At 61.0% G+C, this 57,024-nt stretch carries 53 protein-coding genes and 1 pseudogene (2 of these 54 only partly in view); 15 read left to right on the forward strand and 39 right to left on the reverse strand.

The window, feature by feature from the left end; all coding sequences use genetic code 11:
* Together Q8X51_RS00530 and fnr are read right to left on the reverse strand one after the other, a co-directional pair.
* Window positions 1-266, reverse strand: partial view of an adenine phosphoribosyltransferase gene (locus Q8X51_RS00530; protein ID WP_027603721.1) — the start only. It extends 283 nt beyond the left edge of the window; the window shows 266 of its 549 coding nt (coding positions 1-266); it begins with the start codon at window positions 264-266; its stop codon lies beyond the left edge, outside the window.
* A 79-nt stretch (window positions 267-345) separates the two neighbouring features.
* Window positions 346-1,080 (reverse strand): fumarate/nitrate reduction transcriptional regulator Fnr, encoded by a 735-nt coding sequence (gene fnr, locus Q8X51_RS00535; protein ID WP_065924746.1) that lies wholly within the window; start codon window positions 1,078-1,080, stop codon window positions 346-348.
* Window positions 1,081-1,231: 151 nt separating this feature from the next.
* Between fnr and Q8X51_RS00540 the strand changes: the two genes are divergently transcribed.
* On the forward strand, window positions 1,232-1,699 hold the full coding sequence (locus tag Q8X51_RS00540) for a hypothetical protein (protein WP_407693402.1): 468 nt from the start codon (window positions 1,232-1,234) through the stop codon (window positions 1,697-1,699).
* Here the strand turns inward: Q8X51_RS00540 and hemN are convergent, their stop codons facing one another.
* The 16 genes from hemN to ccoN (Q8X51_RS00620) form a co-directional block, all read right to left on the reverse strand.
* Complete coding sequence (gene hemN, locus Q8X51_RS00545) at window positions 1,700-3,082, reverse strand: oxygen-independent coproporphyrinogen III oxidase (RefSeq protein WP_074847450.1); 1,383 nt, start codon at window positions 3,080-3,082, stop codon at window positions 1,700-1,702.
* A gap of 102 nt (window positions 3,083-3,184) precedes the next feature.
* Complete coding sequence (locus Q8X51_RS00550; RefSeq protein ID WP_065924744.1) at window positions 3,185-3,868, reverse strand: sulfite exporter TauE/SafE family protein; 684 nt, start codon at window positions 3,866-3,868, stop codon at window positions 3,185-3,187.
* Complete coding sequence (gene ccoS / locus Q8X51_RS00555) at window positions 3,861-4,079, reverse strand: cbb3-type cytochrome oxidase assembly protein CcoS (protein WP_065924743.1); 219 nt, start codon at window positions 4,077-4,079, stop codon at window positions 3,861-3,863. The genes Q8X51_RS00550 and ccoS overlap by 8 nt, the downstream gene beginning before the upstream one ends.
* Window positions 4,080-4,101: 22 nt before the next feature.
* Complete coding sequence (locus Q8X51_RS00560) at window positions 4,102-6,552, reverse strand: heavy metal translocating P-type ATPase (RefSeq protein WP_074847449.1); 2,451 nt, start codon at window positions 6,550-6,552, stop codon at window positions 4,102-4,104.
* Window positions 6,553-6,560: 8 nt separating this feature from the next.
* Complete coding sequence (locus Q8X51_RS00565; RefSeq protein ID WP_065924741.1) at window positions 6,561-7,100, reverse strand: FixH family protein; 540 nt, start codon at window positions 7,098-7,100, stop codon at window positions 6,561-6,563.
* A 15-nt stretch (window positions 7,101-7,115) separates the two neighbouring features.
* Complete coding sequence (ccoG, locus tag Q8X51_RS00570; protein WP_027603729.1) at window positions 7,116-8,543, reverse strand: cytochrome c oxidase accessory protein CcoG; 1,428 nt, start codon at window positions 8,541-8,543, stop codon at window positions 7,116-7,118.
* Between the two features lie 207 nt (window positions 8,544-8,750).
* Window positions 8,751-9,161, reverse strand: coding sequence for a type II toxin-antitoxin system VapC family toxin (locus tag Q8X51_RS00575; RefSeq protein WP_065924739.1), 411 nt, complete (start codon window positions 9,159-9,161; stop codon window positions 8,751-8,753).
* Window positions 9,161-9,415 (reverse strand): type II toxin-antitoxin system Phd/YefM family antitoxin, encoded by a 255-nt coding sequence (locus Q8X51_RS00580; protein ID WP_065924738.1) that lies wholly within the window; start codon window positions 9,413-9,415, stop codon window positions 9,161-9,163. Before Q8X51_RS00580 ends, Q8X51_RS00575 begins: the two co-directional genes overlap by 1 nt.
* A gap of 172 nt (window positions 9,416-9,587) precedes the next feature.
* Entirely contained in the window at window positions 9,588-10,565 is a 978-nt protein-coding gene (gene ccoP / locus Q8X51_RS00585; protein WP_065946875.1) for a cytochrome-c oxidase, cbb3-type subunit III, read from the reverse strand.
* A complete protein-coding gene (locus Q8X51_RS00590; RefSeq protein WP_003193169.1) occupies window positions 10,562-10,747 on the reverse strand; it encodes a CcoQ/FixQ family Cbb3-type cytochrome c oxidase assembly chaperone in 186 nt (61 codons plus the stop codon). Before Q8X51_RS00590 ends, ccoP (Q8X51_RS00585) begins: the two co-directional genes overlap by 4 nt.
* 6 nt (window positions 10,748-10,753) lie before the next feature.
* Entirely contained in the window at window positions 10,754-11,362 is a 609-nt protein-coding gene (gene ccoO / locus Q8X51_RS00595; protein ID WP_003193167.1) for a cytochrome-c oxidase, cbb3-type subunit II, read from the reverse strand.
* Window positions 11,362-12,804, reverse strand: coding sequence for a cytochrome-c oxidase, cbb3-type subunit I (gene ccoN / locus Q8X51_RS00600; RefSeq protein WP_027603733.1), 1,443 nt, complete (start codon window positions 12,802-12,804; stop codon window positions 11,362-11,364). The genes ccoO (Q8X51_RS00595) and ccoN (Q8X51_RS00600) overlap by 1 nt, the downstream gene beginning before the upstream one ends.
* Before the next feature lie 350 nt (window positions 12,805-13,154).
* Window positions 13,155-14,102: a cytochrome-c oxidase, cbb3-type subunit III gene (gene ccoP / locus Q8X51_RS00605; RefSeq protein WP_065924736.1), complete on the reverse strand. Its 948-nt coding sequence runs from the start codon at window positions 14,100-14,102 to the stop codon at window positions 13,155-13,157.
* A complete protein-coding gene (locus Q8X51_RS00610) occupies window positions 14,099-14,299 on the reverse strand; it encodes a cbb3-type cytochrome oxidase subunit 3 (protein ID WP_065924735.1) in 201 nt (66 codons plus the stop codon). The genes ccoP (Q8X51_RS00605) and Q8X51_RS00610 overlap by 4 nt, the downstream gene beginning before the upstream one ends.
* A 3-nt stretch (window positions 14,300-14,302) precedes the next feature.
* On the reverse strand, window positions 14,303-14,911 hold the full coding sequence (ccoO, locus tag Q8X51_RS00615) for a cytochrome-c oxidase, cbb3-type subunit II (RefSeq protein WP_017735321.1): 609 nt from the start codon (window positions 14,909-14,911) through the stop codon (window positions 14,303-14,305).
* Between the two features lie 10 nt (window positions 14,912-14,921).
* The gene (gene ccoN, locus Q8X51_RS00620; protein ID WP_065924734.1) at window positions 14,922-16,346 is read right to left on the reverse strand and encodes a cytochrome-c oxidase, cbb3-type subunit I; all 1,425 of its coding nucleotides are present in this window, start codon (window positions 16,344-16,346) and stop codon (window positions 14,922-14,924) included.
* A gap of 79 nt (window positions 16,347-16,425) precedes the next feature.
* Between ccoN (Q8X51_RS00620) and Q8X51_RS00625 the strand changes: the two genes are divergently transcribed.
* A complete protein-coding gene (locus Q8X51_RS00625; protein ID WP_074847447.1) occupies window positions 16,426-17,118 on the forward strand; it encodes an alpha/beta family hydrolase in 693 nt (230 codons plus the stop codon).
* A gap of 93 nt (window positions 17,119-17,211) precedes the next feature.
* Here Q8X51_RS00625 and Q8X51_RS00630 read toward each other — a convergent pair whose 3' ends face one another.
* The 8 genes from Q8X51_RS00630 to Q8X51_RS00665 all read right to left on the reverse strand — a co-directional run bounded on the left by Q8X51_RS00630 (window position 17,212) and on the right by Q8X51_RS00665 (window position 29,866).
* Window positions 17,212-18,777 (reverse strand): methyl-accepting chemotaxis protein, encoded by a 1,566-nt coding sequence (locus Q8X51_RS00630; RefSeq protein ID WP_137212092.1) that lies wholly within the window; start codon window positions 18,775-18,777, stop codon window positions 17,212-17,214.
* A gap of 94 nt (window positions 18,778-18,871) precedes the next feature.
* A complete protein-coding gene (locus tag Q8X51_RS00635; protein WP_407693403.1) occupies window positions 18,872-20,059 on the reverse strand; it encodes a glycosyltransferase family 4 protein in 1,188 nt (395 codons plus the stop codon).
* Complete coding sequence (locus tag Q8X51_RS00640) at window positions 20,056-21,267, reverse strand: glycosyltransferase (protein WP_407693404.1); 1,212 nt, start codon at window positions 21,265-21,267, stop codon at window positions 20,056-20,058. Before Q8X51_RS00640 ends, Q8X51_RS00635 begins: the two co-directional genes overlap by 4 nt.
* Before the next feature lie 28 nt (window positions 21,268-21,295).
* Window positions 21,296-22,117 carry a hypothetical protein gene (locus tag Q8X51_RS00645; protein WP_407693405.1) on the reverse strand — a complete coding sequence of 274 codons (822 nt, stop codon included), beginning with the start codon at window positions 22,115-22,117 and terminating at the stop codon, window positions 21,296-21,298.
* Complete coding sequence (locus tag Q8X51_RS00650; RefSeq protein ID WP_407693406.1) at window positions 22,101-26,429, reverse strand: methyltransferase domain-containing protein; 4,329 nt, start codon at window positions 26,427-26,429, stop codon at window positions 22,101-22,103. Before Q8X51_RS00650 ends, Q8X51_RS00645 begins: the two co-directional genes overlap by 17 nt.
* A 2-nt stretch (window positions 26,430-26,431) precedes the next feature.
* Complete coding sequence (wecC, locus tag Q8X51_RS00655; protein WP_065924727.1) at window positions 26,432-27,694, reverse strand: UDP-N-acetyl-D-mannosamine dehydrogenase; 1,263 nt, start codon at window positions 27,692-27,694, stop codon at window positions 26,432-26,434.
* Window positions 27,691-28,842 (reverse strand): non-hydrolyzing UDP-N-acetylglucosamine 2-epimerase, encoded by a 1,152-nt coding sequence (gene wecB, locus Q8X51_RS00660; protein ID WP_407693407.1) that lies wholly within the window; start codon window positions 28,840-28,842, stop codon window positions 27,691-27,693. The genes wecC and wecB overlap by 4 nt, the downstream gene beginning before the upstream one ends.
* 232 nt (window positions 28,843-29,074) lie before the next feature.
* Window positions 29,075-29,866 carry a CPBP family intramembrane glutamic endopeptidase gene (locus Q8X51_RS00665; protein WP_407693408.1) on the reverse strand — a complete coding sequence of 264 codons (792 nt, stop codon included), beginning with the start codon at window positions 29,864-29,866 and terminating at the stop codon, window positions 29,075-29,077.
* Window positions 29,867-30,291: 425 nt separating this feature from the next.
* Between Q8X51_RS00665 and Q8X51_RS00670 the strand changes: the two genes are divergently transcribed.
* Window positions 30,292-31,152: a DMT family transporter gene (locus Q8X51_RS00670; protein WP_407693409.1), complete on the forward strand. Its 861-nt coding sequence runs from the start codon at window positions 30,292-30,294 to the stop codon at window positions 31,150-31,152.
* Between the two features lie 30 nt (window positions 31,153-31,182).
* Here the strand turns inward: Q8X51_RS00670 and Q8X51_RS00675 are convergent, their stop codons facing one another.
* Complete coding sequence (locus Q8X51_RS00675) at window positions 31,183-32,067, reverse strand: DMT family transporter (RefSeq protein ID WP_407693410.1); 885 nt, start codon at window positions 32,065-32,067, stop codon at window positions 31,183-31,185.
* Between the two features lie 52 nt (window positions 32,068-32,119).
* On the reverse strand, window positions 32,120-33,745 hold the full coding sequence (locus Q8X51_RS00680; RefSeq protein WP_407693411.1) for a methyl-accepting chemotaxis protein: 1,626 nt from the start codon (window positions 33,743-33,745) through the stop codon (window positions 32,120-32,122).
* A gap of 390 nt (window positions 33,746-34,135) precedes the next feature.
* Between Q8X51_RS00680 and aceK the strand changes: the two genes are divergently transcribed.
* The 5 genes from aceK to Q8X51_RS00705 all read left to right on the forward strand — a co-directional run bounded on the left by aceK (window position 34,136) and on the right by Q8X51_RS00705 (window position 42,171).
* A complete protein-coding gene (gene aceK, locus Q8X51_RS00685) occupies window positions 34,136-35,851 on the forward strand; it encodes a bifunctional isocitrate dehydrogenase kinase/phosphatase (protein ID WP_065924721.1) in 1,716 nt (571 codons plus the stop codon).
* Between the two features lie 118 nt (window positions 35,852-35,969).
* Complete coding sequence (gene hrpA / locus Q8X51_RS00690; RefSeq protein WP_407693412.1) at window positions 35,970-39,881, forward strand: ATP-dependent RNA helicase HrpA; 3,912 nt, start codon at window positions 35,970-35,972, stop codon at window positions 39,879-39,881.
* 297 nt (window positions 39,882-40,178) lie between these two features.
* Complete coding sequence (locus tag Q8X51_RS00695; protein WP_407693413.1) at window positions 40,179-41,300, forward strand: beta-ketoacyl-ACP synthase III; 1,122 nt, start codon at window positions 40,179-40,181, stop codon at window positions 41,298-41,300.
* 17 nt (window positions 41,301-41,317) lie between these two features.
* Entirely contained in the window at window positions 41,318-41,932 is a 615-nt protein-coding gene (locus tag Q8X51_RS00700; RefSeq protein WP_027603751.1) for an RNA polymerase sigma factor, read from the forward strand.
* Window positions 41,926-42,171 carry an anti-sigma factor family protein gene (locus tag Q8X51_RS00705; protein WP_027603752.1) on the forward strand — a complete coding sequence of 82 codons (246 nt, stop codon included), beginning with the start codon at window positions 41,926-41,928 and terminating at the stop codon, window positions 42,169-42,171. Before Q8X51_RS00700 ends, Q8X51_RS00705 begins: the two co-directional genes overlap by 7 nt.
* 107 nt (window positions 42,172-42,278) lie before the next feature.
* Here Q8X51_RS00705 and Q8X51_RS00710 read toward each other — a convergent pair whose 3' ends face one another.
* Window positions 42,279-43,622, reverse strand: a complete 1,344-nt coding sequence (locus Q8X51_RS00710; RefSeq protein ID WP_027603753.1) for a putative porin — start codon at window positions 43,620-43,622, stop codon at window positions 42,279-42,281.
* Window positions 43,623-43,905: 283 nt separating this feature from the next.
* Between Q8X51_RS00710 and Q8X51_RS00715 the strand changes: the two genes are divergently transcribed.
* From Q8X51_RS00715 to Q8X51_RS00725, 3 genes and pseudogenes are all read left to right on the forward strand, one after another.
* Window positions 43,906-45,030 carry a GNAT family N-acetyltransferase gene (locus Q8X51_RS00715; RefSeq protein ID WP_065946865.1) on the forward strand — a complete coding sequence of 375 codons (1,125 nt, stop codon included), beginning with the start codon at window positions 43,906-43,908 and terminating at the stop codon, window positions 45,028-45,030.
* A gap of 77 nt (window positions 45,031-45,107) precedes the next feature.
* Window positions 45,108-45,386: pseudogene (locus Q8X51_RS00720) on the forward strand (BrnT family toxin).
* Window positions 45,364-45,612 (forward strand): BrnA antitoxin family protein, encoded by a 249-nt coding sequence (locus Q8X51_RS00725; protein WP_065946863.1) that lies wholly within the window; start codon window positions 45,364-45,366, stop codon window positions 45,610-45,612. The pseudogene Q8X51_RS00720 and the gene Q8X51_RS00725 overlap by 23 nt, the downstream one beginning before the upstream one ends.
* Before the next feature lie 53 nt (window positions 45,613-45,665).
* Here the strand turns inward: Q8X51_RS00725 and aqpZ are convergent, their stop codons facing one another.
* The 5 genes from aqpZ to Q8X51_RS00750 form a co-directional block, all read right to left on the reverse strand.
* Entirely contained in the window at window positions 45,666-46,367 is a 702-nt protein-coding gene (gene aqpZ / locus Q8X51_RS00730; protein ID WP_065946862.1) for an aquaporin Z, read from the reverse strand.
* A gap of 226 nt (window positions 46,368-46,593) precedes the next feature.
* Window positions 46,594-48,426: an ABC transporter ATP-binding protein gene (locus Q8X51_RS00735; RefSeq protein WP_065946861.1), complete on the reverse strand. Its 1,833-nt coding sequence runs from the start codon at window positions 48,424-48,426 to the stop codon at window positions 46,594-46,596.
* 82 nt (window positions 48,427-48,508) lie between these two features.
* The gene (locus Q8X51_RS00740; protein WP_027603757.1) at window positions 48,509-49,072 is read right to left on the reverse strand and encodes a peptidylprolyl isomerase; all 564 of its coding nucleotides are present in this window, start codon (window positions 49,070-49,072) and stop codon (window positions 48,509-48,511) included.
* 3 nt (window positions 49,073-49,075) lie between these two features.
* Complete coding sequence (locus tag Q8X51_RS00745; RefSeq protein WP_407693414.1) at window positions 49,076-49,879, reverse strand: alpha/beta fold hydrolase; 804 nt, start codon at window positions 49,877-49,879, stop codon at window positions 49,076-49,078.
* Window positions 49,880-49,893: 14 nt separating this feature from the next.
* Window positions 49,894-50,817, reverse strand: a complete 924-nt coding sequence (locus tag Q8X51_RS00750) for a LysR family transcriptional regulator (RefSeq protein WP_058425360.1) — start codon at window positions 50,815-50,817, stop codon at window positions 49,894-49,896.
* Between the two features lie 49 nt (window positions 50,818-50,866).
* Between Q8X51_RS00750 and Q8X51_RS00755 the strand changes: the two genes are divergently transcribed.
* The 4 genes from Q8X51_RS00755 (at window position 50,867) to Q8X51_RS00770 (ending at window position 53,507) form a co-directional block, all read left to right on the forward strand.
* On the forward strand, window positions 50,867-51,181 hold the full coding sequence (locus Q8X51_RS00755) for a hypothetical protein (protein ID WP_027603760.1): 315 nt from the start codon (window positions 50,867-50,869) through the stop codon (window positions 51,179-51,181).
* A gap of 151 nt (window positions 51,182-51,332) precedes the next feature.
* The gene (locus tag Q8X51_RS00760; protein ID WP_407693415.1) at window positions 51,333-51,935 is read left to right on the forward strand and encodes an FMN-dependent NADH-azoreductase; all 603 of its coding nucleotides are present in this window, start codon (window positions 51,333-51,335) and stop codon (window positions 51,933-51,935) included.
* Window positions 51,936-52,146: 211 nt separating this feature from the next.
* Complete coding sequence (locus tag Q8X51_RS00765; protein ID WP_027603762.1) at window positions 52,147-53,022, forward strand: carboxylate/amino acid/amine transporter; 876 nt, start codon at window positions 52,147-52,149, stop codon at window positions 53,020-53,022.
* Window positions 53,023-53,090: 68 nt separating this feature from the next.
* On the forward strand, window positions 53,091-53,507 hold the full coding sequence (locus Q8X51_RS00770) for an Lrp/AsnC family transcriptional regulator (RefSeq protein WP_027603763.1): 417 nt from the start codon (window positions 53,091-53,093) through the stop codon (window positions 53,505-53,507).
* Window positions 53,508-53,535: 28 nt separating this feature from the next.
* Here the strand turns inward: Q8X51_RS00770 and Q8X51_RS00775 are convergent, their stop codons facing one another.
* The 5 genes in view from Q8X51_RS00775 to Q8X51_RS00795 are tightly spaced (at most 12 nt apart) and all read right to left on the reverse strand, a layout consistent with a single transcriptional unit that may run on beyond the window.
* The gene (locus tag Q8X51_RS00775; RefSeq protein WP_027603764.1) at window positions 53,536-54,213 is read right to left on the reverse strand and encodes a phenylalanine--tRNA ligase beta subunit-related protein; all 678 of its coding nucleotides are present in this window, start codon (window positions 54,211-54,213) and stop codon (window positions 53,536-53,538) included.
* A 4-nt stretch (window positions 54,214-54,217) separates the two neighbouring features.
* On the reverse strand, window positions 54,218-55,444 hold the full coding sequence (locus tag Q8X51_RS00780; RefSeq protein WP_323146422.1) for an ATP-grasp domain-containing protein: 1,227 nt from the start codon (window positions 55,442-55,444) through the stop codon (window positions 54,218-54,220).
* Between the two features lie 3 nt (window positions 55,445-55,447).
* Complete coding sequence (locus Q8X51_RS00785; protein ID WP_074847434.1) at window positions 55,448-56,629, reverse strand: MFS transporter; 1,182 nt, start codon at window positions 56,627-56,629, stop codon at window positions 55,448-55,450.
* Window positions 56,630-56,637: 8 nt separating this feature from the next.
* Complete coding sequence (locus tag Q8X51_RS00790; RefSeq protein ID WP_065924709.1) at window positions 56,638-56,952, reverse strand: Rieske 2Fe-2S domain-containing protein; 315 nt, start codon at window positions 56,950-56,952, stop codon at window positions 56,638-56,640.
* A 12-nt stretch (window positions 56,953-56,964) separates the two neighbouring features.
* Window positions 56,965-57,024, reverse strand: the final stretch of a protein-coding gene (locus tag Q8X51_RS00795) for an iron-containing redox enzyme family protein (RefSeq protein ID WP_242001066.1). It continues 1,320 nt past the right edge of the window; only the last 60 of its 1,380 coding nucleotides appear in the window; the start codon falls outside the window, past its right edge — the gene reads right to left on this strand; the stop codon is at window positions 56,965-56,967.

A 57,024-nucleotide genomic window follows, 5' to 3' on the forward strand; every position in this document is an offset into this window, starting at 1 on the left:
GGCAGCTTGCCCTGCTTGCGGAACAGGATCAGCGGCTTGTTCAGTTGGTAGGCGATGATCGAGCCGATCAGGAAGCCGCGCGCATCCATCGCGCCGATATGGCTGAAATCGGCCTCGACATAGCGATGGGCAAAGGTGTCAGCCACCAGGCGCAGGGCCTTGGGCGATTGGAACAGCGGTGTGATGTCACGAAAGATCACCCCAGGCTTGGGGAAGTCGATGACGGGGCGGATCAGGGATTTGATGTCGAACGAATCGAAAGTCATCGTCGAAGAGTCCTGGGCGGAAAACGGACTCGAAGTATACCTGCGGCCTCACCGATTGGCGCGGCCGCAAGCGTCTGCATCAGCCTTCCAAGGAACCACCGGCGAGTGCGCACAGCTGGATCGGGTCGAGGATGTGCACTTCCTTGCCTTCGGCGGCCAGCAGTTCGCTCTGCTGGAAGCGGGTAAACACACGGGATACGGTTTCCACTGCCAGGCCCAGGTAATTGCCGATTTCGTTGCGCGACATGCTCAGGCGGAACTGGTTGGCCGAGAAACCACGGGCACGGAACCGCGCCGACAGGTTGACCAGGAAGGTGGCGATGCGCTCGTCGGCGGTTTTCTTCGACAACAGCAGCATCATCTGCTGGTCGTCACGAATCTCGCGGCTCATCACGCGCATCAACTGACGGCGCAGTTGTGGCAATTGCAGGGCCAGTTCGTCCAGGCGCTCGAAGGGGATTTCGCACACCGACGTGGTTTCCAGGGCCTGGGCCGACACCGGGTGAATCTCGGTGTCCATGCCCGATAACCCGACCAGCTCGCTGGGCAGGTGGAAACCGGTGATCTGCTCTTCGCCGCTGTCGCTCAGGCTGAAGGTCTTCAGCGCACCCGAACGTACTGCATAGACGGAATCGAACTTGTCCCCCTGGCGAAACAGAAACTCGCCTTTCTTCAGCGGGCGACCGCGTTTAACGATTTCGTCCAACGCTTCCATGTCTTCCAGATTCAGCGAAAGTGGCAGGCAGAGGGGAGCCAGGCTGCAATCCTTGCAGTGAGCCTGGCTGTGAGCGCGCAGTTTGACTGGCTCGGACATTTCTTAAATCCTTGTGGGAAAACACACATAATACGTAAGGGTACCGCACTGGTGGGCAGTGAAGCCAGCCTGTACAAAAAACAGGCAACGGTATAAAGCTTTTTGTACCGATGCCGATACAGTTGCACATCTACCATTCGGAGCTCGGATCATGTCTGTTATCGCGGCTTACAACCCTGCCATCCGTGTACCCAGCGTGCAGGACTTGAAGCCCGCTGCCGAGGCCGAGGAAAAGCTGCCCGTGACCGCGCCGGCGCCTGAAACCAATGTGATTGAAGGGGTGACGGTGACTATTTCCGCCGCAGCGTTCAAGGCGGCCGGGGCGCCCAAAAGCGCGAATGCCGATATCGACGACAGCGGCCTGGACGATAACGTCAAGCAGGTGCTGAAAATGATCCGCAAGCTGAAACAGCAGATCGCCGAGAAAATGGCTGAGCTTCAGGCGATCGCGGCAGACAAAAGCTTGACCCCGGAGCAGGCCCGGGCCAAGACCGCCAATGTGCAAGGCGCGATCAGTTCGTTGCAGGCAGGTTTGATGACGGCCCAGACCTCTCTGGCCAAAGCGATGAAGACCATGAGCGCCGATGACGCGCTCAAAGCCGCGTCGTTGTCGATGTAACTAGATCACCCGCGAAAACCGCTGCCGGTTCTGGTGCTCCAGGTACGCATCGAACACCATGCAGACCGAACGCACCAGCAGCCGTCCGGCGGGCAGCACGCGAATGCCTTGGGCATCCAGTTCGATCAGGGCGTCTTGCGCCATCGCCTCAAGTTGCGGCCAGACCTCGTCGAAATACCCGCGAAAATCGATGTTGAACGCCTGTTCGATCTGCTCGAAGGCCAGGCTGAACGTGCAGATCAACTGCTGGATCACTTCCCGACGTAAGCGGTCGTCGGTGGTGCAGATCAAACCACGGCTGGTGGCCAGTTGGGCGTTGGCCAGGGCGTTCTGATAGCCGTTCAGGTCACTGCTGTTCTGGCAGTACAGGTCGCCGATCTGGCTGATGGCTGACACGCCGAGGCCGATCAGGTCGCAATGGCCGTGGGTGGTGTAGCCCTGGAAGTTACGTTGCAGCGTGCCTTCTTCCTGGGCAATGGCGAGTTCGTCGTCCGGCAGGGCGAAGTGGTCCATGCCGATATAGCGGTAGCCGGCCTGGGTCAATTGCTCGATGGTGGTCTGCAGCATCAGCAGCTTGGATTCCGGCGACGGCAGTTCCTCGCTGTTGATCCGTCGTTGGGGCATGAAGCGTTCCGGCAGATGCGCGTAGTTGAACACCGACAGGCGGTCCGGCTGCAGCTTGATCACTTCCTCCACGGTGCGCGCGAAGTTGATCGGCGTCTGCTTGGGCAGGCCGTAGATCAGGTCGATATTGATCGAGCGAAACTGCAGGGTGCGCGCGGCGTCGATCACCGCGCGGGTTTCTTCCAGGCTTTGCAGGCGGTTGACCGCGCGCTGCACGTCCGGGTCGAGGTCTTGCAGGCCGATGCTCACCCGGTTGAAGCCCAGTTCACGCAGCAGGCCCATGGTCGCCCAGTCGGCTTCGCGCGGGTCGATCTCGATGCTGTAGTCGCCGGAGTCGTCGTCGAGCAGATTGAAGTGCTGGCGCAGGCTGCCCATGACCTGGCGCAGTTCGTCGTGGCTGAGAAAGGTCGGGGTGCCGCCGCCGAAGTGCAGTTGTTCAACCGACTGTTTCGGGTCGAGGTGGCAGGCCACCAACTGAATCTCCTGCTCCAGGCGTTGCAGGTAGGCCTGGGCGCGGCCGCGGTCCTTGGTGATCACCTTGTTGCACGCGCAGTAGTAGCAAATGTTCGCGCAGAACGGCACATGCACATACAGCGACAACGGTCGCGTGGCCTTGCGGCTTTCGCGCAGGGCGTGGAGCAGGTCGAAGGTGCCGACCTGGCTGTCGAATTGTACGGCGGTGGGGTAGGACGTGTAGCGCGGTCCCGCCAGGTCGTAGCGGTGAATCAGATGTGAGTCCCAACGAATGGCGTCGAGCATGCGGGCATTCCCCGGATAGGCTAGTGAGCCGAGTCTAGGGGCGTGGCCGGTAGGGCATCTTGATTTGCATCAACGGGGAGCGGCGCTATGCCACATAGCCTTTTAATGGCCCATCAGCCAGTGCTGGTGCGGACCTGGCAGGGTCCAGATACCGAAAACAATCACCAGCAGGCCACCGGCCATCCGCACGCTGCGCTTGCGCAATAACGCGGTCACGCGTTCGGCCGCCAACCCGGTCGCCAGCAGTACCGGCCATGTGCCTAAGCCAAAAGCCAGCATCAGCAGCGCACTGTCCAGCGCATTACCCTGGCTGGCGGCCCACAGCAGGGTGCTGTAGACCAGCCCGCACGGCAACCAGCCCCACAGCGCGCCCAGCAGCAGCGCGCGGGGCAGGCTGGATACCGGCAGCAAACGGTTGGCGACGGGCTGTATGCAGCGCCACAGGCCGCGCCCGAGGCTTTCGATACGGGTGAGGCCGCTCCACCAACCGGCCAGGTACAGCCCCATGCAGATCAACAGCAACCCGGCGAGCACACGCATGAACAGGGCCGCCGGGCTGTTGGCCACCGCCCAGCCGGCCAGGCCGATCAATAACCCCGCAGTGGCATAGCTGAGGATGCGCCCCAGGTTGTACGCCAGCAGCAGGCGGAACCGGCGGCTGCGCTGTTCCTTGGGAATCGCCAGGGTCAGCGCGCCCATCAGCCCGCCGCACATGCCCAGGCAATGGCCGCCGCCCAGCAGGCCGAGGATCAGCGCAGAGACCAGCAGCGGCGCCAGCTCAAGCATGGGGTGGGGCTTTGGGCACGGGCGGTTGCTCGGGGCCGTTGGCTTCGTCGACGGCCGCCAGGTGGTTCGGGTCCTGGTCGTCGAACAGCACGCTGTGGGCCGGGCCGTCGAGGTCGTCGTACTGGCCGCTGTCCACCGCCCAGAAGAAGATGTAGATGGCCACGCCCACTAACAGCAGCGCCGCCGGAATCATCACGTATAGAGCTGGCATCTGCACTCCATGCCCGCGCGGCTCAAGCCGGCAGCGGACGGGTTACCAAAGGGGCGCTTCTGGCCTGCGCACTCGGCAGGCGAGTCAGGCGCAGGGCATTGAGCACCACGGTCAACGAACTGAGGGACATGCCGATCGCCGCCCAGATCGGAGTGATCCAACCGAGGGCGGCAAACGGCAGCATAAGGCCATTGTACAGTCCCGCCCACAGCAGGTTTTCAATGATCACCCGGCGGGTGCGCCGCGCCAGGGTGAAGGCTTGCACCAGGGCATCCAGGCGGTTGGACAGCAGCACCGCATCGGCGCTGGTCTTGGCCAGGTCGGTGGCCGAGCCCATGGCCACGCTGATGTCGGCGGCGGCCAGCACCGGCACATCGTTGACGCCATCGCCGAGCATCAGCACCTTGCGGCCTTCCTTGTGCAGTTGTTGCAGCACGTGGAGCTTGTCGTCTGGGCGCAGGCCGCCGTGGGCTTCATCGATACCCAGTTCAGCGGCGACGCTGGCGACCATCGGCGAACTGTCCCCCGACAGCAGCAGCGTGCGCCAACCACGCGCCTTGCAGGCGGCCAGCAGGGCAGGGGCATCGCTGCGCAGGCGGTCGTCGAGGACGAACCAGGCCAGGGCACCGTCGCCGTCGCCCAGCAGCAGCCATTGGCCGTCATCCTCCGGAGCGGCGGGAATCGGGCAACCACTGAGTGCACAAACAAACCCCGGCTGGCCGATGCGCAACTGGCGTGTGCCGACACGGCCTTCCAGGCCAAGGCCCGGGGAACTGAGCACCTCGTCGGCGGCCAGCGGCGCACGCCCGAAGGCGCGGGCAATCGGGTGTTCGGAGCGGTTTTCCAGGGCGGCGGCGAGGCCCAGGCACTGGTCGCTGTTCAAGGCGGCCAGCGGCCGGATCGCTTTCAACGCCAGGCGGCCTTCGGTGAGGGTGCCGGTCTTGTCGAAGATCACCGTGTCGATCTGGTTCAGGCCTTCGAGCACATGGCCACGGGTCAGCAATAGCCCGAGCTTGTGCAGGGTGCCGGTGGCGGCGGTGAGGGCGGTCGGCGTGGCCAGGGACAACGCGCAGGGGCAGGTGGCCACCAGCATTGCCAGCACGATCCAGAACGCCCGCGATGAATCCAGCTCCCACCACAACAGGCCGATCACCGCCGCGGCAATCAGCGAACACAACAGGAACCACTGCGCGGCGCGGTCGGCGATCTGCGCCAGGCGCGGCTTCTCGGCCTGGGCCCGCTCCAGCAGGCGTACGATGGCGGACAGGCGGGTCTCGTGGCCCAGGGCGCGGACTTCGACGGTCAACGCGCCTTCGACGTTCAGCGTGCCGGCGGTGACGGCATCACCGGTTTGGCGCGGCAGCGGCAGGTACTCACCGGTGAGCAGCGATTCATCGATGCTGGAGCGGCCGTCGAGGATCACCCCATCTGCCGGCAGAACCGCGCCCGGATGCACCAGCACGCGGTCGCCCAGCGCCAGTTCGCTCAAGAGAATGCGTTCGCTCTGGCCGTCACCTTTGAGGCGCAGGCATGAGGCGGGCAGCAGGTTGACCAGCTGCGCGGTGGCGGCGGCCGTGCGCTCCCGGGCACGGCGCTCCAGGTAGCGACCGGCCAGCAGGAACAGCGCAAACATGCCCACCGCATCGAAATACAACTCGCCCACGCCGGTGATTGCGGTCCAGATCCCGGCCAGGTAAGCCCCGCCAATGGCCAGGGACACCGACACGTCCATGGTCAGGTGACGCGTACGCACGTCGCGCATGGCGCCCTTGAAGAACGGCGCACAGCTGTAGAACACGATGGGGGTGGTCAGAAACATTGCCACCCAGCGCAGGATCACATGCAGCTCGGGGCTCAGGTCGATATTGAATTCCGGCCAGGTGGCCATGGTCGCCATCATCGCCTGGAACCACAGCAGTCCGGCGACCCCCAGCTGGCGCAGGGCCAGGCGGTTTTCGCTGGCCAGTTGCTCGGCCGCACGGTCTGCTTGATACGGGTGGGCGGCATAGCCGATATGGCGCAGTTCACTGAGCACCTGGCTCAACGGCAATTGCCCGTCGGCCCAGCGCACCTGCAGGCGATGGTTGGACAGGTTCAGCCGCGCCTCGGCCACGGCGGGCAGGCTGCGCAGGTGTTTTTCGATCAACCAGCCACAGGCGGCGCAACTGATGCCTTCCATCAGCAGGGTGGTTTCGGCGAGGTCGCCTTCGTGGTGCACGAAGGGTTTTTGCACGTCGGCGCGGTCATACAGCGCCAGTTCATCCACCAGTTGCACCGGCAGCGTCTCGGGGTTGGCCGAGGCTTCGCTGCGGTGCTGGTAATAGCTTTCCAGCCCACCGGCCACAATCGCTTCGGCCACGGCCTGGCAGCCGGGGCAGCACAGCTCGCGGCGCTCGCCGAGGATCACGGCGGTGAACCGACTGCCGGACGGGACGGGCAGGGCGCAGTGGTAGCAGGGGGTTGGGCTGGTCATGGGCGCTGCTATTTTTTCAGGTCTTCAGCACCCTGCAACGGTTCATCACCCAGCAGCAAGTCCTTGTCGTGGCTGACTTCTTCTTCCTCGAACAGGCGCCAGGTCCTGTCGCCTTCCACGCCCAGCAATTCCACGAAGCGGCGGCCTTCGACCTTGTCGGTGACCTGACCGATGTAGCGGCCCGGTTCGCTGTCGCTGCGGGTCAGGTTGATCTTGCGATCCTTCTCCGGCTGGGTCGGGGAGATCAGGTTCAGTTCCAGGGTGTTCGGGTTGCTGTAGCCGGTAAGTTGCAGCTCGACTTCGCCGGTCAGCTCATCCAGGTGCAGCTTGGCGCGCAGTTGCAGGGTCTGGGCCAACCGTTCGCGGTCCAGGGAGCGGTTGATGCCTTTGCCGGCCTCGTAGTAGTTGTCGTTGACCAGGTTGTCCGGGTTGTTCACCGCGATGGTCACCATGGACAAGGTCAAGGTCACCGAGCAGGCCAGGATCCCAATGATGATCCAGGGCCAGAGGTGCTTGTACCAGGGGCTTGCGGCAGTGGCTACGGGCATTGTTCAGTTCTCTCGTTATCGAACTTGTGGGCCGATGAATCGGCTCTTGGCTTCAACGTGGACGCTGGCGTCATCGGCATCGGTGAGGATGAATTTCACCTCGTTGGTACTCGACGGCAGTTGCTCCGGTGCACTCGACAGCTCCACCGGCATGCTGACGATATCGCCCGCCGCCACTCTGATTTCACGTCGGCCTTGCAGCTTGAGGTCCGGCAGGCCGGCGGCGTCGAGCACGTAGGTGTGATCGCGCTGGTCCTTGTTCATGATCTTCAGGCTGTAGACGTTTTCGATGCGCCCTTCGGCGTTTTCGCGGTACAGCACGCGGTCCTTGCTCACGTCGAAGCCCACCAGCGAACGCATGAAGAACGCCCCGGCCAATAGGCTGATCATCGCCAGCAACACCAGGGCATAACCGATCAGGCGTGGGCGCAACTTGTGGGTTTTCTGCCCCGACAGGTTGTGCTCGGTGGTGTAGCTGATCAGGCCGCGCGGGTATTCCATCTTGTCCATGATGGTGTCGCAGGCGTCGATACAGGCGGCGCAACCGATGCACTCGATTTGCAGGCCGTCGCGGATGTCGATACCGGTGGGGCATACCTGGACGCACATTGTACAGTCGATGCAGTCACCCAGGCCCTGGGCCTTGTAGTCGGTGCCTTTTTTACGCGGGCCACGCACTTCGCCACGGCGTGGATCGTAGGAAACGATCAGGGTGTCCTTGTCGAACATCACGCTCTGGAAGCGTGCATACGGGCACATGTAGATGCACACCTGCTCGCGCAGCCAGCCGGCGTTGCCATAGGTGGCGAGGGTGAAGAAGCCGACCCAGAAATACGACCAGCCGTCGGCCTGGCCGGTGAAGAAGTCGAACACCAGCTCGCGGATCGGCGAGAAGTAGCCGACAAAGGTCATGCCGGTGACAAAACCGATCAACAGCCACAGCGTGTGCTTGCTGAATTTGCGCAGGAACTTGTTGGCCCCCATGGGCGCCTTGTCCAGCTTGATGCGCTGGTTGCGGTCGCCTTCGGTGACCTTTTCGCACCACATGAAGATCCATGTCCACACGCTTTGCGGGCAGGTATACCCGCACCACACGCGGCCGGCGTACACCGTGATGAAGAACAGGCCAAACGCCGCGACGATCAGGATGCCCGACAGCAGGATGAAGTCCTGGGGCCAGAAGGTCGCGCCGAAAATAAAGAACTTACGTTCCGGCAGGTTCCACCACACCGCCTGGTGGCCGCCCCAGTTCAGCCACACCGTGCCGAAGTAGAGCAGGAACAGGCCGGCGCCGCCGAGCATGCGCAGGTTGCGGAACAGGCCAGTGAAGGCGCGGGTGTAGATTTTTTCGCGCGAGGCGTACAGGTCGACAGTCTTGGTGTCAGCACTGCTGGCGTTTTTGGCAGGCGGGGTAACGTCATGTACCGGTATCTGGTTGCTCATCATTGCATCCCACGGCGGTGGAGATTTGCCTCGGCCAGTACGTGCCAACCGGGGTCAAATTAAGGGTCTTGCAGTGGCGTAATGATACGCCCCCGATGGTGCTCAAAGGGTGCGACCTTTGGTCGCGTTGGGGGAAATCAATTGATGGTGTACGTGACCTGGATCAATTGACTTGGGAAGTATGGACGGTTTTCGTGGGGGAGGCGGTCATTCGTCCCAAGGATTGATCAGTGGAACGCCACTGGATTTGAAGTCGCTGACGTTGCGCGTGACAACCGTGAGCCCATGCACCAGCGCGGTCGCGGCAATCAATGCGTCACTTTCATTGGCGCGGTCCGGCACATGCAAGTGTGCGCAACGCAACGCGACTGCCGCATCGACGGGCAGGATTCTGGCATCAAAGGCCGGCATCACATGACGCTTGAGCCAGGTTCGCAACACTTTCCCCTGAGCCGGGTCGCGCCGCTCAATGCGCAAGACCCCGGTTTCCAATTCTTTCAGGGTGATTGCCGAAATAAACATACGCGGTGCGCTGACACTTTTGGCCCAGGCGACCACGTTTGCATCAGCCTGAGGTTTACGCAGTTCAGAGATTACGTTGGTGTCGAGTAGATACATCAAGAGAGGTCCACGGGTCGATGAGTGACCACGGCACGTTCGGTTTCAAAGTCGATATCGGCCGCTTCCGGCATCACCAGCAGGTCAACGATGTTGGCATTGAGACCTGTCAGCTTCTGGTAGTCCTCAATGCTTAGCAGTACATGGGCAGGCTTGCCGCGATCGGTGATAAAAACCGGGCCTTGGCGAGCGGCTTTTTTGGCACCGCTTGTGTCTTGATTGAATTCGCGACTGGAAATGGTGGTGAAAGTCATGGTGCGCCTCCCCTGGAGCGGGTTGAATGTAGTTACGTTACTACTTGGCCTTGGCGAGCCACAAGCTTAAAGCTACAAGCGGTCAACGTGCTTTTCCCATGGGGGTGTCGATGCGATCTATAAAAAAGCCCCGCCTGATCACTCAGGCGGGGCTTTTGTGTGTCGGTGAGCTTTACTGCTCGTCAGCCTTCTTATCCCCATGGGACAAGCTGTAGACATACGCCGCGAGCAAGTGCACCTTGTCGTTGCCTTGCAGTTGCTCCTGCGCAGGCATCTGGCCCTGGCGGCCCCAACGGATGGTCTGCTGCAGTTGGGCGAAGCTCGAACCGTAGATGAATGCACCCGGGTGGGTCAGGTCCGGCGCGCCCATGGCGGGGGTGCCCTTGCCGGCCGGGCCGTGGCAGGCCACACAGTTGGCGGCGAAGAGTTTCTCGCCGTTGGCCACATCGGCTTTCACGCCTTCCGGCAGCTTGCGGCCGTCGAGGTTGGTGACGACGAACGCGGCAACGTCGCTGACGCCTTGCTCCTTGAGGATGTCCAGCCAGGCCGGCATGACGGCATGACGGCCCTTCATGATGGTTTCCTTGATGGTGGCCGGTTCGCCACCCCAGCGCCAATCGGCGTCGGTCAGGTTGGGGAAGCCATAGGCGCCCTTGGCGTCGGAGCCGTGGCATACCGAGCAGTTGGAGGCGAACAGGCGACCGCCCATCTTCAAGGCTTGCGGGTCCTTGGCGACATCTTCAATCGGCATCGACGCGAATTTGGCGAAGATCGGCCCGAACTTGGCATCCGACCTGGCCATTTCCTTTTCCCATTCGTGCACGCCGGTCCAGCCGGTCTGGCCGTTGGCGAACGGGGTTTGCTTGTCGTTGTCGAGGTAGTTGTAGCCCGGCAGCAGGCCTTTCCAATTGCCCAGGCCGGGGTAGAGCACCAGGTAGCCAAGGGCGAAGATGATGGTGCCGACGAACAGCATGAACCACCACTTGGGCAGCGGGTTGTCATACTCCTCGATGCCGTCGAACGAGTGGCCGACGGTCTCGTCGGTCTGCTCGGCGCGCTGGCCCTTGCGGGTCGACAGCAACAGCCAGGTCAAGGCGAAGATGGTACCCAGGCTGAGGACTGTGACGTACAGACTCCAGAACGTAGTCATTCTTTGTTACTCCTAGAAGCTTGCTCGACGTGCTTGATGGCTTCGGGATCATCCGCAAAGGGCAACATGGTCGCGTCGTCAAACTCCGACTTGCGCCGGGGACTGAACACCCACAGCGCCAGGCCGATAAAGGCCACCATCACCACAACGGTGCCCAGGCCTCGAATCATCCCGATATCCATGAAGAATCACCGTTTGCTTTTGATGATGGTGCCCAGGCCTTGCAGGTAGGCCACCAATGCGTCCATTTCGGTCTTGCCCTTCACGGCTGCGGCTGCACCGGCGATGTCTTCGTCGGTGTAGGGCACGCCCAGGGTGCGCAGGACTTCCATCTTCTTCGCGGTGTCCTTGCCGTCGAGCTTGTTTTCCACGAGGAACGGATACGCCGGCATTTTCGACTCAGGCACCACGTTGCGCGGGTTGTACAAGTGCGCACGTTGCCAGTCATCGGAGTAACGCCCGCCGACACGGGCCAGGTCCGGGCCGGTGCGCTTGGAACCCCACAGGAACGGGTGGTCCCACACGCTTTCACCGGCCACCGAGTAGTGGCCGTAGCGTTCGGTTTCGGCGCGGAACGGGCGAATCATCTGCGAGTGACAGCCGACACAGCCGTTGGCGATGTAGACGTCGCGGCCTTCCAGTTCAAGGGCGGTGCGCGGCTTCATGCCTTCGACCGGCTTGTTGGTCACGTCCTGGAAAAACAGCGGAACGATCTGGGTCAGGCCACCGATGCTCACGGCGATGACCATGAAGAAGGCCAGCAGGCCGATATTCTTCTCGACGACTTCATGCTTCATCAGTGGGCTCCCACAACGGCGATCTTGGCGGCGGCTTCGGCTTCTGCCGGGTCCGAGGCACGCACGGTGCGCCAGACGTTGTAGGCCATTAACAGCATGCCGCTGGCAAAGAACGCACCCCCGAGGGCGCGGACGATGAAACCAGGGTGGCTGGCTTGCAGCGCTTCGACGAAGGAGTAGGTGAGGGTGCCGTCATCGTTGATCGCACGCCACATCAGGCCCTGGGTGATGCCGTTGACCCACATCGAGGCGATGTAGAGCACGGTGCCGATGGTGGCCAGCCAGAAGTGCGCATTGATCAGCCCGACACTGTGCATCTGCACACGGCCGAACAGCTTGGGGATCATGTGGTACAGGGCGCCGATGGAGATCATCGCTACCCAGCCGAGGGCACCGGCGTGTACGTGGCCGATGGTCCAGTCGGTGTAGTGGGAGAGCGAGTTGACGGTCTTGATCGCCATCATCGGCCCTTCGAAAGTCGACATGCCGTAGAACGCCAGGGACACCACCAAAAAGCGCAGGATCGGGTCGGTGCGCAGCTTATGCCAGGCGCCCGACAGGGTCATCATGCCGTTGATCATGCCGCCCCAGCTCGGGGCCAGCAGGATGATCGACATCGCCATGCCCAGGGACTGGGCCCAGTCCGGCAATGCGGTGTAGTGCAGGTGGTGCGGGCCGGCCCAGATGTACAGGGTGATCAGCGCCCAGAAGTGCACGATGGACAGGCGATACGAGTAAATAGGCCGTTCGGCCTGTTTGGGCACGAAGTAGTACATCATCCCCAGGAAACCGGTGGTGAGGAAGAAACCCACGGCGTTGTGGCCGTACCACCACTGGATCATCGCATCCGTCGCCCCGGCGTAGGCCGAGTAGGACTTGAACAGGCTGACCGGCAACGAGGCGTGGTTGACGATATGCAGCATCGCCGTCACCAGGATGAAGGCCCCGTAGAACCAGTTGCCCACATAGATGTGCTTGGTCTTGCGCTTGACGATGGTGCCGAAGAACACCACTGCGTAGGTCACCCAGACGATGGCCAGCAGAATCGCGATCGGCCATTCCAGCTCGGCGTATTCCTTGGTGGTGGTGTAGCCCAGCGGCAGGGTGACGATGGCGCCGACGATCACCGCTTGCCAACCCCAGAAAGTGAAGGCCGCGAGGCTGTCGGAGATGAGTCGCGTCTGGCAGGTTCGCTGCACGACATAGTAGGAGGTGGCAAACAATGCACATCCGCCGAAGGCGAAAATCACCAGGTTGGTGTGCAGCGGGCGCAGGCGGCCGAAGGTTGTCCATGGCAGACCGAAATTCAATTCCGGCCACACCAGTTGCGAGGCGATGAACACCCCGAGCCCCATGCCAAGGATCCCCCAGACCACCGTCATGATGGCGAACTGGCGGACTACCTTATAGTTATAAGCAGTCGGACTGATTGCTGTGCTCATTCTAAGGTTCCACGGTTTAGGTTTTTTTATAGGTAAAATTCGGCCGCAAGTATGTAGAAAGCAAGGGGCCATTGCAACGCAAGGCTGACCTGTGTCAATGCGTTCCACGCCAGATTCTGCGCCCTTTCCATGTTTGGCGTAAGGATAAAATCCGAAATCGAAAGCTGATCGAGTGGACAGGAAATTTCGGGGGTCGCAACGACTGTCGTCGCGTACGCCAGGATCGGTCCGCTGTGCAAGCAAGCGTAGACCCGAATGGCAGGAGGGGAAAGGTGTGCTTTGGAAGGGTGCGACACTTGGTCGCGTAGCGCGGTAGAGCTGCCGCCCCAGATTGGGGCGGCAGTCAGATGTTACTGGGCTTGGCTTTCTGGCGTTGCGCCATCAGCGTTATGGGACAGGCTGTAAACGTAGGCGGCGAGCAGGTGCACTTTGTCATTGCCCTGCAGCACTTCCTGCGCTGGCATCTGGCCTTGGCGGCCGTGGCGAATCGTCTGCTGCAACTGCGCAAGGCTGGTGCCGTAGATGTAACCGGCGGGCAGGGTCAGGTTCGGCGCGCCCATGGCTTCCATGCCGTGGCCTTGCGGACCGTGGCAGGCCACGCAGGTGGTGTTGAACGCGGCCTGGCCAGCGGCCAGGTCGGCGGTGCTGTCCGCCGGCAATGGCAGCTTGGCCAGGTCGTGGCGCACATAGGCGGCGACGTTTTTTACGCCGTCGTCGCCGAGCATGTCACCCCAGGCCGGCATCGCCGCGTGCCGACCGTTCATGATGGTGGTCTTGATCGCTTCGGCCGAACCGCCCCAACGCCAGATGTTGTCAGCCAGGTTGGGAAAGCCGAATGCGCCCTTGGCATCCGAGCCGTGGCACACCGCGCAGTTGGAGGCGAACAGGCGACCGCCCATTTTCAGCGCTTGCGGGTCTTTGGCGACTTGTTCCACGGGCATGGCCGAGAATTTGGCGAAGATCGGTCCGAACTTGGTGTCGGCCTTGGCCATCTCCTTGTCCCACTCCTTGGCCGAGGTCCAACCGTCTTCATAGCCCGGCAACACGCCTTTCCAGTTGCCCAGGCCCGGGTAGAGAATCAGGTAGCCGACCGCAAACACCAGGGTGCCGGCGAACAGCATGAACCACCACTGGGGCAGGGGGTTGTCGTATTCCTCGATGCCGTCGAAGGCATGGCCCATGGTCTGGTCGACGCTGCCCTTGGTCTCGCCCTTGCGGGTGGCGAACAACAGCCAGGTCAGGCCGATCAGGCTGCCAATGGTCAGTACGCAGATCCATGTACTCCAGAAGGTAGTCATGGCCGGTTGCTCCTTGTTGCAGGCTCTTGGTGAGCGTCGGATGGCGAAGGTTCATCGGCGAAGGGCAGCAGGCGCGCTTCCTCGAATTCCGAATTGCGCCGGTTGTTGAATACCCACAGCGACAGGCCGATAAAGGCGATGGCGACCACCAGCGTGCCGAGGCCGCGGATGGTGCCCGCATCGAATTCAAATCCCATGGCTCACCTCTTGCTCTTGATGGCAGTGCCGAGTACTTGCAGGTACGAAACCAGCGCGTCCATTTCGGTCTTGCCCTTGAGGCTGGCCACGGCGCCACTGATGTCGTCGTCGGTGTACGGCACGCCGAGGGTGCGCATTACTTTCAACTTGGTCTCGGTGTGGCTGCTGTCGACCGCAGCCGTGACCAACCACGGGTAGGCCGGCATCTTCGACTCAGGCACGACGTTGCGAGGGTTGTACAAGTGCGCGCGGTGCCAGTCGTCCGAGTAGCGTGCGCCGACGCGGGCCAGGTCTGGCCCGGTACGCTTGGAGCCCCACAGGAACGGGTGGTCCCACACGCTTTCACCGGCCACCGAGTAGTGGCCGTAGCGCTCGGTCTCGGCGCGGAACGGGCGGATCATCTGCGAGTGGCACTGTACGCAGCCTTCGCGGATGTAGATGTCGCGGCCTTCCAGTTGCAGCGCGGTGTAGGGCTTCATGCCTTCCACCGGCTTGTTGGTCACGTCCTGGAAGAACAGCGGGACGATCTGGGTCAGGCCGCCGATGCTCACGGCGAGCACCATGAGCAGCATCAGCAGGCCGACGTTCTTTTCAATCGTTTCGTGTTTCATCACTGACTCCTCAGGCCATCTGCGCGGCAGGGGCGGCTTCGACAGGTTGTGCCGAGCGCACGGTGCGCCATGTGTTGTAAGCCATCAGGAACATGCCGCTGAGGAATACCGCACCGCCCACCAGCCGCACGATGAAGCCTGGGTGGCTGGCCACCAGGGTTTCGACGAAGGAGTAGGTCAAGGTGCCGTCTTCGTTGATCGCACGCCACATCAGGCCCTGGGCGATGCCGTTGACCCACATCGAGGCGATGTAGAGCACGGTGCCGATGGTGGCCAGCCAGAAGTGCGCGTTGATCAGGCCGAGGCTGTACATCTGCTCGCGACCGAAGACTTTCGGGATCATGTGGTACAGGGCGCCGATGGAGATCATCGCTACCCAGCCGAGGGCGCCGGCGTGTACGTGGCCGATGGTCCAGTCGGTGTAGTGGGACAGCGAGTTGACGGTCTTGATCGCCATCATCGGCCCTTCGAAGGTCGACATGCCGTAGAACGCCAGGGACACCACCAAAAAGCGCAGGATCGGGTCGCTGCGCAACTTATGCCAGGCGCCTGACAGGGTCATCATACCGTTGATCATGCCGCCCCAGCTCGGCGCCAGCAGTACCAGCGACATCACCATGCCCAGGGACTGTGCCCAGTCCGGCAGCGCGGTGTAGTGCAGGTGGTGAGGACCGGCCCAGATGTACAGGGTGATCAGCGCCCAGAAGTGCACGATGGACAGGCGATAGGAATACACCGGGCGCTCGGCCTGTTTCGGCACGAAGTAGTACATCATCCCGAGGAAACCGGCGGTGAGGAAAAAGCCTACCGCGTTATGCCCGTACCACCACTGCACCATGGCATCCGTCGCACCGCCATACAGCGAGTAGGACTTGGTCAGGCTGACCGGGATTTCCAGGTTGTTGACGATATGCAGGATCGCCACGGTGATGATGAACGCGCCGAAGAACCAGTTACCGACGTAGATATGCTTGGTGTTGCGCTTCATCACCGTGCCGAAGAACACGATGGCGTAGGCCACCCAGACAATGGTGATCAGGATGTCGATCGGCCATTCCAGTTCGGCGTATTCCTTGGAGCTGGTGTAGCCCAGCGGCAAGCTGATCGCGGCCAGGAGGATGACAAGTTGCCAGCCCCAGAAGCAGAACGCGGCGATTTTCGGCGCGAACAGCTGGGTTTGGCAGGTACGCTGCACCGAGTAGAAGGAGCTGGCGAACAGCGCACAGCCACCGAACGCGAAGATCACCGCATTGGTATGCAGTGGGCGCAGGCGGCCGAAGCTGGTCCAGGGCAAGTCGAAGTTGAGCGCGGGCCAAACCAATTGGGCGGCGAGAAAAACCCCGAGCCCCATGCCGACGATGCCCCACACCACCGTCATAATGGCGAATTGGCGGACCACCTTGTAGTTATAGGCGGTACTTAAAGTAGTGTTCATGGTTCCCCATCCACGGTTCAACCCAAGCAGATGCGGCACTTGGGCTGGAGTTATAGGCAGACTGAATAGCGAGGCAAGCATGGGCAAAGAGCACAAGGCCAGTATTGACGGGGATCAATGGGCGCAGTGTGTGCGGGAACACGGTTGGCTTTGGGATGTCGCGTCGGGCGTAGCTTCCGGTGATTGCGTGACGTTGATCCTGGCCCATGGCGCCGGCGCACCGATGGACTCATCCTTCATGAACGACATGGCTGCACGCCTTGCCGGACATGGCGTCAACGTGTTGCGCTTCGAGTTTCCCTACATGGCCCAGCGCCGACTGGACGGCGGCAAACGCCCGCCCAACCCGGCGCCAAGACTGCTGGAAGCCTGGCGCGGGGTGTATGCCGAGGTGCGACGTCATGTCGCTGGGAAACTGGTCATTGGCGGCAAGTCGATGGGCGGGCGGATGGCCAGTCTTTTGGCCGATGAATTGGGCGTCGATGGGCTGGTGTGCCTGGGTTATCCGTTTTATGCGGTGGGCAAGCCGGAGAAACCACGTGTAGCGCATTTGGCCGGATTGAAGACGCCGACGTTGATTGTGCAGGGCGAGCGCGATGCACTGGGCAATCGGGCGGCGGTGGAAGGGTATGACTTGTCGCCGAGCATCGAAGTGATGTGGCTGGTGGCGGGGGATCATGATTTGAAGCCGTTGAAGGCTTCGGGGTTTGCGCATGAGCAGCATTTGGAGGCTGCGGCCGTGCAGGTGGCTGAGTTTCTCAGCGCCTGTTAGGGCCAATCGGGAGCAAGCCCCCTCCCACATTCGACCGCATTCCAAGGGATGTACGCGGTTAACTGTGGGAGGGGGCTTGCTCCCGATATCGGTCTACCGGTTGAAACGCTCGACCAACGAATACTGGGTATTCGCCGTATGCGTCAGCTCTTCACTCAACTGCGCCGAGTTCAACGCCTGCTCCGAGGTCTGATCTGCCAACAGCGCAATGGTGCTGATATTGCGGCTGATCTCTTCGGCCACCGAGCTTTGCTCTTCGGTGGCGGCCGCGATCTGGGTGGTCATGTCGGTGATATGCGCCACCGCTTCACTGATGCCCACCAATGCCTGGTCCGCCTCCATTACCCGCGCCACGCCCTCTTCGGCCTGGCGATGCCCGGTGTCCATGGTTTGCACGGCAGCGGCAGCAGTTTGCTGCAGCTTGGCGATCAGGGCATGGATCTGCCCGGTCGACTCAGCCGTGCGCTGCGCCAGTTGGCGCACTTCATCGGCGACCACCGCAAACCCACGGCCCATCTCACCGGCTCGCGCCGCTTCAATGGCGGCGTTGAGCGCCAGCAGGTTGGTCTGGTCGGCAATGCCTTTGATCACGTCGACTACGCCGCCGATCTCGTCGCTGTCCTTGGCCAGTTGGGTGACGGTCACGCCGGTCTCGCCCACGGCCACCGACAGACGCTGAATCGCCTCGCGGGTTTCCCCGGCAATATCGCGACCGCGACTGGTCAGGCGATTGGCTTCCTGGGTCGCATCGGCCGTGCGCTGCACATGGCTGGCCACTTCCTGGGTGGTCGCCGCCATCTGGTTGACCGCCGTGGCCACCTGCTCGGTTTCCACGCGCTGGCGTTCCAGGCCGCTGGAGCTGTTATGCGCCAGGGTATTGGACTGCGCCGCCTGGTCGTTGAGGTGCTCGGCAGTGTCCTGCAAGCGCGTCAGGCAGGTCTTCAGGCGTGCCTCCTGGCTGAGAATCGACATCTCCAGGCGCGCCTGGGCACCACGGCTGTCGGTGTACATCTGCGCGATCAACGGGTCGGAGGTGGTCTGCTCGGCCAGGCGCAGCAGGCGCTTGAGGCCGCGCTGTTGCCAGCTCAGGCCCAGCAGCCCCAATGGCACCGACAAACCCGCCGCCAGGGCAAAGCCCCAGTGGGAGTTGAGCGACGCACCGATCATGAAGCTCAACTGGCTGATCAGGATAAACGGCAGCCAGTCCTGCAACACCGGCAGCCACTTGTCCCGCTGGGGGACGGCCGACTTGCCCTGGTTGATGCGTTGGTAGAGCGCTTCGGCACGGCGGATCTGCTCGGCGGTGGGCTTAATGCGCACCGATTCGTAGCCGACCACCTGGTTGCCTTCGAAGACCGGCGTCACATAGGCGTTGACCCAGTAGTGATCGCCCGTCCTGCAGCGGTTCTTAACGATGCCCATCCATGGCAAGCCTTGTTTGAGCGTGGTCCACATATGCCCGAACACGGCCGCTGGCACGTCCGGGTGACGGACCAGGTTGTGCGGGGCGCGCACCAGTTCGTCGCGAGAGAACCCACTGATTTCGACGAATGCGTCGTTGCAGTAGGTGATCACGCCTTTGGCATCTGTGGTGGAGATCAACCGTTGCTGAGCGGGGAAGGTACGTTCGCGCTGGGTAACGGGCTGGTTATTACGCATGATTGTTCAATCCGCAAGGCTTTCATTGGGTATCGGCGGTAACGGGGGTTTATTTAACTTATTTTTGCAACAATCGGCTTGGCAGTTTCCAGGGTCACGGTTCTTCGGGTGTTGTGATATCGAGAATGTCCAGAGCCATGCGTTGCTGGATCCTGCTGCGGGAATACTCCCGTAGAAATGCCGCTCGGTCGGTGCTACCCAGATCAAGACGGGCGAGTGCGGCAACGGCTGCGTCCGGGTTTGCGGGGGCAAACACGCAAGCATTGGGAATATGGTTAAGAGTGAACGCTTTTGAATAGCCTTCCAGCCCCGCCAGGATTGGCTTTCCAGTGGCTGCATATTCAAACAGCTTGGAAGGAATAACCTTCAAGAATGCGTTAAAGCTATTAAGGTGCAAAAAAAGCACATCCGCTTGCTGATAGTAGTGAATCAGTCTATGGCGAGGCATGGGAGGAATAAGCTCGACATTCCTTACGTTTCTTTTGATCAGCGCCTCGCTCAGTTTTTTCATCGTGCTGCCATCGCCAATGACGTAGAAACAGGCCCTGTCTGCCAGCCGTTCGGCCAGGGGGGGCAGGATTTTTTCCAGGCCTTGGCCGGCGCCGACATTGCCAGCGTAGACGATCTTCAACGGGCGTGTCGGTTCGTCAGGCGGTTCGGTATGGAAGGGGGTTTCAAGAAACAGATCATCCACACCGTTGGTGTAGGTTGAGAAGGTCTTGTGTGGATAACGGGGCGCGAAGTAACTCAGGAAACCGGGGGATACCAGGTTGACCCGCGTCGCACACCCAAGGGTGATTTTTTCCAGGCGGGAAAACACCCGTGCCAGGAGCTTGCCGACAATACCGGGGAAAAGCTCGGGCAGGACGTCGACAAAGATATCGCGAATATCCAGATAGAGAGGCGCGTGTTTTTTGCGCGCGATGGCGGCGCCCAGTGCGGCCGTCATCAGCCGCGAAGAGGTGGCCACGATCACGTCATACGGCTTACCCTTCACGGCCTGAAGGACGCCGCAGGCATAGTGGGCAAACCCCCAGGCCTGGCCCCATGCGCTGAATCTGTGCGCGGGGAGGCCGATGCGGGTGACGGACAGCTTCGGCTGATGCGCGGTGTGGGCAGGGGCAGCCTCATAGGACGGGTAGCGGTTTGGCTGGGTGGTCAGCACGTCGATCTCTATCTCACCGTTACCGTGGGTGAGCAAGGCCTTGACCAACGCCTCGACGCGAAATGCCGACAGATCGGGCGGAAAGTAATAGCTCAATATGAGAATGCGCTTGGTCATGCGCGCACCTCGGTTTTACGCCGCAGTACACGCTCGTACAGCGCCACCAGCGTGCTTTCCTGCCGCTCCCAATTTAAATGCAAGGCGGCATTTTTCGCGTTTTGCGCCAGTGCCTGACGCAATAACGGCTCATCGATCAGGCGCTGCAGTGCGGTGCGCAGTGATTGCTCCGAGCCTGCCGGTACCAAAAGTCCTACGGAGTAGGCCCGGACAATCTTGCGAATCTCCGGAAAGTCCGTGGCCACCACGGGCAGCCCGGCGATGACATATTCAAATAATTTGTTCGAGTCGGTGGTGAAGTGGTTCAGGCAGGTATTTTCGATCGGCTGCACACCGATATCGGCTGATGCGGTGTAGCTGGGCAAATCCGCCAGTGCAACGGTCGGGATAAAGTGCACTCGGTCTGTCAGGCCAAGTTCCGTGCGCAATGCCATCAAGGCAGGGGTAAGCCTGCCGCTCCCGATCAATACAAGGTAAGCGCCTTGCAACGACGCCGCCACGCGTAGCAAGCGTTCCAGCCCGCGCCCCTGTTGAAGGCCGCCCTGATAGACAACGATGGGCCAGGGGTGTTGCAAGCCCAACTCAAGACGAATCCTCTGGCCGGGCGAGGAGGCGCTCAGACAGGGGCGGTTTTGCAGTACCAGCGGGCGGGCGATTCCATAGGCCCTGGCAAAAAACCTGGCCCGGCTTTGCGTGGTGGTAATGATGCCTTCGGCCCTGGGCATCAAGGTTTTTTCGATACAACCTACCCAGCTGCGAAAGCGCGCATACCCCTCGCGGCTGGTGCTGATTTCGTGGGCGTCATACACCAGCCTGGCGCCGCTGAGCCGGGCCGCCAGCCAGGCGGTGGGCAGGGTATTGACGTCGTGGGCATGCACCACCGCAGCGCGATGCAGGGCGATGCGTAGCAGCAGCCCTGCATGTACCCAAAGCCGCGAAAGAATGCGTCGCAGGGGCATCGATTGTTCGGCTGCGAACGGGCCTGGCGATGGGGGCGATCCGGCGTTGGCCGCACGCCAGCGCACGCTGCGCGCTACGCGTACCACACGGATGCCTTCGGCCAGCACCTCCTTGCGATGCGTCACGCCGGGCGCATGCAGGGCGAACACGGTGACTTGATAACCGGCTGCCTGGAGTGTCCGGGCTTGCTTCAATACGCGGGCGTCGTTGCGAAACTCATTCCAGACGATCATGGCGATGCGGGGCACGGGAGATTCCTGTTGATGTGGACGGGGTTCAGCGAGTCGGGTGGAGGGCGAGAAACATCCGATTGATGCTCGAGGCGTGGGTGTTCAGGTAAAGAATGTCCTGGGTCAGGACCTTCAGTCTGCTGAGGCCTTGACGTATCAGGATCAGCGCTATCAGCGCGATGTACAGGTGGGGAGGCGTCAGGCAGAGAAAGTCGACAATGATGAAGGCGAATGCCGCCAGAAAGCCCATTGAGTAAAACGCATCGGCCACCGTGAGTGGGTGACGGGAGAGTACCGCGTGCACACGTTGGCTACGGTTGTTCAAGCCAATCAGCACAGCTGCAGCGAGCACGGAATAAGTCAGGCCGATCGCCAGGAGGGACGGGTAGAGGTAGAGCAACACGCAGAAGACGATCAGGGTAAACATGGCGTCCGATAAACCCCGCGCAAACCTGGAAAATGTCCTGGCTGCCAGGGCCAATTGGGTTTTTAGCCGCGCAGGTTCGGCACCGCCGTCTATCAGGGCGCGTGCCCCCGCCCTTGAGTAACGGGAGGCCATGAACCCGGCGCCCAGGTAAAAAGCGTAAAGGATCACCGTCAACAGACCGAGCCCGATGATCAGGGCGGTTTGATCGAGGCCTTTCAACGGGGGTGGCAAATAGGCGGGGACCGTCTCTGAACCGAGCAGGATGACAATCTTGATCGGCAGGAAGTACGTCGTTATCAACAACACTTGTGCGCAGAAATGTGCGGCATGGGCCATCAACACCGCACGTGGAGCGATGCTCATGAGGTTCTGGCCCAGGCGTACGCACCAGAGAAGTGCCGACAGGATACGGTATTGCAATGCCTTAACGTCTCGGCTCACCGTGGGGTTCCCGTATCAGGCTTAGTTCGGACGCGGTGATCAAATGCATAGCGCTTTGCGCAAGCACGCGTTGCCTGGCGTTGAATGATTTCGCCCTGAATATTTCCGGGTTGAAAAACAGTGTTTCTATTCCTTCGGCGAGCCCGGTGAAACTCTCGGGGGCCGATAGAAAGCCGCAGTCGTCGTCAACAAACTCAGGGATGGCCCCGACCCGATTAGTCAAAGGGACCAGGCCCGAAGCCATGGCTTCGTCACGCGATACCCCTTGTGTGTCCATGCGGCTGGGGCACAGAAACGCGCCATAGTGTTTGTGCAGGTCGGCGATCTCGGATTGTTTCAAATAGCGTTTTTCGAGGGTGACGTTCGGGTACTGACGCAGCGGTGCGAGGGTTTCTTCAAACAAAGGTCCGTCACCGACCATCAGGAACTCAAGTTCGTTGAACCATGGCTTGGTCGCCAGCATTTGAATGGTTTTGACGCTCAGGTCGTTGGCGTAGGTGCGTGACACATAGGGGCGGATCGAGAGGATTTTCTTGCGCTGCTCAGGCGGTTTTTCCTGATAGGCAAACAGCCGCGTATTGATGGGGTTGTGGATCACTCGGTATTGACCCCTCGGCAACCTGAACCCCAGGTCTTCCATGACGTCTTCGGCAAACTGTCGGGAGACGAATACCAGTTGCAGATTGGGCGGCATGGGTTGCAAAAGGCTGAGCCAGAACCCCATGCGTCGTTCACTGTCGAGCTTGGCCAGTTGCAACAGTGTTTCGTCGCCATAGTTGTAAGCCCGGCGCCACCAAGGTTGGATCTCCGCGCCGTGTACCCAGGCAATCACCCGGAGGCGGGGCAAGTAGGGGCGCACTATTTCCCACATCTGCGGATCCAGGAAGTGCACCAGCAGTGTCGTGTACTGTCCGCTGTCCAGCATGCTTGCCAGGGCGCTGCCCGGGCCGGTCACCACGTCGACATTTTCAAATTCGTGATAACTGATCGACTCGTCGGGGCGCAGACGAAAGACATCTACCGGCAGGCCCTGTTCCTGATAGGCCATGACACGGGTATGAATAAAGCCATTACGGTACAGGTCGTCATAGGCCGGGTAGTGGTTGGTCAGCAGCAGGTGCGCGGCCTTGGCGAGGAGGTGGGAGGGTTGGATTTCCCGGTGTCCTTGAACCAGTGCCTTGATCGTCGTGCTGCCGCTGCCGTGGGCCCGCAGGCCCAGGCGCAGGTACGCTGTCTCGGGCGGTATATCCCAGGCCTGATTGCGATTGGCCTGCTGCATGACATGGCTGATCCGTTGTTTCTGCGCATCCAGATACAGCACGACCAGTTGCAGGTTCAGGCCCGGCGTGGCATCGAGCAGCAATCTCAAGGTGTCGTCGGCCTGTTTCAGCTGGGCAACGTTCAACTCGTGCCTGGCGTAGTGATATTCATGTTTTCCGTCCGCGAGGGAGGAGTCGATATGCCAGGTGCCGCCTTCGACCTGCGCGCGCAGATACTTGCTGCGCAGCGGGCCGAACAGTTCTGACAGGTCCCGGCCGTTGCTCAGCGGGCCAGTAGTATCTGCACTCAATGGCGGGATCGTTTCACTGCTGCGCTGGAGATGCTGGAGGCTGATTCCGCTGTTCAGCTCGAGGTCATCCACCACCGCAACGACGTGCTGTCGATCAGTGCCCGCGGCGTTTTCGCAGTAGTTGAACGCATCGATCGCGAGGGACCGAGGGTGGGTGTAGGTGAGCGCCGGGAGGCTTTCCAGCCAGGCTCGGGCGGGCTGTTGTGCCAGCACTTCTGTCTTGATCAAGGCCCGACGTGCCGCTATCCCGGTGGCACAGCGGTATTCCTGGCCTGGGTTGATCAGGCGTATATCCCGTTCGTCCGCGGCATGGTGCGCCATCTTGCCGATCACCCGGGCCTTGCTGTAACGCGTTGCCAAGGCCAGGTCGAGCAAGTAGTGAGGGCCGTAGTAGTCCACGGCAAGCATGGCGCCGAACCAGTCGGCGCCGCCTGCCAGCTCGCCGAGGGTGAGCTTGTCCAGCTGTTTGCGCTCAATCAGTTGCAAGCGCGGGTCAACGGTGGCGGGCTGCCTTGCCGGCGCGTCGCTTACCGCGACATACAGCTTGACGCGGGGGTAGCGCTGACGCCGCAGATGCTCAATGAGGGCCTGCAATTGAGCCTCGTCGGCCGCGTCAGCGACCAGGCAAATCGTCGGCAGTGGCAGGTCATGCACGCGATGGGTCACCTTGCTCATCACATACATCAAACGGTGGGCATAGGTGTGTTCCAGCATCACCTTTCGCAGCCCTGCCAACCGCAGCCTGGCGTGTCCAGCGGGCGTGCCGAGGCGACGCAAGACCTCCTGGCCGTTGTCGCTGCAGATGACCAGGTCGCCCATCAGCACACGCAGGCCGCGAGAAAAATTGCTGACGGTCAGGGTGTTGGAACCCAGCAATTCAAAGGCACGACGGGCGAACATGGATTGCGACTGTTTGACCGAATTGAGATTGATCGCATACCGGTAGCCCTTGTAAGCCAGGTCTATCTGCGTCGCGTCAAGCGTACCGGCAATGTAGCCCCGATATCGGGCCGGAAACTGATAGTTGGCTTCTGGCTGGCCGAAGTTGCGATCGTAGATTTCCAGCGGACGAAAGCCCGGCAGGGCATTGACGAAGTGTTCCAGGTCCCGCGCCCGTTCGGGGTATCGGCAGTAGTAGGCACCGGCGAAACAGAACGCATCCTTGCGCTCATACAACTCGATCGGGTTGTGCATCGCCGGTTGGCAGGCAAAGGGCAGCAGGTAGACACGCTCATGCCCCAGCGCGCTTTTATAGCGATGAATACAGTCGATATCCGTGGTGAACACCAGGTCGAACTGTGTGGCGGTACCCAGGAACGTCTCGAAGTGCACCGGATCTTCCTTGTTCCAGAACACCGTTGGCACCTTGTGTTCCCGGCACCACTGCAAGACCTGGCGCAGCTCTGTGCTGTTCTGGGCGATCTTGTTATGCCAGCGGCCATCCTGGCCGCGCCATGCGGATTCGATAAACAGCAGGTCGGGTTGGAACGATTGCAGTTCGGCCAGGCCCTGGTCCGGTGTCAGTTGCAACAGCTCGCATTCATACCGGTAGGCCTCATGGGTAAAGGTGTCCATCACACAGGCCATTCTGAAGGGCTTGGCCGTGTCATGGGGGGCGAGCAACAGCTGGTTGCGCACATGCTCTGCATCCGCCAGCGGAGTGGGGGCCGGCGTGACAAGGAAAGCGGCGGTGCCAGGCAGCGCCGGTGGGATCGCATCATCGCCAGGGGGGGCCGTAGGTGCGTTGCCTTTGCGACGTGCGCGGGCTTGTTGATACAGCTTGAACAAGGCGCCAGGCAAAAGCAGGCATTCACGTAGCGAGCCCACCCCCACACGCAGTTGATACCCCAACTGATAGGTGGTGCTGGCCCGCGTCTTGATCAAGCGATTTTCCAGCAGGTGGCACCTGGCGTTTGTGCGCTGCAGATTGGCGGTCAGGACCTCTACTTGCGCTTGCTGCCGGGTATTGCACTCGGTTGAGTACGCCAGTTCGTTCTTGAGTTGCTGAATGCGCTCAGTCGCTTCACGGTATTTCTGATTGACCTGTTCCCGCTGTTGGCGACCGCCGGCTACCTGGCCTTGCAGGTTACTCTCGACGGACTCGAACGCCGCTTCCAGTTGACGTAGATGCTCGACACCCAGCGAACAGCCCTCGGGTTCTGTTTTGATGGCGACCATTCCCACCCACTTGCCCAGCATTTCGACCTGGATGACCTGCAGGTACGCACTCAACAGCCGAAAGGGTTCCAGCAGGTAGAACGTGTGCTTGTGGTCAAGGAAGTCATTCACCCCGAACGGCACGGTGATGATCAGCCGGCCACGCGGCTTGAGCATCGATGCGGCTTTTTCGACGAAGGTTGCCGGGTGGATGAGGTGCTCAAGCACTTCACTGATCACGATGCTGTCAGGTTCCAAGCCCTGGGTGTCCAGCGACATAAAGTCTGCATTCAAGTAGCGGACGTTGCGCTGCACGTGATCGGGTTCGGCCCTCAGGTAATCTTTGGCCTGCTCGAACGCCCTGGGGTCGTTATCCACGCCCGTGACCCTGTGGCCTTCACGGGCCAGCAACACGGGGATAATGCCCTGGGAGCAGCCTATGTCGAGTATTGTCCTGCCGGTGACCTGTGCGCAGATCCAATGGATCCGCGCACGGGTTTCCTGCATGAAGTGTTCGCCCAGCTTGCCGTAATAGGCTTCCATGACACGATCATGGGTATCGGCGAGTGGCGGTGGATTATTCATCGTCAGTTCGCCAGTACGCCGGCAGCATCAATCACCACGCCGTTGCTATGTCGCGCTGACATGGATCTGAACTCGCGATGCCCGACCAGCAACACATGGATATGGGCGCTGTCCCAGGCACAGGCCACGTCGGTCAGGGAATGGCCAGTCAGGTCGTCGGGCAGTGCATCGATATTGGGCTCGACCAGCAGCAGCGTTATCCCCAGTTCGTTGGCCAACTGGCGGGCAATGCCAAGTGCCGGGCTTTCGCGCAGGTCGTCGATGTCTGCCTTGAACGCCAGGCCATAGCAGGCAATTCGCACGTTGTGCGCGCACAGCCCGGGGTGCTTGAACAAAAGGTTGGCCACCGCCACCTTGACTTGCTGGATGACCCACTGGGGTTTGCTGTCGTTGACCAGGCGTGCGGTGCGGATCAACAGCGCCAGGTCCGGTGTTTTACTGACGATGAACCACGGGTCCACCGCTATACAGTGCCCACCGACGCCAGGCCCGGGCTGCAGGATATTCACACGCGGATGATGGTTGGCCAGGCGGATCAGCTCCCATGGGTCGATCTTCAACTGTGCGCAGATCATCGAGAGTTCGTTGGCGAAGGCGATATTGACGTCGCGGAAACTGTTTTCGGTCAGCTTGCACATTTCCGCGGTGCGTGTGTCAGTGACAATGCACTGGCCTTCGACAAACTGCTGGTAAAGCCGTACTGCTGCGGCTGAGCAGGCATCGGTCATGCCCCCGATGATGCGGTCATTGCTGACCAATTCCCTCAAGACATGCCCTGGCAGTACCCGTTCGGGGCAGTGGGCGATGCGGATGTCACTGGCTTGCTGATGGGTGGTGGGAAAGGTCAGGTCCGGACGCACACTGGCCAGCCATTTCACCATCAGTTCGGTGGTACCGACCGGAGAAGTCGACTCCAGGATCACGAGGTCGTGCTTTTTCAGCACCGGGGCGATGGCACGGCAGGCTGCTTCTATATAGCTCAGGTCTGGCTCGCGGTTTTCCAGGAATGGGGTGGGCACGGCGATCAGGAAGGCATCCGCCGGCTCCGGCCGGGTTGTCGCCCGCAGGTAGCCGTGGCTGACCGCCGAGCGGACCAACCGGTCCAGATCGGGCTCTATGATATGCACTTGGCCGAGATTGATGAGGTCCACGATATGCGGGTTTATATCGACGCCAATGACTGTTCGTTGCGGCGAGGCAAACAGCGCGGCGGTGGGCAAGCCGATATAACCCAGGCCGAGGACGCAGAGTGTCGGCATGCTCATGCCGCTGCCTCGTTTTTTCGCCAGGTTGCGATCAGAACTTCGCGAATGCGTGTGCACGCTCTGCCGTCACCGTAGGGGTTGTGGGCATTACTCATCTCCCGATAAGCCGCTTCATCGCTGAGCAACTCCCTGAGGTGGTGAGTAATGCTTGCGATCTCCGTGCCCACCAGCCGCGCCGTCCCGGCATCGACTGCCTCGGGGCGTTCAGTCGTGTCACGCATCACCAGCACCGGCTTGCCCAGTGCAGGTGCTTCCTCCTGGATGCCGCCCGAATCCGTGAGGATCAGGTACGCCCGGGTCATCAGGTAGACAAACGGCAGGTAATCCAGCGGCTCGATCAGATGTACATTGCTGATGCTCGCCAGTCGCCGTCGCACGGGTTCCTGCACATTGGGATTCAGGTGCACGGCGTAGACAAAGGTCACCGCCGGGAAATGCGCGGCGGTTTCAGCCAGGGCCTGGCAGATACGTTCAAGACCCTCGCCAAAATTTTCCCGGCGATGGCCTGTCACCAGGACCATCCGCTGGTCTTGGGGCAGAAAGGCAAATTGCCGGTCAAGGCGGCTACGCAGGGGTGATGTCGGGGCGTGGAGTTTCTCTACAACACTGAGCAGTGCATCGATCACCGTATTGCCCGTGACATGAATGCATTCGGCGGCCACCCCCTCATTGATCAGGTTCTGCCGCGAGGTTTGGGTGGGGGCGAAATGCATCGACGCGAGGCTGCCCGTCAGGCGTCGGTTGCCCTCCTCGGGCCAGGGGGAATAAAGGTTGTGGGTACGCAGCCCGGCTTCGATATGGGCAACGGGGATCTGTTGGTAATAGGCCGCCAGACTGGCTGAAAAAGTGGTCGCCGTATCCCCGTGGACGAGGATCACATCGGGTTTGAAGTCTTCCAGGACAGCTTGCAGCCCCTGGATGATTGCCGTCGTCACATCCGTCAGGTTCTGATCCGGCTTCATGATGTTCAAGTCGTAGTCGGGTACCAGTCCAAACAGCTCAAGCACTTGGTCCAGCATCTCCCGGTGCTGCGCCGTGACACACACTCTCGAGTGGAAACGGTCGTCATTTGCGAGATTGATCACCATCGGCGCCATTTTGATGGCTTCCGGGCGGGTGCCGAAGATAGACAGTGTCTTGAGAGGCATGGGGATGGCTTCTTGTATAGCGGGTGAATAAACGCTGGGCCTGAAACGCGGGTGCACAGCTGCCTTCAACGCAGTGCCAGGCGTGTCAGCGCGTGGGGACCGGGTTGTACGGAGTGGGTCGGTAACGAAGGGGGATTCTGCCCAAAGGGCGCGGAGCCGACTACTGACCGTTCGGCTGGTTACGAGGTGTTACCAATGTCGTAAAAGTACCCGCGCCGCGCCGAAGGCAGCCTCAGCCTGCCAGCATTGGATAGGTAAACAACCCGAAGTGAAGCAGATTCAAGCCAAAGTGCGTGGCAATCGCCGCACCCAGCCCGCCAAACCGATACGCCAGGCCATAACCGACCCCGGCGATGCCCGCCAGCAGCACCCATTGCCACCCTGCACCCACGTGCACCAGGCCGAACAGCAGCGATGCCAGCAGCAGCGCGAGGTTTTCGCCGTAGGGCAACTGTTTGAAGCGTCGGCTCAAGCCGCCTTGAATGTAGCCACGGAACAGGGCTTCTTCCACCAGGGTCACCAGCAACAGGTTGTTGAGTACCCACAGCCAGGCCTGGTCCGGCCATTTCGGCGCCCAACTGATCACGCCCAGCAAGGCTGCGCCACCCAGCGCGACGATGGCGGTAAGGGCCAGTACCAACGCGGTGACGCAGATCGACAGGCGCAACGAACGCCGCGCCACAATCCACGGGCAGGCCAGCAGCAACCAGAAACCAATCAGCGGCTTGTCCTGGTTCAGGTACATCGAGAACGGCACGGCATCAGGCGTAAATCGCTGCGGGTCAATGCCGCGACCGTTATAGAACCCCGGCAGCCAGTGCATCGCCAGGCCTAGCGCCAACACGACAAACAGCCCGTGACCCAGGTAACGCGCCCACGGCGTGCGCTGCTGGCGTACGGCATAGCCGGCGATCAACAGCAGGGCGACGGACACCAGCGCCAGTACGCCCAGTTGCCCGTAGGCCAAGGCCAGCGCATAGCCGATGGAAAGAAGCGCCAGGTACAGCCAGGGCAATGGGAGCATGGGGAATCCTTGGAAAATACCGGTCGGCATTATAGCGACGGCCCGCGCCCCGAAACGTGAAAACGCCTCCCCGCAAAAGGGCTTGGGCAAGTGATTGCAAAACATGTCATCGGCTGGTTATAGTCCTCGCGTCCTTATCCCTTCAAAAAGATCAGCACATGCCAGCTTCCCTGCGCATAGCGGTAGTCGATTCAGCGGTCAACGCTGTGCGCGTGCCGTGCGCGAACAAGCAGCCTGCGCAGATCAGTCACTACCCCCCACCTGTCAGTAGCACGCCGGTGTACGCAGTCGTATCACCGCCGGGTGTTGGCATTTCGGGCTGATCGGCACGTTGCTGTGCCCGCTCTGCCTGCCTGAAAAAAAACTACTGAATTTCAGCCTCTGCGGCTGAATCGGCTTTTTTTGCCTGATTACAGGTGGTAACCATGTCCGTTCTTTCGAAACACTCCGTGGCCGCGGCGGCCTCGACGAGCCTGTTTGTCCTGCTGTGGAGCAGCGGGGCGATCTTCTCCAAGCTGGGCCTGGCCCATGCTTCGCCCTTCGCCTTCCTGCTGATCCGTTTTGCCATCGCCTTGGCGGGGCTGGTGATCCTGGTGCCGGTCCTGCGGTTGAAACTGCCGCGTCCCGGCAAGCCCATGTTGTACGCGGTGGCAACCGGGTTGGTATTGCTGGGGGCCTATCAGATTTTCTATCTGCTGGCCCTGGACCTCAGCGTCACCCCAGGCGTCATGGCGACCATCATGGGGGTGCAGCCGATCCTCACCGTGGTGCTGATGGAGCGCCAGCGATCCTGGCGCCGGATGTTCGGCCTGAGTCTGGGCCTGGCCGGGCTGATCATGGTGGTCTACCAAGGCATCGGGCTGGCGGGCATGTCCCTGGCCGGGATGCTGTTCGGGCTGCTGGCCCTGGCAAGCATGACCTTCGGCTCGATCATGCAAAAGCGCATCACCGACAACCCCCTTGGCACCCTGCCGGTGCAGTACCTGGCGGGGCTGCTGTTGTGTTCGGTGTTTGTGCCGTTCCAGCCGTTCCACGTTGAACACAACGCCGGCTTTTACCTGCCGGTGCTGTGGATGGGCCTGGTAGTGTCGTTGCTGGCAACGCTGTTGCTGTACCGCCTGATCGCCCGGGGCAACCTGGTGAATGTCACCAGCCTGTTCTACCTGGTGCCGGCGGTGACGGCGGTGATGGACTATCTGATCTTCGGCAATCGGCTCGCGATGCTGAGCCTGTTGGGGATGGGCTTGATCATCATTGGGCTGGTCTTCGTGTTCCGCAAAAACTGATGCCCCCCGTAGGTGCCGGCCAGCCGGCGCCTACGGTTTTCGAGGCCGCAATACCAGCCACAACGCCCCGGCAATCAACACGCCGCTATATAAATGCGCCATCGATAAGGGCTCGTCGAGCAACAACGCCCCCCACAACACGCCGAACGGCGGGATCAGGAAGGTGGTGGTCATCGACCTCACCGGCCCAATCGCGGTGAGCAGCCGGAAGTACAACACGTACGCAAACGCCGTACACACCAGCCCCAACCCCAGCAGCGACGACCAGACCTGCCACCCACCCCAACTCGCAGGCGGATGGCTGATCGCGCTGTAGGCAAATAACGGCAGCAGAAACAGCGTCGCGCCCAGCATGCTGCCCAGGGCCGCGAGACGACTGTCCAGCCCGCCACGCTGGTCCAGCCAGCGCCTGGCGAGGAACCCGGCAAAGCCATAACAGGTGGTGGCCAACAGGCAAGCCAGTGCGCCCATCAATAATTCCAGGTCAAACGCCACCGGTCCCGCACGGGTCAGCACGCCTACACCGAACAGACCCAGGCACACCCCGGCGATTTTCGACGGGGTGAGGCGTTCGCTGAAAAACAGCCCGCCAATCAACACCCCCATCAATGGCGTGGTGGCATTGAAGATCGCCGAGTAACCCGCCGGCAGCACCTGGGCGGCCACCGAATACATGGTCGCCGGGATCCCCGAGTTGATCACCCCCAGCAACAGGACCGTCTTGAACTTGCCCTGGAAATCCCAGTTCACCCGCGCCATCGCCAGGATCACCAATAGCCCGGCGGCGGCAATCGATACGCGGAAAAATGCGGTCGGCAGCGTGCCGATTTCCGGCGCAATAATGCGCATGAACAGAAAGCTCGCGCCCCAGATGGCGGCGAGCCCCAGCAGGTAAAGGGTGTCAACGGGCCTCACGGAACACTCCTACATCAATAAGGCCGCGAGTGTTGCACGCCGCCTTCATTGATTACAGGACAAACCGCGTCACCAGCCCATTCAGGTCCACCGCCAGCCGCGACAGTTCCTGGCTGGCGGCCGAGGTCTGGGTGGCGCCGGCGGCGGTCTGGGTGGACAGGTCGCGGATGTTCACCAGGCTGCGGTCCACATCGCGCGCTACCAGCGCCTGTTGCTCGGCGGCGCTGGCGATCACCAGGTTGCGCTGGCTGATCTGCGAGATGGCGGCGGTGATTTTTTCCAGGGCACTGCCGGCGCTGTTGGCCCGTTGCAAGGTCTGGCCGGCATGCTCGGCGCTGCTGTTCAGCGCCTCGACGGTGGCCTGGGTGCCTTGCTGGATACCGGTGATCATCTGCTCGATTTCTTCGGTGGAGTCCTGGGTGCGCTGTGCCAGCGACCGCACCTCGTCGGCGACGACCGCGAACCCACGCCCGGCTTCACCGGCACGCGCCGCTTCAATCGCGGCGTTGAGCGCCAGCAGGTTGGTTTGCCCGGCAATGCCGCGAATCACTTCCAGCACCTTGCTGATGTCCTGCGCTTGCAGCGCCAGGCCTTCGGCCTTGTTCGAGGCGCCGAGCACTTCGTCCACCAGGTTCTGGATCGAGCTGATGGTTTCGCTGATCTGGTAGTGGCCGTGCTTGCTGTCTTCATCGGAAGCCTGGGACGCCTCGGCGCTGGACACCGCATTACCCGCGACCTCGTCCACTGCCGTGCTCATCTCGGTCACGGCGGTGGCAGCCTGCTCGATTTCATCGTTCTGCGCCTGCAGGCCGCGCGTGCTTTGTTCCATCACCGCGCTCATTTCTTCGGCGGCGGAAGCCAGTTGCTGCGCCGATTCGCTGATGCCTCGGATGGTGGTCTGCAGATGCGCTTGCATGGTCGCCAGGGCGCTCAGCAATTGCGCGGGTTCGTCATGGCCGTGCACCACGATCGGCTGGCTCAAGTCGCCGGCGGCGATGGTGCGCGCCACGTTCAGGGCCTGGCCGATCGGCGCGGTGATGCTGCGGGTCAGCAGCCAGGCCAGCAGCAAGGTGGCGATCAGTGCGACTGCGATAATCAGGCCGACAATCCACTGTGCGCTCGAATACATCTGTGCGGCCGAATCGGCCGCCGCTTCCACGCCGTTCTGGTTAAAGACGATCAGGTTTTCCAGGCTCTGGCTCAGGATCGTGCCCTGGGGGGCGAGGCGGCTGACGAGCAGGTCGAGGGCGTCTTGCTGTTGATCCTTGTCCACCAACGCAACCATCTGCCCGACGATGGCCAGGTATGTCGCGACATTGGCCTTGAGGGTTTTCAGCAGTTCGCGCTCTTGGTCATTGCTCAGCAAGGTTTCATGGCGCTCGAGCAGGGCTTGCAGTTCGCTGCTGGTGCGGGTGATCAGGCCTCTGCTGGTCTCACGCACGCGAGACTCGTCGGTGCTCACCAGGCGCAGGGACTCCAGGCGGACAGTGGCCACCAAGGCTGCGCTGTCATGGATATTCTCGATGCTCGGCATCCAGGTTTGTTCAATGACCAGCGCGCTTTCCCGCAGCTTGGCCATCTGGCCCAGGCCAAACATTCCCACAATCACCAGCAAGCTGGCCAAAACCCCAAAACTCAGACTGGCACGCAGACCGATCCTCATATTCCTCAATGACATCTCAATGCTCCTTGGGCGATTAGAACCTGCTCCCGGGTCGGTCTTCGGACCTTGTTAGGGTGGGAGAGGGCGCGCTATATATCAAAGTGCCATCAAGGTAGTAATCGGGGTTTCCCTTAGTTGGATCCAAAGCCCTATGGAGGACCCGCGGCCGTTCTGGTTGGCGGTTTTTCGGCTTCTACCTGCCAGGCCACGGCGCTCAAGGCCTGTGGATCAAACGCGGATCGACTGTGAGGTGCGTTTATTGACCGATCGGTCGAATTAAAAAATTGAAAATAAATGTACGAAATGAACGGAGCTGTACAAGTCAGTGCAAAAAATGACCCTTCTCCTGCCTGCGTACACTGGCTAAGCTCAGGGCATCCCAGATGCCCGCTCGAGGTTTCCCGCATGTCGCCATCCACGCCTGCCCTCGCTATCGCCCGCACTATCCTCGAAGGCTTCGACGATTACCGCGAGCACTTTCGCCAGATCACCGATGGCGCCCGCGAGCGTTTCGAAAAGGCCCAGTGGCAACAGGGGCAGGCGGCATCGGCGGCGCGGATCAACCTGTACGAAGACAAGGTCGGTGAAGTGAGCGCGCGCCTGCGCGCGAACTTCGAGGGCAGCGCATTGCTCGACATTGACCTGTGGCCGCTGGTGAAAAGCGCCTATATCGGCCTGATCGACCTGCGTTTTGACGATGAGCTGTCCGAGACCTGGTACAACTCGATCTTCTGCGGCCTGTTCAGCCATGACCTGATCAGCGACGGCTGCATGTTCATCCACACCACGCGGCCGAGCCTGCGCCGGGCACGGGCGGCACAAACCCATACCTACGCGCCCGCCGGCCAGATTCCCGAGATGCTCGCGCAGATTTTTGCCGACTATCGTTTCAGCGAGCCCTACGCCGACCTGGCAACCGACCTGGGTCGCCTCGAAACCCAACTGCGGGAAAACCTGCCGGACTGGGTGTGCAAGGACCCGGACCTCAAGGTCGAGCTGTTTTCCTCGGTGCTCTACCGCAACAAAGGCGCCTACCTCGTCGGGCGCATCTACACCCGCGACGAACAATGGCCCCTGGTGATTCCGCTGCTGCACCGCGAAGGCCAGGGCATCCAGATCGATGCGCTGATCACGGACGAGGCCGAGGTGTCGATCATCTTTTCGTTCACCCGTTCCTACTTCATGGTCGACGTGCCGGTACCGGCGGAATTTATCGGCTTTCTCAAACGCATCCTGCCGGGCAAGCACATTGCCGAGCTGTACACCTCGATTGGTTTCTACAAACACGGCAAGTCGGAGTTCTACCGCGCGCTGATCAACCACCTGGCCACCACCGACGATCAATTCATCATGGCCCCCGGCGTGCGTGGCATGGTCATGAGCGTGTTCACCCTGCCGGGCTTCAATACCGTGTTCAAGATCATCAAGGACCGTTTTTCACCGTCGAAAAACGTCAACCGCGCCACGGTGATCGAGAAGTACCGCCTGGTCAAAAGCGTCGATCGCGTCGGGCGCATGGCCGATACCCAGGAGTTTGCCGACTTCCGCTTTCCCCTGGGCAAGTTCGAGCCCGAGTGCCTGGCTGAACTGCTGGACGTCGCTGCCGGCACCGTCGAAGTGGAAGGCGATACGGTACTGATCCGCCACTGCTGGACCGAACGGCGCATGACCCCGCTCAACCTCTACCTGGAAAACGCCAACCCCGCCCAGGTGCGCGAAGCCCTGGAAGACTACGGCTTGGCGATCAAGCAACTGGCGGCAGCGAACATCTTCCCCGGCGACATGCTGCTGAAGAACTTCGGCGTCACCCGTCACGGTCGCGTGGTGTTCTACGACTACGACGAAATCTGCTTTCTCACCGAAGCCAACTTCCGCCACATCCCCGCGCCGCGCACGCCCGAGGATGAAATGGCCTCGGAGCCCTGGTACTCCATCGGCCCGCTGGACGTGTTCCCGGAAGAATTCCCGCCGTTCCTGTTCGCCGACGCCGGCCAGCGCAAGCTGTTCGATGAACTGCATGGCGAGCTGTATAACGCTGATTATTGGAAAGGCCTGCAGGATGCGATTCGTGCAGGCAAAGTGATCGATGTCTTCCCTTATAAAAGAAAAGAGCAGCCATAAGCTCAAAGCGGCAAGTAAAAGCAGATCCGCCCTGACTTGCCGCTTGAAGCTTGCCGCTCGCAGCTGCTTTTCTGCGACAATCCGCACCCTGCATAAATAGACGACCTTTGCGTACCCGATGACTGACCAAGCGCCCGCTATCGACCAACTGCTGAAAAACCTCGACCACGCCATGCTCGCCGACCGTCACCGCTTGCGGCGGCAACTGCTTGAGCTGCGCAAGAAGCCCGACGAGGAGAAGCTGGCGCAGTGGGTCACGCGCATGCAGGCGTCCTGCGCCCAGGTCACGGCGCGGCGCGCCAGCCTGCCGGTGATTCGTTACGACGACAGTTTGCCGATCGCGGCCAAGCGCGATGAGATCAAGGACGCGCTGCAAAAGCATCAGGTGCTGATCATTGCCGGCGAAACCGGCTCGGGCAAGACCACCCAGTTGCCGAAGATCTGCCTGGAGATCGGCCGCGGCCAATATGGCCTGATCGGCCATACCCAACCACGCCGGATCGCTGCGCGCAGCGTCGCCAGCCGCGTCGCCGAAGAGTTGGCCACGCCGCTGGGCGCGTTGGTCGGCTATCAGGTGCGCTTCGAAGACCAAAGCGACGCCAACACCCTGATCAAGCTGATGACCGACGGTATCCTGCTGGCGGAAACCCAGAACGACCGTTACCTGGAACGCTACGACACGATCATCGTCGACGAAGCCCACGAACGCAGCCTGAACATCGACTTCCTGCTGGGTTACCTGAAAACCCTGCTGCCGCGTCGTCCGGACCTGAAAGTTATCATCACTTCGGCGACCATCGACCTGGAGCGTTTTTCCAAGCACTTCGACGACGCACCGATTGTCGAGGTCTCGGGCCGCACCTTCCCGGTGGACACCTGGTACCGCCCGCTGACCCTGGAACAGGACGAGGAGGGCAACCGTGTCGAAGACGACCTGACCGTCGATCAGGCGATCCTCGCCACCCTCGACGAAATCGCCGCCTATGAGCGCAGCGAACGCCGCAGCCCTGGTGACGTGCTGGTATTTTTGCCCGGCGAGCGCGAGATTCGCGATGCAGCCGAGATGCTGCGCAAGGCCCAGCTCAAGCACACCGAGATCCTGCCGTTGTACGCACGCCTGTCGCCGGCCGAACAGCAGCGCATTTTCCAGTCCCACCCAGGGCGCCGAGTGGTGCTGGCGACCAACGTCGCGGAAACCTCGCTGACGGTGCCGGGCATTCGTTATGTGATCGACAGCGGCACCGCACGCATCAGCCGCTACAGCTACCGCGCCAAGGTGCAGCGCCTGCCGATCGAGGCGATTTCCCAGGCCAGTGCCAACCAGCGTAAAGGCCGTTGCGGCCGGGTGGAGCCGGGGATCTGCATTCGCTTGTACAGCGAAGAGGATTTTATCGGCCGTCCGGAATTTACCGACCCTGAGATTTTGCGCACCAACCTCGCGGCGGTGATCCTGCAGATGCTGCACCTGCGCCTGGGCGAAATCACCGATTTCCCGTTTATCGAACCGCCGGACGGCAAGGCCATCAGCGACGGTTTCAACCTGTTGCAGGAACTCTCGGCGGTCGACCGCAACAGCCAGCTCACGCCATTGGGCCGTCAGTTGGCGCGCCTGCCGGTGGACCCGCGCATGGGCCGCATGCTGCTCGAAGCCGCCAAGCTCGGCAGCTTGCAGGAAGTGTTGATCGTGGCCAGCGCCATGTCGATCCAGGACCCGCGCGAGCGCCCACCGGAGCGCCAGCAGGCCGCCGACCAGGCCCATGCGCAGTGGAAAGATGCGGACTCGGACTTCGCCGGGCTGGTCAATTTGTGGCGTGGTTTTGAAGAGCAGCGCCAGGCACTCACCGCCAGCCCGCTGCGCAACTGGTGCCGCAAGAACTTCCTCAACTACCTGCGCCTGCGCGAGTGGCGCGACTCCCATCGCCAGTTGAGCCTGATCTGCCGCGACATGCAGTTGACCGTCAACAAAGAACCGGCGGACTTCCCCAAGCTGCACAAGGCGGTGCTGTCCGGCCTGCTCAGCCAGATCGGCCAGAAGACCGAGGACGGCGATTATCTCGGCGCCCGTCAGCGACGCTTCTGGATTCACCCGTCCTCGGGTATCGGCAAGAAACGCCCGCAATGGCTGATGACCGCCGAACTGGTGGAAACCACCAAGCTGTATGCGCGCATGGTGGCGAAGATCGATGCCGACTGGATCGAACCGCTGGCCGGGCACTTGATCAAGAAAAACCACTTCGAACCCCACTGGGAGAAGAAGCGCGGCCAGGTGGTGGCGTTCGAGCAGATCACCCTGTTCGGGCTGATCGTGGTCGGGCGTCGGCCGGTGCATTACGGGCCGATTGACCCGGTGGTGTCGCGGGAGTTGTTTATTCGCGAAGGCTTGGTGCGTGGCGAGATCCAGTCCCGCGCCAAATGCCTGACGGCCAACCAGCAACTGCTGGAGCAGCTCGACGAACTGGAAGCCAAGGCGCGCCGCCGCGATATCCTGGCCGACGAAGAGACCTTGTACGCGTTCTATGACGCACGGCTGCCGGCGGAGATCCACCAGACCGCCACCTTTGACAGCTGGTACAAGGTCAACAGCCAGAAAGACCCGCAGTTGCTGATCATGCGCGAGGAAGACGTGCTGGCCCGCGAAGCCAGTGAAGTCACTGCCGCCCATTACCCGGACACCCTGCACCTGGGCGATCTGGAACTGGCCCTGAGTTACCACTTCGAACCCAACCACCCCCGCGACGGCGTGACCCTGCGCGTACCGGCACCGCTGCTGCCGGCCTTGCCGCCGGAGCGCCTGGAGTGGCTGGTGCCGGGGGTGATCGAAGCCAAGTGCATCGCCCTGGTGCGCAACCTGCCCAAGGCCCTGCGCAAGAACTTCGTGCCGGTGCCGGATTTCGTCAAGGCGGCGCTGCAGCGCATCGAGTTTGGCCAGGGTTCGCTGCCCCAGGCATTGGGGCGCGAATTGATGCGCATGACCGGGGCGCGGGTCAGCGATGAGGCCTGGGCCGAAGCGGCGCAGCAGGTGGAAAACCATCTGAAGATGAACCTGGAAGTGGTCGACGGTCAAGGCAAGTTCCTTGGCGAGGGCCGCGACCTGGCCGAGTTGACCGCGCGTTTTGTCGAAGCCAGCCAGGCCGCGCTGGCCGTGCCGCACACCGCGAAAAGCCAGCAGCCGGTGGAGGCCAAGGTGTTCGCGGCGGTGGCCGAGAAAACCCAGCAGAAGATCGCCGGGCTGTCGATGACGGTCTATCCGGCGCTGGTGGAAGAAAACGGCACCGTGAAAGAGGGCCGTTTTTCCACCGCCGCCGAGGCTGAGTTCCAGCACCGCCGTGCGTTGCAACGCCTGTTGATGCAGCAATTGGCGGAACCGGCGAAATTCCTGCGCGGCAAATTGCCCGGCCTCACTGAACTGGGCCTGATGTACCGCGAACTGGGGCGTATCGACGCCCTGGTGGAAGACATCCTGCTGGCCAGCCTCGACACCTGTGTGCTGGAAGGCGAAGCCAGCCTGCCCCGTGACGGTGCCGGTTTGGCGGCGCTGGCTGAACGCAAGCGTGGCAGTTGGACCGAACACGCCGAACGCCTGGCGCGCCTGACCCTGGACGTGCTGAAGCTCTGGCATGGCCTGCAAAAGCGCTTCAAGGGCAAGATCGACCTGGCCCAGGCCGTGGCCCTGAACGACATCAAGCAGCAATTGAGCAACTTGGTGTATCCCGGCTTTGTGCGCGAAACCCCGGCGCAGTGGTTCAAGGAATTGCCGCGTTTTCTCAAGGCCATCGAATTGCGCCTGGAGAAACTGCCTGGCCAGGTACAAAAGGATCGTGTGTGGAGCAGCGAACTGGGCGGCCTGTGGGCGCAGTACCAGAACCGCTTGAACAAGCACACCCAGGAAGGCAAGCGCGACCCGCAACTGGAGCTGTATCGCTGGTGGTTGGAGGAATACCGGGTGTCGTTGTTTGCACAGCAGTTGGGGACCAAGGTGCCGATTTCCGACAAGCGCTTGAGCAAGCAGTGGAGCCTGGTCGAGGCCTGATCCCTTTCTCGGTTATCCAGACCAGACAGGTCCAAATGTGGGAGGGGGCAATCTCCCACATTGAAACTTGATCGCGCTTTGATCAGGGTGTTTATCCGGCATATGGCGCCAAACCCCAGGGTTTGTGGCAAACTTCGCGGTTATAAATGCCGGGATCGTCGTGATGGGCTGGTGTGTAGCCACGGCGCGATGGAATAAAGCGATGCCAGTTTGATGTCCGCTGGGCGGAATAGAACTACTTACGGTTTGGTACGTCGGTACCAATATCATCTGCCTGACAGATTTAGAGGAACGATCGTGCATAACGTCGTCATCAGCGGCACTGGCCTTTACACCCCTGCCAACAGCATCAGCAACGAAGAACTGGTGCAGTCTTTCAATGCTTACGTGCACCAGTTCAACTCGGACAACGCCGCTGCCATCGAGCGCGGTGAAGTCCAGGCGCTGACGGAGTCGAGCGCTGCGTTCATCGAAAAAGCCTCGGGCATCAAGAGCCGCTTCGTGATGGACAAGGAGGGCATTCTTGACCCGCAGCGCATGGCGCCGCGCCTGCCCGAGCGCAGCAATGACGAGTGGTCCGTGCTTTGCCAGATGGCCATCGGTGCCGCCGAGCAGGCCCTGCAGCGCGCCGGCAAGACCGCCGCCGACATTGATGGTGTGATCGTCGCCTGTTCCAACCTGCAACGTGCCTACCCGGCCATCGCCATCGAAGTCCAGGAAGCCCTTGGCATCGCAGGCTTCGGTTTCGACATGAACGTGGCGTGTTCCTCGGCGACCTTCGGTATCCAGAACGCCGCCAACAGCATCCAGCTGGGCCAGGCCCGGGCGATCCTGATGGTCAACCCGGAAGTCTGCACCGGCCACTTGAACTTCCGCGACCGCGACAGTCACTTTATCTTCGGCGACGCCGCCACGGCCGTCGTCCTCGAGCGCGCCGACCTGGCGACCTCCGCGCATCAGTTCGACGTGGTGAGCACCAAGCTGCTGACCAAGTTCTCCAATAACATCCGCAACAACTTCGGTTTCCTCAACCGCGCGGCGGAAGAGGGCATCGGTGCGCCCGACAAGCTGTTCGTGCAGGAAGGCCGCAAAGTCTTCCGCGACGTGTGCCCGATGGTCGCGGAACTGATCGGCGTGCACCTGGAAGAGAACCAGTTGAACGTGGCCGATGTGAAGCGCTTCTGGCTGCACCAGGCCAACCTGAGCATGAACCACCTGATTGTGAAGAAACTGCTGGGCCGCGAAGCCACGGTGGAAGAAGCTCCGGTGATCCTCGATACTTACGCCAACACCAGCTCGGCGGGTTCGGTGATTGCATTCCACACTTACCAGGACGATCTGCCCAAGGGCGCCGTCGCGGTCCTCAGTTCGTTTGGCGCAGGCTATTCGATCGGTAGCGTGATCCTGCGCAAGCGTTAAGACAATCGAGGTCTTGAATGGCAGCAGCGGACGACGCGCACCTGCTTGAACGACTGCTCAAGGGCGAGCAACGGGCCTACAAGGAATTGGTCACCACGTACCAAAGCGCAATGCGGGCGGTGGCGTATGCCATCGCCGGCCAGCGGCATGCCGACGAAGTGGTGCAGGACGCCTGGCTGTCGGTGGTGCGCAACCTGGCCAAATTCGAAGGACGTTCCAGCCTCAAGACCTGGCTGCTGACCATTACCGCCAACGCTGCCAAGGGGCGCTATAAGCAGAATCGCCGGGAAGTGTTGCTCGACGATTTGCCTTCGCCCCACGGCACCATCGGCGATGATCGATTCTCCCCCGATGATGGCCACTGGGCCGTCGCCCCGTATGCCTGGCACCAGGACACCCCGGAAGCCTTGCTGACCGAGGATGAGCTGCGCAAGTGCCTGGAGCACACGTTGCTGAGTTTGTCCGAACTGCAAAGCAGCGTGCTGGTGCTGCGTGAACGCCAGGGCCTGGAACTGGAGGAGATCTGTAATCTTCTGACGCTCTCACTCTCCAATGTCCGCGTGCTGCTGCATCGAGCACGGCTTAAAGTCTTCGCCACGGTGGAGCATTTTGAGGAAACGGGCGAATGTTGACCTGTAAAGAACAAGTGGCACGTTCCAGTGACTATCTCGATGGGCAATTGACCTTTCGCGAACGTCTGCTGGTGCGTCATCACTTGATGTTCTGCCCCAACTGCCGACGGTTTATCCGCCAGATGCGCCTGCTGCAGGCGACGTTGCGGATGCTGCCGCAGGAACCGGTGAAGGATGTGGATGCCTTGGCGCAGCGGCTGGCTGCCGAGCGGCTCAAGGATCAGAAAGGCGGGGAATAAGCAGGCTCGCGTGGGGCGATCGGACGGATGATGGGGACCGATCCACCCACGCAAGTCTGGTACAGCCACCTCGGGCCGTCCTGGCCCGAGGTCTTGAACACTTATCTTTAGAACTTGGCTTCTGCATCCAGCTGGAAGGTGTTGGCTTTGGCGCTACCGTCCACCAGCGTGCGGCTGTAGGTGTCGGTCTTGGTCAGGAAGTAGGTCGCGCCGACGGCGAAGTTCTTGTCGATGTCATAGCCGACTTTGAACTTGTGACCACGGGAACCGGTGAAGCCGCCGCCGAAGTCCGAATCGGTGAAGGCCCCCACCACGGCGTTTTTCTGCACGTCGCGATAGTTGTAGTCCAGGTTGAAACCGAACACCTTGGACTTGGCACCCAGCAACCAGGCCGTGTCCGCATCGTCGATTGCGTCGTTGTTTTTCACGTACTGACCGTAGAACGACAGAGGCACCGCCAGGCCGCCGATATCGACTTGACCGAAGCCTTCATACAGGCGGAACTCGCCGTTGGGGGTGTTGCCGTTGGTGGCCAGCACGTTCGGGGTACTGGTGCCTGAGGCGCGGCTGTCTTCATCGTTCTGGTAGGCGTAGACGCTGCCGCCCAGGGTCATTTTCAGGTTGTCGGTCACCGAGAAGCGGGTCCCCAACTGGCCGGTGGTCAGGCGCAGGTCATGGCGGTACTGCACGCCGTCACCGTCCACGTTGTCCTTGAGGTTGTAGTTACCCAGGCTGCCGAACAGCTCGGCGCTGCCGCCCAGTGGGTACTTGTAGGTGAGTGCCAGGCCTTCCGGGTTGATGTCGCTATCCCAGATCACATCGCCCATGTTGACCCAGGGCTGCAGCATTTTGCCGCCAATGATGTGCAGGTTTTTGATCTGGTCAGGGTGGTAGTCGATATAGCCGAGGTCCAGCCAGATCGATTTTTTATCGAAGTAGCCGTCCAGGTCCTGGTTGGTGGAGCGCGCATCGCTGCCGCCGCCGGTGGCGATACGAATACCGGTGTCCACCTGCGGGTTGATTTCGGTGTAGGCGCCGAGGCGTGCGCGGATCCGTTCGCGGTCCTTGTCACGGCCGGTGACGCCGGCGCGGGTAACGCCATTTTCGCCTTCGACCTTGATGGTCTCGTGGCGCATGCGCACATCACCCTTGAACTGAGTCTTGGCGGCCCAGGCCAGTTTCTGGTCGAAGCTGCTCAGCTCGTTGGTTTTCTTCGCGGTGGCCGCGATCTGTTCGTTGGTCTCTTGTTGAGCTTGCCGTGCGATCTGCTGTTCTTTCTGGTCTTTGGCCAACTCGTTTTGCAGTTCGGTGTACTGCGAAGCGGTGATTTGGCCGTTGGCCTTGAGCATGTCGAGCAATTTAGCGTCGACTGCAGCGCTGGCCGGAACGCTCAGGGCCAGTAACAGGCCCCCGCACAGGGCCGCTGCAGTTTTAGTGGAAGCAAGACGCATATCAATCTCCGAAAGTGAGGAGGGATGGCAAACCATCCAGGACACAACCGACCGATGACGGACGGAAAAGTAACCACCTGATAGAACCAGGCGCTCTAAAAACAGGCGTCAGTATCACGATCGTTTATGACGGCGCAGTGGCGAAGTGATGTCATGTAGATGACAAATTATTTAAGAATGGAACTATTGATTTAGAGCCTTGTCGGGCGATTCGGGGGTGTGCCCGGACCTGCGATAAGCGATACTCGCGAGGTTTTCATGCCATGACGTAGTGAGGATGCCAATGCCGCTGCAACGCCTGGACAGCCTGTCCGAAATCGCCCCGCAGGCCTGGGACGCACTGGTGCCGGACGCCCAGCCTTTTGTGCGGCACGCCTTCCTCAGCGCGCTGGAAGACAGTGCCAGCCTGGGCCCTCAAGCGGGCTGGCAACCGGAGCATTTGTTACATTGGGAAGGCGACCGACTGGTGGCGGCATTGCCCAGTTATCGCAAATGGCATTCCTACGGCGAGTACGTGTTCGACCATGGTTGGGCCGATGCCTGCGAGCGTGCGGGCATTGATTACTACCCCAAGCTGCTGACGGCCGTACCATTCAGCCCGGTCAGCGGCCCCCGCTTGTTGGCGGCCAGCGTCGACGATGGTTTCGAACTGCTGAAGAGCCTGCCGGGCTACCTGGAAATCGAAGGGCTCTCCAGTGCCCATATCAACTTCACCGATGGCTTGGCCGATGAGGCGTTAGCCCAACAACCGGGTTGGTTGCAGCGCCTGGGTTGTCAGTTTCACTGGCAGAATCGCGGCTACCGTGACTTCCAGGATTTCCTCGACGCCCTCAGTTCCCGCAAACGCAAACAGATGCGCAAGGAGCGCGAACAAGTGGCGGGGCAGGGCATCGACTTCGAATGGTTGCAAGGCCACGAGCTGAACGAGGCGCAGTGGGATTTTGTCTACGCCTGCTACGCCAATACCTACGCAGTACGCCGCCAGGCACCGTACTTGACCCGCGCGTTTTTCAGCCTGCTGGCCGAGCGCATGCCCGAGGCGATCCGTGTGGTGCTGGCCAGGCAAGGCACGCGACCGGTGGCCATGGCCTTCAGCCTGATCGGTGGCGACAGCTTCTACGGCCGCTACTGGGGTTGCCTGGCGGAGTTTGACCGGCTGCATTTTGAAACCTGCTTCTACCAGGGCATGGACTACGCCATCGCTCATGGCCTGCAACGCTTCGACGCCGGCGCCCAGGGCGAGCACAAATTGATTCGCGGGTTCGAGCCGGTGATCACCCGGTCGTGGCACTACCTGCGCCACCCCGGGTTGAAGAATGCCGTGGAGGATTTCCTCGAGCGCGAGCGGGTGGGGATTGTGGCGTATGCCGAAGAGGCGAGGGCGGCGCTGCCTTACCGGCAGGGCTGAACCATTGGTCTGGCAATGCTGGCAGGACGTAATGGAGTCGATATCCTGTATGTACAAAAGTACATACAGGATGTGCCGTGCATTTTGAGTGGGATGAGTCCAAGAACAAAGTCAATATTTCCAAGCACGGCATCGATTTCAACGACGTTCCGGATATCTTTCGGCATCCAATGCTGGCCTTGCGCAATGATCGAGCGGATTATGGCGAATAGCGTTGGATCAGTATTGGCTGGATCAAATTGTTAATGGGTGTGGTCGTATACACCGAGCGGCATGGTGATGTGATCCGTATCATTTTCGCCCGAAAAGCAACCAAGAAGGAGGCCAAATATTATGACGCAAACATCGAAAACTGATTGGGAGCGCCTGGCCAAGATGAATGATGAAGAAGTTGATACCAGCGATATTCCTGAGTTGGACGCGGAATTTTTCCGACGTGCAGAATTACGCGTTCCAATAAAGCAAGCCGTTACTATTCGACTGGACGCCGACGTTTTGGAGTGGTTTAAAGGTCAGGGTACGGGCTACCAGACGCGCATCAATCAATTGTTGCGCCAATATATGCAGGCTCATCAGGGTTGAGTATCTGCCCATTGAAATCAGCCCTGCTCTACCGGCAGGGCTGACCCTTTGTCTCAGCCCGGCTCCTCCTTGCCCAGCCATCGATAGACCACACCGCCCACCACCGCACCGAGGATCGGCGCGAGCCAGAACATCCACAACTGCTGGATCGCCCACCCGCCCACGATCAATGCCGGGCCGGTACTGCGGGCCGGGTTGACCGAGGTGTTGGTCACGGGGATGGAGATCAGGTGGATCAAGGTGAGGGCCAGGCCAATGGCGATGGGCGCGAGGCCCTTCGGGGCACGGTGGTCGGTGGCGCCGAGGATGATCAGCACGAACATGGCTGTCATCACCAGCTCGCAGACAAACCCCGCTGCCATTGAATAGCCGCCCGGCGAATGCTCGCCATAGCCGTTGGAGGCCAGCCCACCGGCCAGTTCAAAGCCCGGCCTGCCGCTGGCGATGAAGTACAACAATGCGGCGGCGACCACCCCGCCGACGACTTGGGCCACGATGTACGCCGGTAACTCCCTGGCCGGAAACCTCCCGCCCACTACCAGCCCCACCGATACCGCCGGGTTGAGGTGACAACCGCTGATATGCCCGATGGCCACCGCCATGGTCAGCACCGTGAGCCCGAACGCCAGGGCCACGCCCAGCAATCCGATCCCGACTGCGGGAAACGCGGCGGCCAACACCGCACTCCCGCAACCACCCAACACCAGCCAAAACGTTCCCAACCCCTCTGTGACTGAACGCTTGAACAAAGACATGCAGCACGTCCTTGATAGATCGCTCTACCCAATCAGTAAATCAGTGATGCTCCCTGCATATTTACTTCAGCGCCCGTCTGGGCACTGCACTGAGTACAGCACGGTTTTTACACAAATCCAGGCCACCAAATGTGGGAGGGGGCTTGCTGCCGATAGCGGAGTGTCAGTCGCAAAATGTGGTGACTGACCCACCGATATCGGGAGCAAGCCCCCTCCCACATTTGCTTCAGTCGATGCCGACAAACCCTCCGGTCTGGTGCTGCCACAAGCGTGCATACAAGCCGCCATGGGCCAGCAGTTCGGCATGGCTGCCCGTCTCGGCAATCTGGCCTTTCTCCAGCACCACCAGGCGGTCCATCCGCGCGATGGTCGACAACCGGTGCGCAATCGCAATCACCGTCTTGCCTTGCATCAGGGTCTCCAGGCTTTCCTGGATCGCCGCCTCCACTTCCGAGTCCAGCGCCGAGGTGGCTTCGTCCATGATCAGGATCGGCGCATCCTTGAGCAGTACACGGGCGATAGCGATACGTTGACGCTGCCCACCGGAGAGTTTCACCCCGCGTTCGCCGACGTGGGCATCCAGCCCGGTACGGCCTTCCGAGTCCGACAGCAGCGGGATGAACTCGTCGGCACGCGCCTTGTGCACGGCGGCCCAGAGTTGTTCGTCGGTGGCGTCCGGCTTGCCGTACAGCAGGTTGTCGCGGATCGAGCGGTGCAGCAGCGAGGTGTCCTGGGTGATCATGCCGATCTGTTCGCGCAGGGTTTCCTGGGCCACTTCGGCGATGTCCTGGCCGTCGATCAGGATCCGCCCGCCTTGCAGGTCGTAGAGGCGCAGCAGCAGGTTGACCAGGGTCGACTTGCCCGCGCCGGACGGGCCGATCAGGCCGATCTTTTCACCGGCCTGGATGTTCAGGTTCAAGCCGCCAATGATCCCGCTCTGCTTGCCGTAGTGGAAATCCACCTGCTCGAAGCGTACTTCGCCATGGGGCACTGTCAGGCGCGGGGCGTTGTTGCGGTCGACCACGGCCAGGGGTTGGGCAATGGTCTTGAGGCCGTCCTGCACGATGCCGATATTTTCGAAAATGCCGTTGACCACCCACATGATCCAGCCGGACATGTTGACGATACGAATCACCAGGCCGGTAGCCAGGGCAATCGCGCCCACCGAGATCAGCGACTGTGTCCACAGCCACAGGGCCAGGCCGGTGGTGGTGACGATCAGCAGGCCGTTGAGGACGGTGATGACCGCATCCATGCTGGTGAGCACGCGTGCCGCCAGCTGGGTTTTTTCGGTTTGCTCAATGATCGCTTCCTTGGCGTATTCCTGCTCATTCTGGGTATGGGCGAACAGCTTCAAGGTGGTGATGTTGGTGTAGCCGTCGACGATGCGCCCCATGAGTTTGGAACGGGCTTCGGAAGAAATCACCGAACGCTCTTTCACCCGCGGTACGAAGTAACGCAATGCCAGGCAGTAACAAATGATCCAGGTGATCAACGGAATCATCAGTCGCCAGTCGGCCTCGGCAAACAGCACCAGGGAGGTGATGGCGTAGATCGACACGTGCCAGATGGCTTCCGCTGTTGCCACCGCAGAGTCACGCAAGGAGTTGCCGGTTTGCATGATGCGCTGGGCAATGCGCCCGGCGAAATCGTTCTGGAAGAAATTCAGGCTCTGCTTGAGCACATAGCTGTGGTTCTGCCAGCGGATCAGGCTGGTCATGCCGGGGTTGATGGTCTGGTGCACCAGCAAGTCGTGCAGGCCATTGAAAATCGGGCGCAGCAGCAGGGCGACCACGGCCATCCAGATCAGCTCGGTGCTGTGGATCTGGAAGAAGTCGGCGGGCGGTGTGCCCTGGGCCAGGTCGATGATACGGCTCAGGTAGCTGAACAGCGCGACTTCGATCAGCGCACCGACCAGGCCCACCACCAGCAGTGCGGCAAAACAGGGCCACACCTGGCGCAGGTAGTAGAGGTAGAAGGGCAGGACTTTGTCGGGAGGGGCGGCGCTGGGAGCGTCGCGGAAAATATCGATCAGTTGTTCAAAACGACGATAGAGCATTAGGGTTGACGCCCGCCTGGCGGGCTCTCCTTTCAAATGCGCGCGCGGCCTTGTGGGCCGTGCGCGGAGTTTCCTGCAGACTTCAGTCGATGCGCTTGGCCGACTTGATCAGGACAGGATCGATTGGCACGTTCTGCATGCCTTGCTTGGTGGTGGTCTGGGAGTTGACGATGATGTCGACCACATCCATGCCCTTGACCACTTTGGCGAACACCGCATAACCGGCATCGCGACCCGGGTCGAGGAAGGCGTTGTCAGCCACGTTGATGAAGAACTGGCTGGTGGCCGAATCCGGGTTCGAGGTGCGGGCCATCGACAGCGTGCCACGCACGTTATGCAGGCCATTGCTGGCTTCGTTCTTGATCGGCGCTTCGGTCGGCTTTTGCGACATCTGCTGGGTGAACCCGCCACCCTGGACCATGAAGCCCGGGATCACGCGGTGGAAGATCGTGTTGGTGTAGAAGCCTTTGTCGACATAGGCGAGGAAATTCTTGGTACTGATCGGCGCCTTGACCGGGTCCAGTTCGATTTCAATGTCGCCGTTGGTGGTGGAGATCAATACGTGTGGCGCCTTGGAAGGCTCGGCGGCCATCAGGTTGGCAGCGAACAGAACGGAACCGGCAAAAAAGGCGATTTTTTTCAGCATGGGTCAGTGATCCTGGGTAGTGGTTTCGACTGTCTCTAGAAAATCGAGCAGGGTGGTATTAAAGACTTCGGGTTGGTCCAAGGGCGTGGCATGGCGGGAATCCTCGATCACCACCAGTCGCGCATCGGGCAGCAGTTTTACATAGTTTTCTTTCTGGGCCACGGGGGTGTAGTCGTGGTCGGCGCTGATGACCAGGGTTGGACAGGTAATCCTCGAAAGTCGTTCCTGTACGCCCCAGCCCACAATCGCATCGAAGCTGGCGAGATAAGCACGTTTGTCGTTTTTTGCCCAGCGTTCGGCCATCTTGCGGCGCAGGTCGGCCTGTGCCGGTTTTGGGAACAGCCGGTCGCCGAGTGCCTTGCCGATGGTGGCGAGGCTGAGCACACGGGCGAGCGTCCAGCGCCTGGCCCACCACCAGTACTCCTGGGCACTGCGTACCTTGACCTGTGGCGCGCTGTTGACGATGCACAGGCTCTTGACCCGGCCGGGTTCGTCCACCGCCAGCTGGAACGCGATCATGCCGCCCATGGACAAACCCACCACATGGGCGGGCGGCAGATCCAGCTGCTCGATCAGGGCGACCAGGTCGTAGGTGAACCCTTCGATGCTATAGCGCTCCCGAGGCTTGTCCGAGCGCCCATGGCCGCGCACATCCACCACAATCAGGCGGTAGTGGCGGGCCAGCGCTGGCACCTGCAGTTCCCAATCCTGGCTGCTGGAGCCCAGGCCGTGGATCAGGATCAGCGGCGTGCCGTGACCGTACTCCTCATAGTGCAGGCTGCAGCCTTCATGGTCGAACCAGGCCATGCATGAACTCCGTTTCAGGCTTGCCGGGGGGCGGCGAAAGGCGCGTCCAGGGGCGCGGTGTCAAAGGTGCGCAGCAGCTCCACGAGGATCTGCGTCGCCGGCCCCAAGGGTTTGTCCTTGTTTGAATACAGGTAGAACGTGGGGTGGCGGCTGCCGCCCTGTTCCAAGGGTAGCTGCTTGAGCACGCCTTCGGCGAGTTCACGCTCGATCATGTGCCGTGGCAGCCAGGCAAAGCCCAGGCCGCTGCCGACAAACGCGGCGGCGGTGGCCAGGCTGCCGACGGTCCAGCGTTGTTCGGCGCCGAGCCAGCCTACATCCCGGGGTTGCTGGCGGCCGGAGTCGCGGATCACCACCTGCATCTGGCTTTCCAGGTCCTGGAAGCTCAGTTCGCGGTTCATGCGGTGCAACGCGTGCTCGGGGTGGGCCACGGCGACGAACTCCACGTCGCTCATTTCGGTGCCCAGGTAGCCGGGGATGCTGAAGCCGCAAATCGCCAGGTCGGCCACGCCTTCCATCAACAGCTCTTCGACGCCGGACAGCACCTCTTCACGCAAACGCACCCGGCAACCACGGCTCTGCGGCATGAACGCGGTGAGTGCGCGTACCAGGCGCGCGTTGGGGTAGGCCGCATCGACGACCAGCCGCACTTCGGCTTCCCAGCCCTGTTCCATATGGTGGGCGAGGTCTTCCAGCTGGCTGGCGTTTTTCACCAGTTGCCGGGAGCGGCGCAGCAGCACTTCACCGGCGTCGGTGAGTACCGCCTTGCGCCCGTCGATGCGCAGCAGCGGCACGCCGAGTTGGTCTTGCATACGGGCCACGGTGTAGCTCACCGAGGACTGCGAACGGTGCAGCGCTTCCGCTGCCTGGGCGAAGCCGCCGTGGTCGACGACGGCTTGCAGCGTGCGCCATTGATCGAGGGTAACGCGGGGCGCTTTCAAGATGTGTTCCTCTTGTCCTAAGCTGGCGGTCCCTATTGGAGACTGCCGAATGAGAAAATTCTGTTGTGTGTTGCTGACGCTGCTGCCGATGAGCGCGTTTGCCTACCCCATCGACGTGACGAAAAAGATCGACGGCGTGAGCATCGATTACACCGCCTCCGACGTGGACGGCGATATCAGCTCGATCCAGCTGAATAACTACGGCACCCAGGACGCCGTGTGTTCGGTAACGTTCACCAACGGCCCGGAATCGCCGCGTCGTCGCACGGTTACGGTGCCGGCGGGGAAAAGCACCAACACCACGGTCAAGTTCAACCGCGCCATTATCAAGATGCGTATCGCGTTGGCCTGCGCGCCGAAATAACACAGCAGCGGAGCATGCCCATCGGGATACTCCGCTTATAAACAAATTTATAGATGGGTTATAGCAGTTTTTTGCGCTTTTTTATCGAATTGGCTCTGTCTAATCTCCACTCCATCGACTTACAGCAATTACAGATGGAGCCTACGAAGCCATGTCCAATGTTCTGATCATCGAAAGCAGCGCCCGCCAGCAGGATTCGATCTCCCGCCAACTGACCCAGCAGTTCATCAGCCAATGGCAGGCCGCCCACCCGATGGACCGGATCACGGTACGTGACGTGGCGCTCAACCCGGTTCCGCACCTGGACGCCAACCTGCTCGGCGGCTGGATGAAACCGGCGGATCAGCGCAACGGTAACGAACAGGCTTCCCTCGACCGCTCCAACGAGTTGACCGACGAACTGCTGGCCGCCGACGTGCTGGTGATGGCCGCACCGATGTACAACTTCGCCATCCCCAGCACCCTCAAGGCCTGGCTGGATCACGTGTTGCGGGCGGGTGTGACCTTCAAGTACACCCCCACCGGGCCGCAAGGTTTGTTGACCGGCAAGCGTGCCATTGTGTTGACCGCGCGGGGTGACATCCACACCGGCGCCAGTTCCGATCACCAGGAACCGTACCTGCGCCAGGTCATGGCCTTTATCGGCATCCACGATGTCACTTTCATTCACGCCGAAGGGGTGAACCTGAGCGGGGACTTCCAGGAAAAGGGCATCAACCACGCCAAGGCCCAGTTGGTACAGCTCGTGGCATGAGGTGGTTGATCCTTTAATCGTCAGATAATCGCGCGGTGTTTATATCGCTCCACGCCAACCCTTCAAGTACGCGTACGAACCTCCCTTTGCACTTGTTGCTCCTGAGTGCTCCTGCCCGACTGCCGCTTTAGCGAGGTCGGGTTTTTTTTGCCCCGAGTTTCTTCAATCGCCGAAAACCTTTAATGTCCCGCCCATTCGATGCGAGGCGCACATGGGCTATCTACTGGTTGTCACCCTGATTCAGGCATTTTCCTTCAGCTTGATCGGCGAATACCTCGCCGGTCACGTCGACAGCTACTTCGCGGTGCTGGTGCGTGTCGTGCTGGCTGGGCTGGTCTTTATCCCGCTGACCCGCTGGCGCTCGGTCGAACCTGCCTTTATGCGCGGCCTGCTGGTGATCGGCGCGCTGCAGTTTGGCGTGACCTATGTGTGCCTGTACCTGAGCTTTCGTGTGCTCACGGTGCCGGAGGTGCTGCTGTTCACCATTCTCACGCCGTTACACGTGACCCTGATCGAGGATGCGCTCAACCGGCGCTTCAACCCGTGGGCACTGGTTGCTGCCCTGGTGGCAGTGGCGGGGGCGGCGGTGATTCGCTTCGACCAGATCACCCCGCACTTCCTGATGGGCTTCCTGCTGCTGCAACTGGCTAACTTCACCTACGCCGCCGGGCAAGTGATGTACAAGCACCTGGTGGCACGCTACCCGAGTGACCTGCCGCACTACCGGCGTTTCGGTTATTTCTACCTCGGTGCGTTGCTGGTGGTGTTGCCGGCGTTCCTGTTGTTCGGCAAGGCCGATTTCCTGCCGCAAGCGCCGCTGCAATGGGGTGTCTTGCTGTTCCTCGGGCTGGTCAGCACTGCCCTTGGCATTTATTGGTGGAACAAAGGCGCCTGCCTGGTGCATGGCGGAACCCTGGCGGTGATGAACAACCTGCATGTGCCGGTAGGATTGTTGCTGAACCTGCTGATCTGGAACCAGCACGAGCCGCTGGGTCGCCTGGCCTTGGGTGGCCTGGTGATCCTGGGGGCGGTGTGGATAAGTCGATTGGGCGTAAAGCCCGCGCCTGGCGTACAGTCTGCGACGTGATCGGTCGAAGGCAAGCGTGAGCGGCAATGAAAGTCTGCTATCGAAAAGAACGGTGTGGGGGCGGCAGAGTGGACAAGATTGATGAACTGATCATTGCAGCCTTGAAGGATGACTCCCGAGTCAGCCTGGCGCAATTGGCGCGGCAAGTTCACAAGTCTCGAACCGCAGTGGAGTCGCGCGTTCAAAAGCTGATTGAAAAAGGCATCATCCTGGGCTTCACCATCAACGTCGCCGAGGGTGATGAGACCCTGCAAGCGGCGTTCTTGATGCTGACGCTCAATGGCAGCAACTGCCATCTGGTGTTTCCGAAGATCCAGCAGTTCAGCCAGGTAGTGCATGCCTATTCCCTGTTTGGCGACGTGGACATGATGCTCGACGTTCGGTACAGGAGCTTTGAAGAGCTGATGGTCTTCAAGGACAGCCTGCTGAAGATCGAGCATGTGAAGGAAGTGGTGGTCAACCCGGTACTGAAGGCCTGGCGCTAGGCGCCGGCCAGCCCTTCATGTGCTGGCTTCAGGCGTGATCGCGCACGGTTTCAAGAAAATGATGGCTCAGGTTCGGCATTTTCTGACGCAGGGTGTCCACGAGTTCTTCGATGACCGCCTGGTTGAATTGGAACGATGTGTCGTCATGCCCCAGGATCACCACCAACAACCTCGACGAGTCTTTCGTCAGCCGAAAGTCATGGGCATCGGCATCCACCTTGCCGATGCTCGCCAACGGCACATCACCGCAGGTATAGACGATGTCGCCGACGGGAATGGTGATGGCCTTCTTGGCGAACAGGGGGCGTAGCACCCTCGGCTTTTCCGACCGCATCACGTAGATGTCATCCTTCTGATGATAGGTGTGCACGCCGATGCTTACCCCATGTCGGATCGCGACCGCGTTATAGGCGTCGACGATGTTGTTGATGGGGTACACGCCTTTGGCGATGAAGCGGCGCAGCAGCTTTTCGTTGGCGCTCACGGTGTTTTCGTAGCCGAGTTTCTTGAGCTGTTTGGCAAACCCTTCGTACACGACGTTCGAGTCCAGCTCGTTAAGGCGCGAGGCCACGTGGTTCAGGTTACTTTGCAGTACCCCGACGAAGCTCTGGTCATCCGACACGGTGATGTCTTCGATCACGGCGGCGCACGCATTATTGATGCCCAGCTCACAGGCTGACTTTCTGATGATCAAACGACTTTTCATAACCTTAGCCCCACAGTTTTTTTCGCAGGTTGGCGGTACTGGTGTCCAGTTGCTGCGCCGAAGGGCTTTGCAGCCAGAACAGCCCTGGACAGGTGGCGAAGTCGATCGTGACCGGCGTGGTATCGCCGGCGCTGATGAAATAACGGTGCCCGCAATAGGCCTCGTCCGCCTGGCCGCTTTGTATGGCCTGGGGTGAGGGAGGAGCGAAGGCATGGCGTTCATCGGAACAGAAGAAACCGATCCGGCCATGGCTGATCTGGCTGACCGCATCGGCCTGGGGGCGTGGGTGGCCGAGGTAGCTGTCGATCGACAGTGACAGCAAGTCGGGGTGATACACCTGCTGGAACAGCAGGGGCGCGATGCCGCCGTGCAAGCGACCGCCGGCCTCGATCATCACCGGCCCGGCCTCAGACCAGATGATTTCCATATGAATCGGCCCGACCCGCACGCCCAGGGCCGCTGCCGCCTGGCGCGCGTAATCGGTCAGCGGTTGCAGTTCTTCAGCCCGCGGGTCGAGGGTGTCGAGGCTTTCGTAGACAAACATGCTGCCGTTCTTCTGGATCTTGGTGTACTTGCAGACGCTGGCAACGACGTAGGTGCCGTCAAAGGCGACCATATCCACCACGTACTCCGGTCCCGCTATGAACGACTGCACGATAAAACCGAGGTTGACTTCGCCCAGGTCGTTTTTCTGCTGCCAGGCCGCGTTTTTCAAGGCGGTCTCCACTTCGCGCTTGCCTTGGGCAAACACCACGCCTTCGGTGGCGGCCGAGTTCAGCGGCTTGACCACATAGGTGGCCGCCTCGTCGAGTTTGGCCAGCACTTCGCCGATGCGGCTCGGTGAGCTCAGCAAGTGCGAATCGATGTGGGCCAACTGGTATTTTTTCAGCGCCTGCTGCATGGAGAACTTGTTGCGTCGCAGGTCGCTGGTGATACGGCTATTGCCCGGGATGTCGAGCAGCTCCGTCAGGTAGTCCGTGAGGTAGATCGCGGTTTCGCAACCGGCGATCACGGCGCTCGGTGACAAGGCTTCCAGGGTAATCAACAGGCTCTCTTCCCAGGCATACACCTCATGGAAGTTCTCTGTGATCAGGTCGTTGGTGAAGTGTTCAGGCAAGGCGCGTGTGGAGATCACGGCGATGCACCGTATGCCCTGTGCGTTGAGCAAGGGCGCGTAGAGTTTGCCCGTGGAGAACGGGTCAACGATCAGTACGGTTTTCACGTCGTGCATTCCTTATTCCGTGGTGGCGGTGGGCGCGGCGGCCGGGGTCAGGTTCCACGCCAGTACGGCGGTGGCCAACAGGCCGGCGGAGACGATCATCAACAGGCGGGCGCCTTCGAGTCCGAGAAATCCCGAGGTGGTGAAGAACGTCAGGATCATCGGTGCCGAGCCACTGACCAGCAGGTAGTAGAGCGAACTCTTGGCCGCGATCACATCGGCTACCCGGGCGTTGGGCGCCGACTCGATCAGGGTTTTACGCAGCTGGATCCGCAGGCTGTTGATGCAAAAACCCAGCAGGAAGGCCGCAGCCATCATCACGTAGAGGTTCTGGAAGTAGACGATTGCCACGTCCGCCAGTATCACCAGCGAGATGGCCCCATAGCTGTTGAGCTTGATGCGCGGCAACACGGCGGCGCTGAAGGCGCCCAGGCCGGCCAGGCCACTGGCGACGCCGAACAGGGTGGCATTCCACTCATTGAGCTTTTGAAAAACGATGGGCACCAGGCTGTTGAACGCGCCGATATGGAAGCCGATCATGCTCAACACGATGATCAGAATGTAGAGGTTGCGCGGCAGGTCCAGCGGCCGCGCAGTGGAGGGCCCTGTGGCCTGTTCGGCGGTGTGTTCGTTGGGGTTGTCGGCCACCAGGAGGATGGCCGCGAGCGAGAGGATCGCCGCCAGGCTGATGATCTGCAGTGTCTGGTTGACCGAGAACACATCCACGATCAACCCGCCCAGCAGCGCACCGCCGAAAGCACCGATCTGGATGGAGGTTTGCATCAACCGCGCGCAGGTATCGCTGTCGGTGAGGCCGGCCAGCACCAGCTTGGTATTTTTCGATTCCAGGGTGCTGATGGTGAAGTAGTCGGTGACGCCCACCACGAACGCGATGGCCAGGAAGCCGATCGGCAGCAAGGCGGCCTGGGTAAACGACAGCCCCAGTACTGCGGCGAAGGCCGCCAGGCGAATGTACAGCAGTCGTTTCAGGCTGAGTTCAATGGTAAAGAACTTGCCGATGTACTGTTCGCACAAATAGGGCACCACGGTCGCCACGCACAAGGTGGCGCCGACCAGGAATGTTGAACCGGTGGTCTCCAGGCCGAACCAGACCATCGCGATGACAATCGCCATGTCGAGGCCGGTGAACAGGGTCACGATTGAATAGAACGCGGTCAATGTCGATTTAGTATTCATGGGCTTCATCAGTTGTAGCGGGAGATTTTAAGCAGCGGCACACAGCGCTCGGTGTCGCCGACGACGGTGCTGATCTGGTTCCTGACGCGCACCGTGGGCAGTGCTTTTTTTTCCAGGTTGCAGACCTTGTAGGCGTTGTCGTGCCAGGGACAGATCACGCTTTGGCCGTCGCCTGTCACTTCGCCCATGTGCAGCGGGCCGCCACGATGGGGGCATGCGGTGGGCAGCAATTGCGTCGAATACGCATGACGCTTGAGAAAGTAGGTTCTTTCCCCCACGGCCACATAGTTGGCGTGGGTGATATTCAGGCTGATGGCTTTCATTGGGTTGCCTACTCAGATGGCGGTGACGGTGTACGTGCAGGACGGGCTGGTGATGCGGGTGCCGTGCAGCAT

Origin of the sequence: Pseudomonas sp. Yb2C2 (assembly GCF_052112325.1) — a bacterium.
Taxonomy (GTDB): Bacteria; Pseudomonadota; Gammaproteobacteria; order Pseudomonadales; family Pseudomonadaceae; genus Aquipseudomonas; species Aquipseudomonas marginalis.

Coding starts and splice junctions, on each gene's coding strand:
- ccoO (WP_017735321.1), bottom strand. CDS start 14,911: ATGAAACACGAAACGATTGAAAAGAACGTCGGCCTGCTGATGCTGCTC.
- Q8X51_RS00715 (WP_065946865.1), top strand. CDS start 43,906: ATGCCGCTGCAACGCCTGGACAGCCTGTCCGAAATCGCCCCGCAGGCC.
- Q8X51_RS00780 (WP_323146422.1), bottom strand. CDS start 55,444: ATGCACGACGTGAAAACCGTACTGATCGTTGACCCGTTCTCCACGGGC.
- Q8X51_RS00740 (WP_027603757.1), bottom strand. CDS start 49,072: ATGCTGAAAAAAATCGCCTTTTTTGCCGGTTCCGTTCTGTTCGCTGCC.
- ccoS (WP_065924743.1), bottom strand. CDS start 4,079: ATGCCAGCTCTATACGTGATGATTCCGGCGGCGCTGCTGTTAGTGGGC.
- Q8X51_RS00580 (WP_065924738.1), bottom strand. CDS start 9,415: ATGACTTTCACCACCATTTCCAGTCGCGAATTCAATCAAGACACAAGC.
- Q8X51_RS00665 (WP_407693408.1), bottom strand. CDS start 29,866: ATGCTCCCATTGCCCTGGCTGTACCTGGCGCTTCTTTCCATCGGCTAT.
- Q8X51_RS00700 (WP_027603751.1), top strand. CDS start 41,318: ATGGCAGCAGCGGACGACGCGCACCTGCTTGAACGACTGCTCAAGGGC.
- Q8X51_RS00710 (WP_027603753.1), bottom strand. CDS start 43,622: ATGCGTCTTGCTTCCACTAAAACTGCAGCGGCCCTGTGCGGGGGCCTG.
- Q8X51_RS00735 (WP_065946861.1), bottom strand. CDS start 48,426: ATGCTCTATCGTCGTTTTGAACAACTGATCGATATTTTCCGCGACGCT.
- hemN (WP_074847450.1), bottom strand. CDS start 3,082: ATGCTCGACGCCATTCGTTGGGACTCACATCTGATTCACCGCTACGAC.
- Q8X51_RS00565 (WP_065924741.1), bottom strand. CDS start 7,100: ATGCCCGTAGCCACTGCCGCAAGCCCCTGGTACAAGCACCTCTGGCCC.
- Q8X51_RS00765 (WP_027603762.1), top strand. CDS start 52,147: ATGGGCTATCTACTGGTTGTCACCCTGATTCAGGCATTTTCCTTCAGC.
- Q8X51_RS00745 (WP_407693414.1), bottom strand. CDS start 49,879: ATGGCCTGGTTCGACCATGAAGGCTGCAGCCTGCACTATGAGGAGTAC.
- Q8X51_RS00775 (WP_027603764.1), bottom strand. CDS start 54,213: ATGAAAAGTCGTTTGATCATCAGAAAGTCAGCCTGTGAGCTGGGCATC.
- Q8X51_RS00560 (WP_074847449.1), bottom strand. CDS start 6,552: ATGACCAGCCCAACCCCCTGCTACCACTGCGCCCTGCCCGTCCCGTCC.
- Q8X51_RS00680 (WP_407693411.1), bottom strand. CDS start 33,745: ATGTCATTGAGGAATATGAGGATCGGTCTGCGTGCCAGTCTGAGTTTT.
- Q8X51_RS00540 (WP_407693402.1), top strand. CDS start 1,232: ATGTCTGTTATCGCGGCTTACAACCCTGCCATCCGTGTACCCAGCGTG.
- ccoO (WP_003193167.1), bottom strand. CDS start 11,362: ATGAAGCATGAAGTCGTCGAGAAGAATATCGGCCTGCTGGCCTTCTTC.
- Q8X51_RS00790 (WP_065924709.1), bottom strand. CDS start 56,952: ATGAAAGCCATCAGCCTGAATATCACCCACGCCAACTATGTGGCCGTG.
- ccoG (WP_027603729.1), bottom strand. CDS start 8,543: ATGAGCAACCAGATACCGGTACATGACGTTACCCCGCCTGCCAAAAAC.
- ccoP (WP_065946875.1), bottom strand. CDS start 10,565: ATGACTACGTTCTGGAGTCTGTACGTCACAGTCCTCAGCCTGGGTACC.
- Q8X51_RS00630 (WP_137212092.1), bottom strand. CDS start 18,777: ATGCGTAATAACCAGCCCGTTACCCAGCGCGAACGTACCTTCCCCGCT.
- wecB (WP_407693407.1), bottom strand. CDS start 28,842: ATGCCTCTCAAGACACTGTCTATCTTCGGCACCCGCCCGGAAGCCATC.
- Q8X51_RS00590 (WP_003193169.1), bottom strand. CDS start 10,747: ATGGATATCGGGATGATTCGAGGCCTGGGCACCGTTGTGGTGATGGTG.
- fnr (WP_065924746.1), bottom strand. CDS start 1,080: ATGTCCGAGCCAGTCAAACTGCGCGCTCACAGCCAGGCTCACTGCAAG.
- Q8X51_RS00755 (WP_027603760.1), top strand. CDS start 50,867: ATGAGAAAATTCTGTTGTGTGTTGCTGACGCTGCTGCCGATGAGCGCG.
- Q8X51_RS00760 (WP_407693415.1), top strand. CDS start 51,333: ATGTCCAATGTTCTGATCATCGAAAGCAGCGCCCGCCAGCAGGATTCG.
- Q8X51_RS00670 (WP_407693409.1), top strand. CDS start 30,292: ATGTCCGTTCTTTCGAAACACTCCGTGGCCGCGGCGGCCTCGACGAGC.
- Q8X51_RS00575 (WP_065924739.1), bottom strand. CDS start 9,161: ATGTATCTACTCGACACCAACGTAATCTCTGAACTGCGTAAACCTCAG.
- Q8X51_RS00610 (WP_065924735.1), bottom strand. CDS start 14,299: ATGGGATTTGAATTCGATGCGGGCACCATCCGCGGCCTCGGCACGCTG.
- hrpA (WP_407693412.1), top strand. CDS start 35,970: ATGACTGACCAAGCGCCCGCTATCGACCAACTGCTGAAAAACCTCGAC.
- Q8X51_RS00550 (WP_065924744.1), bottom strand. CDS start 3,868: ATGCTTGAGCTGGCGCCGCTGCTGGTCTCTGCGCTGATCCTCGGCCTG.
- ccoP (WP_065924736.1), bottom strand. CDS start 14,102: ATGACTACCTTCTGGAGTACATGGATCTGCGTACTGACCATTGGCAGC.
- ccoN (WP_065924734.1), bottom strand. CDS start 16,346: ATGAACACTACTTTAAGTACCGCCTATAACTACAAGGTGGTCCGCCAA.
- Q8X51_RS00635 (WP_407693403.1), bottom strand. CDS start 20,059: ATGACCAAGCGCATTCTCATATTGAGCTATTACTTTCCGCCCGATCTG.
- Q8X51_RS00705 (WP_027603752.1), top strand. CDS start 41,926: ATGTTGACCTGTAAAGAACAAGTGGCACGTTCCAGTGACTATCTCGAT.
- Q8X51_RS00650 (WP_407693406.1), bottom strand. CDS start 26,429: ATGAATAATCCACCGCCACTCGCCGATACCCATGATCGTGTCATGGAA.
- wecC (WP_065924727.1), bottom strand. CDS start 27,694: ATGAGCATGCCGACACTCTGCGTCCTCGGCCTGGGTTATATCGGCTTG.
- Q8X51_RS00725 (WP_065946863.1), top strand. CDS start 45,364: ATGACGCAAACATCGAAAACTGATTGGGAGCGCCTGGCCAAGATGAAT.
- Q8X51_RS00785 (WP_074847434.1), bottom strand. CDS start 56,629: ATGAATACTAAATCGACATTGACCGCGTTCTATTCAATCGTGACCCTG.
- Q8X51_RS00625 (WP_074847447.1), top strand. CDS start 16,426: ATGGGCAAAGAGCACAAGGCCAGTATTGACGGGGATCAATGGGCGCAG.
- aqpZ (WP_065946862.1), bottom strand. CDS start 46,367: ATGTCTTTGTTCAAGCGTTCAGTCACAGAGGGGTTGGGAACGTTTTGG.
- ccoN (WP_027603733.1), bottom strand. CDS start 12,804: ATGAGCACAGCAATCAGTCCGACTGCTTATAACTATAAGGTAGTCCGC.
- aceK (WP_065924721.1), top strand. CDS start 34,136: ATGTCGCCATCCACGCCTGCCCTCGCTATCGCCCGCACTATCCTCGAA.